Source organism: Rhodovulum steppense (genome assembly GCF_004339675.1).
Taxonomy (GTDB): Bacteria; Pseudomonadota; Alphaproteobacteria; order Rhodobacterales; family Rhodobacteraceae; genus Rhodovulum; species Rhodovulum steppense.
On record NZ_SLVM01000013.1, the window covers coordinates 53,713 to 107,600 of the forward strand.

Genomic DNA, 53,888 nt, shown 5'->3' on the forward strand with positions numbered 1-53,888 from the left:
ACACGGCCGCACGCAGCCGCGGCAAATCCTCGGCCCAGGCAGCGGCGGCGCTCCATAGCGTCACAAGGGCCGCAAGCGCGCCCGTCACTCGGTTCAACATGGTCTTCCTCCCGGTTTCTTGCGCGCGTTTCCGGTGTCGTTCTTGTCCGCCCCGTGCCGTCCGGACCGGCGGGCAGTATCGCCGCCAGCCCCCTCCCCGGCAGCGCAGGCAGAGTTTCGAGGATCGTGCCAGAGCGCAGAGCAAATGGGAAACCGATACTTAAGGCGCATTGCGACCTGTCCGGGCGGGGATAAGCTCGGCCGATGAACCTGCGCCCCCGTCTTGCGGCTCTGGCCGCGCTGATCGCTCTGGCCGCGGCCCCGCTTGCGGCGCAGGTGCCGTTGAACCGCGACGCCCAGGTGGCGTTCTTCGGGATCGCGTTTCTCGATACCTCGACCGAAGGCGCCTATTTCGGCGCGCGTGAGGACGAACAGGCGCGCATCCTTCTGCTGGAGGACGAGGTGCGCGCGCGCTTTGGCGCCGAGGGGCTTGCGCTGATGGACAACGCGCCGGTTGCCGAGGATCTGGCCCGCATCAAGAACCCTGCCAATTGCTATGGCTGCGAGTTGCGCATCGCAGACAAGCTGGGGGCCGATTACGTTCTGGTCGGCGAGGTGCAGAAAGTCTCGAACCTGATCCTGTCGATGAACCTGGTGATGCGCGATGTCGAAAGCGGCGCGATGGTGAGGGGACTGTCGGTCGATATCCGCTCGAACACCGACGAGTCCTGGCTGCGGGGCATGCGCTACATCCTGAAAAACAATTTCTTCAAGGAATGAGGGAGGATTTCGTGAAGCTACAGGGGAGTCTGGCCGCGCTGACGGCCGTGGCGGTGATGCTGCCCGCTCTGGCACTGGCGCATGGTCCGACGCGCCAGAAGGTCGACGTGACCGCCGAGCTTGCCGCCGAGCCGGCCGAGGTCTGGGCGGTCGTGGGCGACTTTCAGGACATGGGGTGGCACCCGGCGGTTCACGCCACCACGGGCGAGGGCGGCAACACGCTTGACGCGACGCGGCTGCTGACCCTGGGCGCGGCGGACGGGCCGACGATTGCCGAAGAGCTTTACAAATACGATGCCGGGAAGATGACCTATTCCTACCGGATCACCGAGGTCGCGGTCGAGGTTCTGCCGGTGACGAACTATTCCGCGCATCTGACCGTCAAACCGCGCGCTGGCGGCGGGTCGGTCGTGGAATGGCGCGGGGCCTTCTATCGCGGCTATCCCAACAACGATCCGCCCCCCGAACTGAACGACGAGGCCGCGATCAAGGCCGTGACCGCGGTCTATGAGGCGGGCCTGTCCGCACTGGTCGACCGCTTTGGCGCGCCCTGACATCCTGGCGCTGGCGCTTGGCTGGGCGCTCGCCGCGCTGCCTGCGGCGGGCAACATTGCCTATGTGACCAACCAGAATGGCGGATCGGTCTCGATCCTCGATCTGGCCGCGGGAACCGAACTTGCGCAGGTGCCGCTGCCCGGCCAGCCCGCCGGGATCGCGGTTGCGGCGGACGGCTTCTTCGCCGTCTCGCCCGACACCAAGTCGCTGCGCCGCTTCGATGCGGCGGGGAACGAGACCGGGCAGGTCGCGCTGGACGGTGGTCCCATCGGCATCGCCCATGATCCGCTGCGCGGACGGGTCTTCGTGTCGGACTGGTACAACGCAAGGCTCTGGGTGGTGGATGCCGCCTCCATGTCGCTGACCGGAACGCTGGAAACGGGCACCGCACCGGCCGGACTGGCGGTGTCGCCGGATGGGCGCTGGCTTGCCTCGGCCGACAAGGAGGCGGGGCAGGTCTCGATCTTCGATCTCGAAAGCCTTGCGCTGGCCGGGACCGTGCCGGTCGGCATCCGGCCCTTCGGGCTGGGCTTTGCGCCGGACGGGCGGCTGTTCGTCGGCAATGTCGGCTCGAATGACGTGAGCGTGGTGGATGTGGCCGAACGCCATGTTCTGGCCACCCTTCCGGTCGGCGATCAACCCTATGGCGTGGCGTTCGCGCGTGGCCGGGCCTTTGTCACCAATCAGCATGCCGACACGGTCAGCGTGATCGACCTTGGCACGCTTGCACCGCTTGGCGAAATCGCGGTCGGCGAATATCCCGAAGGGATCGACGCCACCGCCGATGGCGCGACCGTCGTGGTCGCCAACTGGTTTTCCAACAGCGTCAGCCTGATCGACGCCGAAACGCTGGCCGTGACCGCCGAGATTGCCACCGGCGACGGCCCGCGCGCCTTTGGCCGTTTCATTGCAGAACGGGGGGACTGAGCCCATGCGCCGCCTTTTCCTTGCCCTCGCAATGACACTGGCACCCGGCCCCGCCCTAGCCCAGACCGCATGGGACGAATTGCGGCCGATGCTGTTTGCCGAGCGCGCGTTGATCCCGGCCGGCCCGCATATCGCCATCGCCAGCCCCTATCGCACCGCGGATGATGCAAGGACGCCGATCGGGATCCATGTCGAGGGGCCCGAGGGCCGGCTGATCGACAGGGTGACGGTGATCCTTGACGAGAACCCGATGCCGGTTTCGGCGGTGGTCGAGCTGGCCCGTCCGCTGCCCGCGCTGACTTTCGACCTGACGCTGCGCTTCAACGGCGCGACGGCGCTGCATGTGGTTGCCGAAACGACAGATGGCAGGCTGTTCCTGGCCGAGACCCATGTCAAGACCAGCGGTCAGGGCGCCTGCGCCGCGCCGCCCGGCACCGATCCTGTCGCCGCGCTGGCCGATCTGGGCCAGATGAGTATCGAACTGACACCGCTGACGCACGCGGGCGGGGCGGCGGCGCGGCTGGGGGCAGTCGCCACACGCACCGGTCGGATCGAGGTCGATATCCGCCACCCCAGCCATTCCGGCCTGCAAAAGGACCAGATCTCGCTGTTGTTCATCCCGCCCCGCTATGTCGAGACGGTCGAGGTCGCGCTGGATGGCCAGCCCTATGCAACGATCACCGGCAGCATCTCGCTGAGCGAGAACCCCCGCATCGGCCTGTCCGCCCCGGGCGCAACCCGGCTGGTCGAGGTCGCGATGAAAGACACCAGCGGCACCGTTACCACCGCCAGCCGCCAGATTCCGGGCTACTGAGCGCCCGGCTCGCCGGGCTCTGGCGCTGCCCGCTCCAGCGGCAGGGCAAGGAACGTCCATCCATCGGTGCCTTCGGGAAACCAGTAGACGCGCGCATGACCGTATTCGAGCGCGCGTTTAGCGGCGTTCCAGCTCATCCAGCATTCATCGAGGCAGAAGAATACAAGCGGCCGCGCCAGGTCCCCGCCGGTCGCGCGGTCAAGGCCGTCGCGGAAATAGCCGTGCGTTACCTCCGCAATCTCGCCATAGCCCACATTCGGCAACCAGATCGCGCCGGGGATCGACAGGCGCGGCGGATCGCGCCAGATCGTGCCATCGGGCAGGTTCGGCGGCTTCGGTGCACGCGGCATGACATCGACGAACACCGCCCCGCCCGCTTGCCAGAGCGCATGCGCCTGTTCGGGGTCGATCACGGTGGCGCCCGCCAGCGTTTCGGGCACCGGGCCGCGATACTCGTCCATCCGGTAGCCCGGGGGTTCCGGCACCTCGGCCAGCCCCTGCCCCGCCCCAAGCCCCAGCACAAGTGCAAGGGCCGCAGCGCGGATCATTGCGCCAGGTCCCGCACCACCTTGCCGTAATCGTCCACCAGCGGCACGCCCGCCTCGTGCAGGATCGCGTTGATCTCGTCCTGATGGCGGCGGATCAACGAGTTCAACTGGCGCTGCCAGACCTTCTCGTTCAGCCGCACCCCCATGGTGATGCGATAGAACAGCCGCGGCGGCAATTCTTCGTGGACCAGCGGGATGACCTTGAATTCGGGGAAGTCGTTCTTGACCAGCGGCCCGCCGATCGGCCCCCACAGGATCGCGCCGTCGATCTCGCCCGCCCTCAGCGCGGCCAGCATGTCGGGGCCCGGCGCCTCGTAGCGGCGATCCACCATCAGGTCATAGGCCAGCGCCTTGCCGATCAGACCATGCCGCGCCATGTGCGAGGCAGGCGGCGTGCCCGCGACGACACCCAGCGCGCGCCCCTGCAAGGCCGGGTCGGACAGGGCCTCGACAGTCGCGAGCGGGCCATCCGCATCCACGATCAGCACATAGGTCGAGGTAAAATAGTGGTTGGTGTTCAGCACCAGCTCGTGCCCCTGGGCAAAGCCGATGATGACATCGCACTTGTTGGCACGCAGGGTATTCCGCACGAAGCCGGTCGCCATCGGATACCAGGTATATTCGACCGGCAGTCCAAGCTTCTCCGCGAAAAGCTCCGCAAGCCGGTTCTCGAACCCGCGCCCCTGATCGTCCGACATCGGATAGCTGGCAGGATCGGCGCAAACCCGAAACGCGGTCTTCGATATCAGATCCGAGGTTTGCGCCTGCCCCAGAACCGGCGCAAAACTCAGAAAGAGTGTGCCTATCGCGGCCGCCAGACGCGCCTCAACCACCGGCCATACACTCTGCTTCGAAGGAAGCAACCGCATCCGACTTATCTTCTCTTTTGGCCGGACGGCCCCGCTGCAACGCTCCATCGCCGCGGGCCTTGAGATAGACATAGATGTCGTCGATGTAGCACATCACGTTCTTGTTCTGTCCGAAGGTCGGCATCACATTCTGATGCGAGACGTCGACATTCTCGATACCGTTCGACACGATATAGACGAAGTCGTAGTAATCCATCCGCTCGACGGCGTCCTTCAGCGGCGGCGCGTAGGTCGAGCCCATGCCGTCAGGCCCGTGGCAGACATGGCACTCCGCGTGATAGCGGCGGAAGCCTGAAAAAGTCAGCCAATCGACCGTGCCGTCCTCGGCGATGAAATAGGTGGGTACCCCGTCCTCGGTGAAGTACCGCCCATCCTCCTTGTAGGCGGCAGGACCGTTGCCCGGCAGCCCCCTGTTCTCGGTGGCGCCGCCAGCGCTGGCCAGCCCCGCCACTGCGCCGAAAACCAGCGCCAGTCGCAACCTCTTCATCTTTCCTCCCTGTCGCGATGTGGACTGGCACGGGTCACCCCGTGCCAATCCGGCTCCTCCCCTCGCGCCGCCGATCAGTCCGGCAGCTTGAACACGGTCAGCTGACCGCCGAGTGCGGTATAGTCGCTGAGCGCGGCATAACCGCCCACGGCACCCAGACCATCATTCGGGTTGGTCAGGCCCGCCGCCAGACCGATGCCGGCCCAGCCGCCGACACCCGACAGGATGCCGACATACTGCTTGCCGTCATGCTCGTAGGACATCACGTTCCCGATGACGCCCGACGGGGTCTTGAAGCGGTAGAGTTCTTCGCCGGTCTCGGCGTCCACGGCCTTGAGGAAACCCTCGAGCGTGCCGTAGAACACAACGTCGCCCGCGGTAGCCAGGGCGCCCGACCAGACCGAGAACTGCTCGGGGATCGACCACTTGATTTCGCCCGCAAGCGCGTCCCAGGCGATGAAGTTGCCCATCCCGCCATGGCTGTCCGGCGCCGGATACATCGACAGCGTGGCGCCCACATAGGGTTGCCCGGCGGTGTAGCTGACGCGGAAGGGTTCGTAATCCATGCAAACATGGTTCGTCGGCACATAGAACAGGCCCGACTGCGGCGAGTAGGCCGCGGGTTGCTGGTCTTTCGTGCCCAGCGCGGCGGGGCAGATGCCAGTGGTGTTGACATCCTCGCCGTTCTGCGCGGTCGAGTAATCAGCGACCACCATCGGGCGGCCATAGGTCTCGGACGCAGGGTCCATGTCGACATGGGTCGCCCAGTTCACGGCCGGATCGTATTTCTCGGCGACCAGCAGTTCGCCGGACACGCGATCCAGCGTGTAGGCAAAGCCGTTGCGGTCGAAGGTGACCAGCAGCTTGCGCATCTCGCCGTCGATTTCCTTGTCGACGAGAATGTTTTCATTCACGCCGTCATAGTCCCACTCGTCATGCGGGGTCTTCTGGTAGACCCACTTGGCCATGCCGGTATCCGCATCGCGCGCGATGATCGTCATCGACCACTTGTTGTCGCCCGGACGCTGGGACGGGTTCCAGGTCGAGGGGTTGCCGGTGCCGTAATAGATCAGGTTCAGATCGGGATCGTAGGAGTACCAGCCCCAGGTCGTGCCGCCGCCGATCTTCCACTGGTCACCTTCCCAGCTGTCGATCGAGGAGTTGGCCGGAACCGGCTTGCCCAGCGACATGGTGTTCTCGTCGAACAGGATCTGGTCGTCGGGGCCGACCGAATAGCCGCGCCAAGCAAGCTCGCCGGTTTCCATGTCATAGGCGGAGATGTGGCCCTGAACTCCGAACTCGCCACCCGAGATGCCGACGATGATCTTGTCCTTGACCGGCATCACGGTCGCGGTGTTCGTCTCGCCGATCGAGGGATCGCCATTCACCGCGGTCCACTTGACTTCGCCCGTCTCGGCGTTCAGCGCCACGATGGTGGTATCGGCCTGATGCAGGAAGATCGTGTTGTTGGCATAGGCCACACCGCGGTTCACGGTGTCGCAGCACATCACCGGTATGACGCTGCTATCCTGCTGGGGCTCGTATTTCCACTTGATCCGGCCGTGATCGTTCAGATCCAGTGCGTACACGATATTCGGGAACGGCGTGTGCACATACATCGTGTCGCCGATCACCAGCGGGCTGCCCTCATGGCCCCGCAGAACGCCGGTCGAGAAGGTCCAGGCCACCTGCAGGTTGCCGACGTTCTCGCGGGTGATCTGGTCAAGCCCCGAATAGCGATGGTTGGCGTAGTTGCCGGTCTGGATGACCCATTGCGTCGGGTCGTTCATCAGTTCAAGCAGTTCGTCGTTCGCAAGTGCCGCAGACCCGGCGCAAAGCGCGGCCACGGACGTGAAAGCGAGCAGTTTCTTCATTTTTCTCTCCCTTAAGTTCTGATTCCGTCGAAGGGGCCGCAGACGGGTGCGGCTTGCCACCGCCCTTCGCCTGACCGCCAACCCCTGCCGCACCGAAACATCTGGTCCTCCCTTCGGTGCTGCACTCGTTCAAATCGCGTCAGTCCTCCTCTCTTTCCGTGATCACGTTAACTGCCGTGGCGCGGTGGTATCAGCGCGCGTTGCATGATTTTCTGCGCCGTTTGCCGATCCGCACCTCGCCCCGTTCCGCATCAGTTGCTCCGCCGGTGCAGGCGCTCGGCATGCCAGCCGACATGGTCCCCTGCAAAGCTTGCGACGAAGTAATAGCTGTGGTCATAACCCGGCTGCATCCGGACCAGCCCGGCCTGACGCCGACGCGCCAGTACCGAGGCCAACGCCTCTGGCCGCAGAAGGTCAAGGAACTGATCTCCGGCCCCTTGGTCGATCAGGATCGCATCCTTCCAACCATGCTCCTCAAGCAGCAGACTCGAATCATAACATGCCCATGCCGATTCGTCGTCGCCGAGATAGGCACTCAACTGCTTGCGGCCCCAGTCCGAGCGGGTCGGGTTGGCGATCGGCGCAAAGGCAGACAGCGAATCGAACCGGTCGGGATTGCGCAGCGCCAGAGTAAGCGCCCCATGCCCACCCATCGAATGCCCGGTCACGCCATGGACATCGGCAATCGGCAGGTTGTCCAGAACCAGCCCGCGCAATTCCTCCAGCACATAGTCATACATCCGGTAATGCGCCGTCCAGGGCGCGCGCGTGGCATTGACGTAGAACCCCGCGCCCTGGCCCAAATCATAAGCATCGTCATCGGCCACCCCCTCGCCACGCGGCGAGGTGTCGGGGAAGATCACGGCGATCCCATTCTCGGCCGCGTGCCGCTGGAACCCGCCCTTCACCATTGCGTTCTCATGGGTGCAGGTCAGACCCGAGAGATACCACAGTACCGGAACCGGCCCGTCCTCGGCCTGGGGCGGCAGGTAGACGCCGAAGGTCATGTCCACGCCGCAGACTTGCGACGGATGGGTGCAGACCATCTGAACCCCGTCGAAGCAGCGATTCTGGGAAATGACCTCCATCGGCGCGGCTCAGTAGACGACCACGGAGCGGATCGACTTGCCTTCATGCATCAGGTCGAACCCGTGATTTATCTCATCCAGGGTCAACTGGTGGGTGATCATCGGGTCGATCTCGATCTTGCCGTCCATGTACCAGTCGACGATCTTCGGCACATCGGTCCGACCGCGCGCGCCACCGAACGCCGTGCCCCGCCATGACCGGCCGGTGACCAACTGGAACGGACGGGTCGAGATCTCGGCCCCGGCAGGCGCCACGCCAATTATGATCGACTCGCCCCAACCCTTGTGGCAGCACTCCAGCGCGGTGCGCATCACGTTGACATTGCCGGTGCAGTCGAACGTGTAATCCGCCCCACCCTTGGTCAGATTGACCAGATACGGCACCAGGTCGCCCTCGACCTCGGCGGGATTCACGAAATCGGTCATGCCGAAGCGTTCGGCCATCTCGCGCTTGGCCGGATTCAGGTCCACGCCCACGATCTGATCGGCCCCGATCAGCCTCAAGCCCTGAAGAACATTCAGACCGATGCCGCCCAGCCCGAACACGACGGCGCGACAGCCCGGTTCCGCCTTGGCGGTGTTGATGACCGCACCCACGCCGGTGGTCACGCCGCAGCCGATATAGCACACCTTGTCGAAGGGCGCGTCCTCGCGGATCTTGGCGACCGCAATCTCGGGCAGCACGGTGAAGTTCGAGAAGGTCGAACAGCCCATGTAGTGCAGGATCGGGTCGCCATCGAGCGTCCTGAAGCGCGAAGTGCCGTCCGGCATCAGGCCCTGGCCTTGCGTGGCGCGGATCGCCTGGCAGAGATTGGTCTTGGGGTTGAGGCAGTATTCGCATTCGCGGCACTCGGGCGTGTAAAGCGGGATCACATGATCGCCCGGCTTGACGCTTTTCACGCCCGCGCCCACCTCGACCACGACACCCGCGCCCTCATGGCCCAGGATCGCCGGGAACATCCCCTCTGGATCGGCGCCCGAGCGCGTGAACTCGTCGGTATGGCACAGCCCCGTCGCCTTGATCTCGACCAGAACCTCGCCCGCTTTCGGGCCTTCCAGCTCGACTTCGGTAACAACCAGAGGCTTGCCCGCCTCGAACGCAACTGCCGCACGGGTGCGCATCTTCGCTAACTCCTCCCCAGAACCTGACTTCTTATTTTTCTTAAGCATGGCGAGTATGCGAAGGCACACAGTGACCGGCAATTGCGACCTTGGTGGGTATTGGCCAGAACGGTCCCTTCGTGGACTTCGAGCCGATCCGCGTTAGACTTGCGCCGAGGGAGGAGAATCCATGACCGCACGCGCTCTCACCGGGGCTGCGCTCTTAGCGCTAGGAGCCGCAACCGTTGCCCCGGCCGCCGATTTCTCGGACCCCACCTGGCCCTGCATCCAGCGCAAGGTGGCACAACTGTCCCCCGGGATCATGTGGCCCCATCCGATCGAGGCACAAAGTTTCGACGTCGAGACCGAAGCCGCGGTGAAGGAGCTTGTCGGCCGGATGGTGCTGCGTCGCATTCCGGTCGAGGATCTGGAACCGACGGTGACCGCCTTCACCGCAGCCCACGGCAATGACAGCGCCCTTCTGGGCCATGTCTTCATGTCGGCCTTCGAGATCATGTCGCGCCAGCGGCAGACCGTAATGAAGGGCATCGAAGACTACTCGCTCTCGCAGATCGCGCTTTCCGAACGGATCGAGGCCACACGGATCGAGATCAACACCCTGCTGGACGCCGAGCCGCTCGACCATGACCGGATCGACGCTGCCGAGGAACAGCTTGCCTGGGACGAACGCATCTATACGGATCGCGCGCAGTCGCTGACCTATGTCTGCGAGACGCCGGTTATCCTGGAACAGCGACTTTTCGCGATCGGGCAGATGCTTGCCCGCTCAGTCACCGAATGAAAGGGGGGAAGGCGGGGATCATTCCCATTCCAGTTCGGTGAAGGCAACGGTTGCGTTGCGCGCATTATGCTCATCGAACAATTGCCAGCGGTCGCGTTCTTCAGCGGCAATTCCGGCCACTGCATCGCTCAGCCTTTCCCCGCGGCCGATGGCGGCGTGCGTGTCCTGCGCCAGCACGTCAAGATACCGCGCCGTATCCTGCGCACCGTCGGGCCAGGGCAATACCGGCCCGCCATGGCCCGGCACTACGCCGCTGGCCGGGATCGTCACAAGTTCGGCCAGCACGACCTGCCAGCCCCGCAGCGATCCATCGAGGGTCGGCAGATGCTTGTCGAAGACCAGATCACCTACGAAAAGCACGCCGCTGTCCCGGTCCAGCACGGTCAGGTCGGTCCCGGTATGGGCGGCAGGCCAGGCGCGCACCTCCAGAACCCGCCCGCCAAGATCGATCTCGGTCGCATCTGCGACCTCGACATCCACCGGCGCGACAGCCGTGCCGATGAGCCGCCCGGCCCCGATCCGCGCCGCGAGGCTTTCCAGATAGTTCTCCTGCCGGTCGGCCAGCGCGCGCGCCAGCCCCTCATGGCCCACGACCTTTGCCCCTGCCTCGGCCAGCACCGTCGCGCCAAAGACGTGATCGGGATGCATATGCGTCAGGATCACATGGCTGACCGGCAGCCCGGTGCGCGCCCGCACCGCCCGCCAGATCGCCTCGCCCATCCAGCGCGCGCTGCCCGTGTCGATCACCGCGACAGACCGCGTGCCGATCACGATGCCCAGATTGGCCATGTCGCCGCCATTCTCGCCATCGGCCTCGGCAATGGCACCGACATGCACCAGAACCCCCGGCGCAACCTCGTCAAATCCCAGCGCCTCGCCCACCGGCACACAGACCGGCCCGCCCGCGATCACCCTCTCGGGCAGCGCCGCGACCGGCGTCCGCTCCAGCGCCGCCAGACAGGCGGCCTCGGTCGCCGCCTCATGCCCGGGCAGGAGAATATCGCGGCAGATCCCGGGGGCCGCCGCCAGACAGAGCGTCACGATCACCTCGAACATCGCCCCCTCCCCGGCTCCATCCCGCCAGCCTGCGCGCCCCGTCCCCTGCGATCCATACCGACCTATGGGGAATACCGCACAACCCGTTTTCGTGGCATACTCCCCTGTCAGGACCGCGCATCAGGGAGGACGCGCCCCATGAAACCCCTCATCGCCGCCGCCATCGCCGCGCTGGCCTTCGGCCCGGCACTGGCCGAGGATAACCGTGCCAGCCCACTGGCCGAAAGCCACATCTGGAACGAACTCAGGGCCGACCTCGTGGGCGAGATCGACATCGCCGACGCCGCAGGCCGCTTCGAGGTCGAGGCCCCCTACCGCGCCAACGATGCCGCCACGGTGCCGGTCACGATCCGCCAGACCGACCCGGGGCTGACGATCCGGGGGGCGACCGTGGTGATCGACGACAATCCCGCACCGCTGGCCGCCAGCTTCACCTTCGGCCCCGCCATGGCGCCACTCGATCTCGAGATCCGGGTGCGCGTGAACCAGTATTCCAACATCCGCGTGATCGCCGATACCGACCAGGGCCATCTGATGACCGGCCGCTATGTCAAGGCCTCGGGCGGTTGCTCGGCCCCGGCCACGCGCAACCCCGAAGAAGCGCTGGCCGGGATGGGCGAGATGCGTCTGAAGCATTTCTCCCAGGCGCCCACGATGTCGACCGCACGCCGGGAGGCACAGATCATGATCCGCCACCCCAATTATTCGGGCCTGCAGCGGGACCAGATCACCCAGCTTTTCATCCTCGCGCATTTCATCGACCGGCTCGAACTCTGGCAGGGCGACGAGATGCTCTTCACCATGGAGGGTGGCATCTCGATCAGCGAGAACCCGGTCTTCCGGTTCTCCTACACCGATAACGGCGCGCCATCCCTGCGGGTGATCGCCCGAGATACCGAAGGCAATGTCTTCGAACACGACCTGCCCAAGGCCGGCCAGTCCTGACGGCCCACGCCCCGCACCCTTCTTCTGGCCGCATACATCCCCGCCGGAGGCGCCGCGCGCGGCCATGCCGAACGCCGGACAAGCGGGGCGCATGCCCCGCGCCGCGCCGGGGGCGGGAGAATGCCTTTGCCCCCGGCCATGCGTCAGAAGCAGACGATCTCCGCCTCCGCCTGGGCCCGCCGAAGATCGGCCACCAACTCGTTCGCCATGGCCGAAGCGCGGAAGACCGATGCGCGTTCTCCTGGTATCTGCCTCAGCGACAGCACCGTCTCGGCCTCGACATATCGTTCGTAGGACAGGATAGAGGCGATCACGTCGATCGAGCAGGCGCATTTCTCCAGCACGTCGCGCCCCTGCCCGTTGGTGGCCATGCAGGCAAAGACGTAATCGGCCCTGGCCGCCGTGGGGTAATCGTTCCACCGCGCCGCCACATCCTGCCCTGCTGCCGGCACGGCCAGGCACGCTGTCACCATGGCAAGGGCTGTCATCCTCATGGTTCCGCCTCCCCGCCCGGCGCTTTCAGCTTCAGCGTTGAAACATAGATCGGCGCGCCGCCCTCCAGATCCGGGACACGCGCGCTCAGCGCATGATACCATCCCGGCACCTCGTCCGACATGGTGACCGTGACCTCCAGATCGGCAAAGCCCTGCATCCGCGCGCGGTTCGGGTCGTCCTTGAAAGGGTGCAGCGTCAAGGCCTGCGCCTGCACCTCGTCCGCGCCGAACTCCACCTCGACCGCCTCGAGACTGGCCGGACGCAGCAATGCTTCCTTCATCCGGTTGCGGATGTAGAAGGGGCTGCCGCCCGCAGTCTCGGCCATGTCGCGCACGACCGTCTCCATGAAATACATGATGACCGGATTGCCCACCTCGGCAGGGAAGGATCCGATCGCGCTGAAGCTGTCGCCATGGGTGAAGCGCAGCGCGGCCAGCGTCGGATCGTCCGCGGCGAAGCGCAACTCCACCTCCCCGGTTGCGGCAGCCGCGGCCTCGGGGTTCGCCCGATTGGCGACCTCGCGTGCATAGACCAGCATTGCCGAGCGTGGCAATTCGTCCAGCGTGCCGCTTCGAAACAGCATGTCATAGGTCTCGGCGCCCTCGGTGTCGGCCGAGGCCGTGCCGCCCAGCACGAGGGCGGCCGCAGCAAGGCCCGCAATTGTCTTTCGCATATGTCCCCTCCCTTTTGCCGAGCCTAGCCCGCCCGCAGCCGGTGTCACGCGATACTTTCGTCGGACAGCGGCGCGAGCGCCCGGGTCTTCCAGTCGATCAGCGGCCGCAGTCGCGAGAGTTGCACCGGCTTTCTCAGGACCGTGAAATCCTCTGTCAGCCCAGCGCGCAGGACCTCGTCGCCCTGGTCGGCGGTGATCATGATCGCGGGGATGTGGCCACCCGTCGCCGCCCTCAAGGCCTTGATCGCGGCGATCCCGGTGTCGTCGCCGTCCAGTTGATAATCGGCCAGGATCACGTCCGGTGCCATCCCGATCTCGTCGACCAGCCGCACCGCCTCGACGGTCGAGCCTGCGGCCAGCACGCTCGCCCCCCAGCTTTCCAGCTTCTGCGTGGTGGCAAACAGGACCTCCGGATCGTTCTCGACAATCAGCACGATAAGGTTCAGGTCCGCCTCGCCATCCGACAGGTCCGGTCCGGTCGCGCCGGGGCAATCGTCCCTTGGGGGCACGGTCCCGATCTCGATCGAAAAGACCGAACCCCGCCCCGGTTCCGAGTGAACCGACAGCCGATGCCCCAGATGGCGACAGGTGCGTTCCACGATCGACAGCCCCAGACCCATGCCGGAGCCGGGGGGAACATTATCGGCGCGGGCGAATTCCTCGAAAATGCGGGCGTGGTCGGCGGGCAGAATGCCGATACCGGTATCCCAGACCTGTAGAACCACCCTGTCGCCACGCAGCCGACACCCCACCAGCACGCGGCCGCACTCTGTATACTGGATTGCATTGACCACGAGGTTGCGCAGCGACCGGGTAAGGTATTCCCGGTCGCTGCGCACCCAGGCAGAACAGGGCACCATGTCGAGCCGCAGTCCCTTCTGCGCCGCGACCATCGCCTGGTCATCGACCACGCTGCGCATCACGGTGCCTAGGCAGAATTCCGTCGGCGTCAGCGCCGAGCCGGTGCTTTCCAGCCGAGAAATATCCAGAAGTGCATGCAGAAGTGATTCCATCGAGGCGAAGGACCCCGCAAGCCGATCGGTCAGCCGGGCCATGTCGGTGCCCGCTGCCATCTCGGCCAGGGTCGAGATCAGCAGCTTGGCGGCGTTGACGGGTTGAAGCAGGTCATGGCTGGCGGCTGCCAGGAACCGGGTCTTGGACGACATCGCCGCCTCGACCTCTTCCTTGGCCAGCCGCAATTCCTCCTCGACGCGTCTTTGTTCCTCGTGCTGTTCACGCAGACGACGATTCGCTTCGGTCAGTTCATGGGTGCGCTCGCGCACCCGCTTTTCCAGTAGTTCGGTCGCCCGCGATTCCAGCGTCACATCGGCGATATCGACCAAGAAGCCGCGGTCGGGCAGCAGATGCACATGCAGGTCCAGCACCCGTCCGCTGGCATGGTGCAGCCGCTTGCGCAAGCGCCCCTCGCCCCGCAGTTCGGCGGGCCAGTGGTCGATATCGGCAATGTCGGCCTCGTCCACCAGCCGGTTGTCGCGGATATGGCGCAGGATGGTCGCGAACTCGGTGCCATCCCGAACCAGCGTGTAGGGCACGCCCAGCAACTCGCGGAAACGCCCGTTGCGGATCGTCACCTCGCCCGCGCGCGAGAAGGTGCAGATGCCAAGGCTCATGTGATCGAAGGCCGCCTGCAGGTAATGGGCCTGCATGTCGATCAGCAGATCCTTTTCCATCCGGTTCTTGCGCACGATATCGGTGATCTCGGTCTGCAACAGGATGATGTTGCCCGACCGGGTGCGCTGCTGGCTGATCTGGAACCAGCGGTCCGCCTGCAATTCCAGAACGAAGGACATGCTGGCGCCGCCCGCAGGCCCGCGGATCGCTTCGGCCAGATCGCGGCAGGCCCTGTCGGGATCAGCCAGATGGCGGCTGGTCTGCAACGCGCGGAAATAGTCCTCGACCGTCAGCCCGGGCAGAATGCGCGCCGAGATATCGGGCAGGATCGACTTGAACAGATCGTTGCAGACCTGAAGCCGCCCCTCGTTGAACAGCGCGAACCCGCCCTCCATCGCGTCCAGCGCCTCGGTCAGGCGGCGCTGGGTCTGCTCGCGGTCGAAGCGCGCGATTTCCAGTTCGCTCGAGGTGCGTTCAAGATCGCGGGTCTTGGCCCAGACCTGCCCTTGCAGCGTCACAGCCGACTGGAACAGCGCATAGGCCGAGTCGCCCACCTCGTGCTGGCGGCTGGCACGCCGGACCAGCGCGTCTATGATCCGGGCCTGGCGCTCGATCGTCACCTCGGGTGGGGCGTTCGGGTCGATCATGTCAACGTCCTGAAACGCGGTTCGAAAAAGGCGACGCCCACGAAGGTCTGGTTCACATGCACCCCGCAATGCTGTTCGCCATATGTGTTGAAGCCCAGCACGCGGCGCGCACGCAGGATCTCCGAGACCCGGCCGGTCAATTGCTTCTGCCCGATCTCCAGCTTCCTGAGAACGCAGTCGAAGCCGAGAATGAAATCCGGCGCGCGCCCCCCGGCGCCGGTCACATCAAGGCCCTGATCGAGGGTGCGCAAGATCTCCTGCCCCTGGCCCAGCGTCAGCAAAAGTCCGTCGTCGATCGCCGACAGGAAAGCCAGTGCGCCCGCATCCGTTACCCGCTGGATCGCGCGCACATGGTAAAGGCCACGATTGCGGACAAGAACGGGATGCTCGGCAAAGACTTCGGGCGACAACTCGTCCAGCGTGCGGCCAACGAGACGGGCATATTCCTCGGCCGCGGGCGCGCCGTTCAGTTCCAGCACCAGGCGTTCCTCGGGCACCGCGTCGGTGACCACCATCAGATGCTCGGTCGGCAGGAAATGGTCGAAGCCGATCCCGGCAAATTCCAGGTCGGTTTCCAGCAGCATCAACAGTGCCGCGTCGCTGTGAAAGGCACCACCGTGAAAAACCGCCGTCCGGCGAAAACTCAGCCCATCCCCGGCCGAACCGCCGAAGACCGGCAGATCGCCCAGACCGGCGGCCAGCGCGGCCACCAGCATGTCCTCCTGCTTGGACAGCCCGTCGGCAAAGATCAGGGCCAGCCGGTTCCAATGCGCCGAATGCGAGAATTGCGCCGCCAGTCGCCGGGCATCGACCGATACCCGCTCGATCGGGCAGGGACCGAGCGGGCGGATCAGCATCGAGGCACAGCGAAAATGCGCCCGCGGGAAGGCCAGTATCATCAACGCCTCGTCCTCGTAGCCTTCGGGCGTGATCTGCCCCGCCGTGGTGCAGCCGAAGACCGGAAGCCCCGCCAGCGCGGCATTCAGCGCCTCGGCCAGCGGATCGAGCGCGAGCCGGTCCGGCACGAAGACCAGCACGAAACAGCTTTGCGACAGGTCGATCTGCGCGGCGGCCTCGCGCACGGCCTCGGCGGGATCTGCGGCGCGGGACAGTCCCACGCCGACCGCGCCCGCCCCCGGCCTGTCGCGCATGTCTCGCATTGTCCCGGCTTACTGGTTCAGGAAGGCGCGGGCGTCGGCATCGCCGAGCCCCGTGCCCAGATCGAGATTGGCGCTTTCCACCAGCACCGCGGCCTGGGTGCGGTTCTGCACGCCCAGCCGACGCAGAAGCGCGGTGATATGCGCCTTGACCGTGGCCTCGGCCAGCGACAATTCATGCGCGATCTGCTTGTTGGGCTTGCCCGCACAGATCAGCTTCATGATTCGCGCCTGCTGGGGCGTCAGTTCCGCGATCCGCTGGCTGACCTCCTGCACCGAGGGCATGCGCGCCCCGGTCCGCGCCGCGCGGCCCGCATTGCGGCACCCCGCAGGCAGATAGCGGCGGCCCGAGCGGATCTCGATCAGCGCCGTCTTCAGCTCGTGGGTAGCGGCCTCCTTGGGGATGAAGCCTGCCGCCCCGGCCTCCATCAGCGCCTGCACCACCTCGACCGAGGTCAGCGCCGAGATCACCAGTACCGGCACGTCCGGAATGCGTTCGCGCAGGCGCAGAAAGCCGCTCAGCCCGGTGACATCGGGCAGCCGCAGATCCAGCATCACCAGATCCGGACTGAAATCGGGGCCAAGCTGCGCAAGCCCCTCGCCCAGCGATGTCGCGCTGCGGATTGTGCAATCGTCGAAGACATGGCGCAGCGCCATCGACAGCGCGTCGCTGTAAAGCGGATGATCGTCGACCACCAGGATCGCGCGGATGCGACTGGCAGCGGGCGCAACCGTGTCATGGTCCATGTGAAAGTCCTCCCCGTCGGGGAGGATAGCAAAAGAAGAAGACACCGCGCAACTTTGCCGCACACCGGGCCGAAAGGAGGGGGTCTCAGGCCGGGGCGGCGCGCAGCCGGTCCAGATATCCCGCCCCCCGCCGCGCCGCGCGCTGCCAGTCGGCTTCGGTCTGGCGGGCGGCCAGATCGGCACTGATCTCGACCTCGTCAAAGCCGCAGGCCCGCGCCATCGGATATTGGTCGGCGATCAGATGCCCCGCCGCCCGCAGGCGCCCGGTGAACCCCATCCGCCGAAGGTCGCGCGCCAGCGTAAAGCCGCGCCCGTCCGAGAAGACCGGAAAGGCAATGCGGATCGCGGCGATCCGGCCAAGGATCAGCGCCAGCGCCGCCGGATCGTCGGCAGGCGCCAGATCGACAGCGCCCGGCGCAGCCTCGCCCAGCGCCGCGAGCGGCACGAACACCTCGTCCGGCGCGACCGCCGCGAAGCCCGCATCGCTGACCAGAACATTGCCCATGGTCATGCCGCACCCGCCCGCCGCACCGCGCGGCCGTCGACGAAATGGATCCCGCATTCCTCCTTGTCCCGCCCGCGCCAGCGGCCTGCGCGCGGGCTTTCGCCGGGGGCCACGGGGCTGGTGCAGGGCGCGCAGCCGATCGAGGGATAGCCGCGCCCGACCAGCGGGTGACGCGGCAGGGCGTGGGCGTCTATATAGTGGCGCACCTCCTGGCCCGACCAATGCACCAGCGGGTTGACCTTGACCCGGCCGCCCGCGTCCAGTTCGAACAGCGACAGGCCGCTGCGCGCACCGGTCTGGTGCTGCTTGCGCCCGGTGATCCAGGCCCCGAAGCCGCCCAGCGCCGCCTCCAGCGGGCGGGTCTTGCGCATCGCGCAGCAGGCGTCAGGATCGTGGCGATGCAGTTTGCCCGCCGGATCGGCGGCCGCCAGTGCCTGTGCGTCGGGCCGAACCATCCGAACCCCGGTCAGCCCCAGCAGCTGCGCCACCTCGCGCTGATAGGCCAGCGTCTCGGGGAACAGCAGTTCGGTATCGAGAAACAGCACCGGCAACGCGCGGTCGATCTGCGAGATCATGTGCAGCAGCACAACCGATTCCGCGCCGAAGGACGACACCAGCGCGATGCGGCCCGCGAAATCCGCCAGCACATGGGCCAGCACCGTTTCAGGCGCCGCCTCGGACAGCGTGGCGTTCAGCGCCGCCACCTGCGCCTCGGCCGGATCGAAGATCGCCTCACGCCGCATCATCGGCCCCCTCGTTATTGTAAAGCGCCTGCTGGAACGGCCCCAGCCCGACCCTGCGGAATGCCTCGCCAAAGGTTTCGTCCGCATCCCGGCGCAGCCCCAGATAGGTCAGGACAATCTGCTCGACCGCGCCCACGATCTCGTCCGCGGCAAAGCCGGGGCCGGTGCGCTGGCCGATGGCCGCATTCTGGGTCGGATCGCCGCCCAGCGTGATCTGGTAGGTCTCGACCCCCGCGCGTTCGAGCCCGAGGATGCCGATCTCGGCAACATGGTGATGCGCGCAGGCATTGATGCAGCCCGAGATGTTCAGCCTGAGCGGACCCACCTCATGCTCGATCTTCAGCGCCTCGAAGTGCTGCGCGATCTGTTGCGCAACCGGGATCGAGCGGGCCGTGGCCAGCGCGCAATAATCCAGCCCCGGGCAGGCGATGATGTCCGAGATATGCCCGGCATTTGCCGCCGCCAGCCCCGCATCCGCCAGCGCCGCAAACACCGCCGGCAGGTCGGCCTTGCGCACATGCGGCAGCACCACGTTCTGGCGGTGGCTGATCCGGATCTCGTCATGGCCATACCGCTCGGCCAGATCGGCCAGCAGCCGCATCTGCCAGGCACTCGCATCCCCCGGCACCTGACCCGGCGTCTTGAGCGAGATTGTGACGATGGCATGATCCGCCCGCCGGTGCGCGGCAAGGTTCGTGTCGCACCAGGCGCGAAAGGCCGGGCTGCCCGGCGGGATCGCCGCGGGGCCATCGCGCAGCGCGGGCGGGGCGAAATGCGCCGCGATATCCGCCAGCAGCGCCCGGTCGGCACCGCCGAACTCGGCCCGCGTCTGCGCAAAGCGCGCCTCGACCTGATCGCGCAGGGTTTCAAGCCCGATCTCGTGCACGGCGATCTTGATGCGGGCCTTGTACTTGTTGTCCCGCCGACCAAGCCGGTTGTAGACGCCGAGGATCGCCTCGAGATAGGGCAGCAGGTCGGCCTCGGGCAGGAAGTCGCGGATCACCCGGCCCAGCATCGGCGTCCGGCCCAGCCCGCCGCCCACGCTGACCTCGAACCCCGTCTCATCGCCCCGCCGCACAAGGCGCAGCCCGATATCATGGGCGCGCGTGACCGCCCGATCCTCGGCCCCGCCGCTGATCGCGATCTTGAACTTGCGCGGCAGGAACTGGAATTCGGGATGGTCGGTCGACCATTGCCGCATCAGTTCGGCGTAGGGGCGCGGATCGGCAACCTCGTCGGCGGCGGCGCCCGCGAAATGATCGGCCGTGACATTGCGCACGCAATTGCCCGAGGTCTGGATCGCGTGCATCCCGACATCGGCCAGCGCATCCAGCATGTCGGGCACGTCGCGCAGTCTGGGCCAGTTGAACTGGATGTTCTGGCGCGTGGTGAAATGGCCATAGCCGCGGTCCCAGCGCTCGGCGATCATCGCAAGCTGGCGCATCTGGCGGGCATTCAGCGTGCCATAGGGGATCGCCACCCGCAGCATGTAGGCATGCAGTTGCAGGTAAAGCCCGTTCATCAGGCGCAGCGGGCGGAACTCGTCCTCGGTCAGGCGGCCGTCGATCCGGCGCTCCACCTGATCGCGGAACTGGCGCACGCGCTCGCGGACAAAGGCATCGTCGAACTCGGAATAGGCATACATGGGCTTACTCCTGCGGCGTCATTCTGCGGCCTGGGCGGGCAGCGCGAAGGGGGCGGGACCGCGCGCGCGGACCCGTTCACGGAAATCGACGGGCACCGGACCGAACGGACCCGGCCGCACCTCGGCCATGTAGGCGCCGACCACGCGATCGGCCTGCGCCATCGCGGCAGCCAGACGGGCCTGCGCCTCGGCCAGGTCGCCGATCACCTCGGCATCGGCAAGCGAGCGCGACCAGTTGCCCCCCGGCGTCATCCAGACCGGATCGCCGTCGAACAGGTCGTTGGCGGCGACCACCACGGGCACCACGATCCGGCTCATTGGGCGGCTTCCCGCAGGGCGGCGGGGGCCAGCGCGGCCGCATCGCGCGGGGCGAGCCCCAGCATGATGACCGCGGGGCCGCGCAGATCGGCGGCCGCCAGATCGGCGGCCAACCGGCCAAGCTGCGAGGCAAGGACGCGCTGATCCGGGCGCGAGGCATTCTCGACCACGCTCACGGGCGTTGCGGGATCGGCGCCATGCATCAGAAGACGCCCCTGCACGAACCGCGCCGCGCGCTTGCCCATGTAGATCGCCGCCACCGCCCCGGGGCGGGCCAGCGCCGCCCAGTCGTGATCGGCCAGACCGTCGACATCCTGTCCGGTGATGATCCGCAACTCGCCATTGCGCCCGCGCCGCGTCAGGCTTTGCCCAAGGCTTGCCGCCGCCGCCGAGGCCGCGGTGATGCCGGGCAGGATCGCCCAGTCCAGACCCGCCGCCATGCAGGCGTCGATCTCCTCGTCAAGGCGGCCGAACACGCCCGGATCGCCCGCCTTGAGCCGCACAACCAGCGCCCCGGCGCGGGCGCGCTCGACGATCAGGCCGTTGATCCTGGCCTGCGGCGTGGACGGGCCGAAGCCGGTCTTGCCGACCTCGATGATCTCGGCCTCCCGGCGGGCCAGTTCCAGGATCGGTTGCGGCACCAGCCGGTCATGGATCACCACATCGGCCTGATCCAGCGCCCGGCGCGCGCGCAGCGTCAAGTCGTCGGGATCGCCCGGCCCCGCGCCCACGAACAGCACCCGGCCCAGCGCGGGCGCGCGGTCCAGATGGTCGGACAGAAGCGGCGCGGCCTCGGGCACGGCTTCGCCCGCCAGCGCGCGGTCGAACAGCGCGCTCCAGAAGTCACGCCGCGCTCGGCCCGGCGGCAGCGCCTCTGCCTCGGGGCGCAGCGCCTTCGCGCCGCGCAGCACCGCGCCCAGCCCGGCGGGCAGCCGTTCCTCCAGTAGCGCCTTGACCTTGCGCGCCAGAACCGGCCCCGTGCCCTCGGTCCCGATGGCGATCACCAGCGGATCGCGGTCGACCAGCGCAGGGGTCAGGAAGGCGCTGGCCTCAAGATTATCGACGATGTTGAACGGCACCCCGGCCGCTTCGGCCAGCGCGGCCACGCGGGCATCCGCGGCCGCATCCTCGTCGGCGGCATAGACCAGCCGCAGCCCGGCAAGGTCGTCCTGCGCCAGCGGCCGGGGAAAGAGCACGATGCGCCCCTCGGCGTCCCAGGCGGCGATCAGCGGATCGACGGTTTCGGCATAAACCTCGATCCGCGCCTCGGTCTTGAGCAGCAACCGCAGTTTCGCCACCGCAGCCGCACCCCCGCCCGAAACGGCGACACGCAGACCGGCAACGCGCAGGAAGATCGGAAAATGGTTCATGGGGCACCTCTGGCTATGGGCCAGATATAGAACAAATTCCCTTTACAGAGCCATACCACGCCGCTGAAAGGGACGTGTTCTCAGGGCCTTCCCGCATCCGCGGGAAAATTATCCCCATAATGCAGTCCGCGCCGCATGCCGGTCCGAAATCCGCCCTGCGGCCGGGACGCCAGCCCCGGCCGCAGCCCCCACTCAGCGCCGCAAGGCGTGGAAATGATCCGTCGGACCGGTCCCGCGCCCGACCCACAAGCCATCCGCGGCCCGAATCGCGGCCAGTGTGTAGTCCTTGGCTGCACTGGCCGCCGCCAGCGGATCGGCAAGCGCCGCAAGATGGGTCGCCAGCGCCGCCGACAGCGTGCAGCCGGTGCCATGGGTGTTGCGCGTCGCAACGCGCGGCGCGATCAGCCAGACCCGCCGACCCGGCGAAAGGAACAGATCGGGGCTTTCCTCGTCGCCCAGATGCCCACCCTTCAGGAACACCGCGCCGCAGCCCAGCGCCAGCAGCGCCTCGGCCTGTGCTTCCATCTCCTCGCGCGTCCGCGCCTCGGGCCGGTCCAGCAGATCGGCCGCTTCGGGCAGGTTCGGGGTGATGACCCTGGCCATGGGCAGCAGCAGATCGCGCAGCGCCGCCACCGCATCCGCCGCCAGAAGCCGGTCGCCGCCCTTGGCCACCATCACCGGGTCCAGCACCACCGGCACGTCGCGCCCGTCCAGAACGCCCGCCACCGCCTGCACGATGGCGGCCGAGCCCAGCATGCCGATCTTGACCGCATCGACGCGGATATCGTCGAACACCGCCTGAACCTGCGCCGCGACAAACTCGGGCGCGACAAGCTCGGCGGCTCGCACACCTTGGGTGTTCTGCACCGTCAGCGCGGTGATCGCGGCCATGCCATAGCCGCCATTGGCACCTATCGACTTGAGATCGGCCTGAATGCCCGCCCCGCCCGAAGGATCGGACCCGGCAATGGACAGGATGTTGGGGATCATGCGTGGCTCCATGTCTGGGCAAGGTTGCGGGCGGCGGCCTCGGGGTCGGGGGCGGACGCGATGGCCGAGACGACGGCGATGCCGGCGCAGCCCATGTGCTTGAGGGCGGGAATATCCGGGGCACCCACACCGCCGATGGCAACCGCGGGCACCGGCGCCGCGCGCACGATCCGGGCCAGCCCGTCCATGCCCAGAGGCGCAGCGTGATCGGGCTTGGTCGCGGTGGCGCGCACCGGGCCTACGCCCAGGTAATCGACAGCGCCGGGCGGCAGGGCGGCAAGCTGCGCCCCGGTCTCGATCGACAGCCCCAGGATCGCCACCGGCCCCAGCGCCGCGCGCATCCGCAGCGGGTCGCCATCCGACTGGCCGATATGCAGCCCGTCCGCCCGCGCGGCCAGCGCCACCGCCAGCCGGTCATTGACGATCAGCGGCACGCCCAGCGGCGCCAGCAGGGCGCGCAGGCGGCGGGCCTGCGCGATCATCGCCGCATCCTCGGCTTGCTTGTCGCGCAACTGCACCGCCGTTGCACCGCCCCGCACCGCCGCCATCACCAGTTCGTCGGACACGCCATCAGGCGTGACGAAATAGACCCGAAAACTCATGCCGCCTGCACCCGCGCCCCGGCGGTCAACGCGTCCGGCGTGATCGTGGCCAGCGCGTCCAGCAATGCGACCTGAAAGCTGCCCGGCCCCGCAGCCGTTTCCCCGGCGCGTTCCCCCGCAAGCCCGAAATAGGCCAGCGCCGCCACCGTTGCCGTCGCCCGGTCCCCGGCCCCGGCCAGGAACGCGCCGACAAGCCCGGTCAGCGAACAGCCCAGCGCCGTCACCCTGGGCATGGCCGGATGGCCATTCGCAACGCGCCAGCCGCGCGCCCCGTCGGTGACGTAATCGACCGGCCCGGTAACGGCGACAACCGCGCCCGTGCTGCACGCCAGCGCACGCGCCGCCTCCTCGGCCGCGGCCACCGGATCGGCACTGTCCGCCCCCTTGCCCTGCGCCGCCGCCCCCGACAGCGCAAGGATCTCGGAGGCATTGCCCCGGATCGCCGCCGGGCCAAGCGCCAGCAACCGCGCGCCGATCTCGCGCCGGAAGGCCGTGGCGCCGACCGCGACCGGATCCAGCACCCAGGGCAGGCCCGCCGCCTGCGCGGCCTGCGCCGACGCCTCCATCGCTGCGACCCAGGGGCCGCTGGGGGTGCCGATATTGATAGTCAGCGCCCCGGCCAGCGGCGTGAACTCGGCCGCTTCCTCGACGGCATGAACCATTGCGGGCGAGGCGCCTGCGGCCAGCAGCACATTCGCCATGACGTTCATCGCGACGTAATTGGTTATGTTGTGCACAAGCGGCGCGCACTGGCGCATCTCGCTCAAATGGGCTCCCCAGTCGGGCATCGCGTCCTCCGTGGCCGGGCAGGAAACGAACGCGAAAGCCCCTTGGGCGCTTCGGGTGCGACTTCCTCCGCCAGCATGATCTGGTTCAGGTTCAAAGGGTGCTTCTCAGCCCGGGATGACCCCGGACGCCCCTGTCACGGCGGGCATGGAACCATGTCCCGCGGGGAAACGAAAGCCCCTTTTGCCTGCCCGCATCTCAGGCCGGAACCGCCGCGCGCGGCCCGGTCAGGATCCGCCAGTAGAGCAGCGCAAAGCCCAGGAAGGCGGCAATCCAGCCCGCCCCGGCCAGATGCAGCAGCCAGCCCGGCGCGCCAAGCCCCTCGGCAAACCGGGCCATGACCGAAACAAGCAGCAGCACATACAGCGTGGCGACGGCGGGGCTTGCGGTCAGCGGGCGGCCCGAATGGCCAAGGCTGGCGCGCGTCATGATCGCCAGCGTCATCATGCCGACCGCGCCCGCCATCCACACATGCTGCGCCGCCGTGACCGAGCCCAGCCCCGGCAGCACCGACGCAAGCCCCATCGCCAGAAACCCGACCGGCACCAGCGCATAGGCAAGGTGCAGCACCCAGACCAGCGGTTCGGCCAGCGTACGGCGCCCGACCCAGCGACCCAGCCGGATCAGGTGCAAGACCCCCGCCAGCAGACAGAGCAGCGTGGCAAGCCAATGCGCGGGCGCCGCGGTCCAGACCGCAAGCGCCAGACCGGCCACCGCCAGCGCAATCCCGTCGAACCGGTCGAGGGGGGCGGGCAGCCGCGTCTCGCGCCGCTGGGCCAGCCAGTTGCGGGTGAAACTCGGCACGACGCGGCCGCCGATCAGCAGGATCATCCCGATCGCAGCCGCCAGGGCCACCCTCAGCCCCAGCCCGCCCGCCGCATAATCGCCGCGCAGGGCGTCGAGGTGGAACAGCCCCTGCCCCAGCGTCATCAGCAAAAGCAGCGCCCAGACCGACAGGTTGCGCCAGTTCCGGCCCGCCACGATCTCGCGCAGCATGACCGCAGCCAGTGCCAGCGGAAAGGCCAGATCGACCGCCGCCGCCACGCCGAAGGGAAGAAGCGCCGAGACCGACACCGCGACCCGCCCTGCCGCCCAGACCAGCACCAGCGCCAGAAGCGGCCAGCCCATCAGCGGCAGCCGCCCGGTCCAGTTCGGCACCGCCGTCAGCAAGAACCCGGCCGTGACGGCGCCGAGATAGCCGAACAGAAAGGCATGGGCATGCCAGCTGACCGGATCGAGCACCGTGGGCAGCGCCACGGCACCGCCCAGCATCGCGATCCACAATGTCATCGCCGCGGCCGCCCAGAGACTGCCGAACAGGAAGAACGGGCGATGGCCCTGCGCCAGAAGGGCGGGACCGGCAAAGGCGCGGCGGCGCTCGGAGGTGGTGGCCATGGGACGACTCAATTTTGGTATTTCAAATACCGATTAACCGATGTAATACGCATTTGAAACACCAATTCGTGAGGCCCTATGCGCCTGACCCAGTTCACCGATTTCGGATTGCGCGCGCTGATGCGGCTGGCAGGCCGCCCCGAGCGCGGCTTTGCCACCGCCGAACTGGCAGAGGAATTCGGCGTCTCGCGTCATCATCTGGCCAAGGTCGTGGCTCGCCTTGCGGCGGCCGGGCTGGTCGAGACACGGCGCGGCGGTGGCGGCGGGTTGCGACTGGCACGCCCCGCGGCCGAGATCCGGCTGGGCGAGGTGGTGCGCCTGCTGGAGGCCGATCAGGCGCTGGTCGAATGTTTCGCGGCCGATGGCGGGGCCTGCACGCTGACGCCGGATTGCCGTCTCAAGGGGCGGCTGGCCCGGGCCGAGGCCGCCTTTCTGGCCGAGCTTGACCGCGCAACGCTGGCCGATTGCGCCTGGGCGCCGAGGGCGGAATGATGGGAGGCTGGGGCGAACTGGCGCTGGCCTTCGGCGTGTTCCTGGCCTCGCATGGCATTCCGGTGCAGCCCCCTGTGAAACGGCGGCTGACAGCTATGCTGGGGCGGGGCGGGTATCTGGCGGCCTATAGCACGCTGTCGGTCGCGGTGCTGGCCTGGCTGATCGTTGCAGCCGGGCGCGCGCCGCATGTGCCGCTGCTGCCCTGGGCGGCGTGGCAAGCCTGGGTGCCGAACCTTGCGATGCCGGTGGTCTGCCTGCTGATCGCCTTTGGCACGGCGGCACCCAATCCGCTCAGCTTCGGCGGAGCGCGCAACGACCGCTTCGACCCCGCCCGCCCCGGCATCGTGGGGCTGACCCGCCACCCGCTGCCCTGGGCGCTGGCGCTGTGGTCGGGCGCGCATGCGCTGGCCAATCCCGATCTGGCGCATCTGCTGATGTTCGGCGGTTTCGCGGGGTTCGCGGTTCTCGGCACGCGGATCATCGACCGGCGCAACCGCCGCCTTCTGGGCGAAGCCGAATGGCAGCGACTGGCCGCCTATACCGCGAACCTGCCGCTTGCGGCGCTTGTGGCTGGCCGATGGCGACCGAGCAAAGGCCCCAACCTAGCAAGACTCATCATCGCCGTTGCACTCTGGGCGACGCTGGTCCTGAGCCACACCCCGGTGATCGGCAAATCGCCGGTTGCGGCACCTTTCTGACGGGATCAGACCTCCGGATCGTCAATCATCCGCGTCGGCTTGGCCAGCCGGACGAGCGACTTGCGATCCGCGATGGTAATCGTCATTCCGTCATTCGCGACGCCATACTCGCCCAGCAAACGCAGCGCACGCGAGAAGTTCTCGGGCGTCATGCCAAGCAGCGCGGCGATCTTGCGCTTTTCCACCGGCAGAACGAAGCTTGGCGCGCCCCCCGCGAGATCCTGTTGCCGGATCAGGTAATTGGCCAGCCGCTCGATGCCGCTGCGCAGCTTGAGGTTCTTGCTGGATTTCACAACCCCGCGATAGCAACCGGCCAGTTCCCGGACAAGCGCACGGGCAAAGGCCCCGTCGGTATCGAACACGTCTCGCACATCCTGCGAGGGCAACAGGACCAGGCGGGATTTCTCGACAGTGCGGGCGGACATCAGAAAGGGCGCATCCCGGATCGTGGCCGCAAGGATGAAACTCGAAACCGGCCTGACGATCTCCATGATCGTCTCGCGCCCGTTCCAATGTGCGCAGAGTTCGACCTGACCGGCCACGAGGATATGCAGGAAGTCGCTGGGTTCGCCCTCGGCGAACAGTTCGACCTGCGGCGGGAAGGTCTGCACATAGGCCGCGCGGCAAAGACGCGCGAAGGCCGCATCGTCCATGTCGGCAAAGATCGTCAGTCCGCGGATTTCGTCTGTTTCCGATTCGCGCATCGTCCTCACATCGGAGCCGCTTGATTGATATCAAGCTTGTCCGCAGCAAATATCATCAGTGCATTCGGTATACCTTTGCACACAGGACTCCATTTTTCAATCGCCGCCCGACCTTTTTCCCGCATGCGCTTGTTTCGTCACCCTGGCGTGACTTTTGATCTCGAATCAACCCCCAAGCGACTTGCGTGGGGGCCGCTTATCCCCACTAAGCCAGCCGACGATGGCAATGCCGCCGATTTCTTGACGAGAAAGGGAATGAAGACGTGATGGGTTTGACATGCACCGGCGGGACGTTCCCCGAGGTCGTGAAGACGGGGCAGATCCCCCGCGAGGTGGCGGCCGGATGATCGTGACGCTCAAGGCACTCGCCGCGATGCTGCTCCCGCCCTGCGCCGGGTTCAAGGCAGCAACCTGGGATGTCGCCGACGCCATGCTGGCCGAGGATCGTCTGGCGCCCGAGGTCCGCCGCCAACTTCTGCCGCTGCTCGACGAATTCCACGAGATGGATCTCTGTAACCAGCAGGAACGCTTCGTGGCGCTGTTCGGGCACTCTCCTGCGCTATCGCTGAACCTGTGCATGCACATGCCTTCCGACGAGTATACGGGCCTTTCGGATGACCCGCATGGAGATAAGTCCGATTACTTGCCCCACTTTCTGAACACCCTTGCCGGACGCCCGGAGCCCGAGATACGACAGGTCCTTGCAGAGGCTGCGCCGGTCTTCGCACTTCTTGCCATTCGGCTCGAAGCGATAGGCAGCAGTTATGCCGGCGTGTTCCGCGCGCTCCTTTACCTTGGCGCTACAGCAAGGGATTTGGGACACCGGACAGTTCGGGCACATTCCCCTTACATCGCGGACCGGCCCTACAAACCAGCGCGGTCGGGCCGATGACTCGGCCATACCCCTGGATCATCCTTGACGGGGAGCCATTTGTGCCCGCCCTCACCACGGTAGAGACGCAATCTCACACCGCCCCCGCGAACCTGACGAGACCAGAAGGTCGGACGACGGCCAGCCCACCCGATCCTCTGGCCGATGCCGCGAACGGGCTGCGCGCGGGGCGCTCGATCTGGACGAGACCCGTGCGAAAGTAGCTGCGGCGCTGAAATCGGCGAGTAGGCGGCGCGGGATCGCTCCCGACCGACATGGGCGTGCTGGCGCGTTACGCGGTCGCCAACCGGCGCCACATCATGCTGGAAAACACGGTGATCCTGCCGCTTTCCCGCCAACGCCTGCGCGCACGGGATCTGCGGGCGCGGCGCGCGCGCACGACCGAGCGGTGCTGCGTTGCTCCGGCCACAGAGGGTAGGTTCGCATGGCTATGAACACCCATCCGGCCGCAGCGGGCGTGGATGAACAGGCTCAACCCAGCGCGTAGCCCGCGCCGCGAACGGTGCGCACGGGGTCGTCGCCGCCATTCTGGCACAGCGCCTTGCGCAGACGTCCGATATGCACATCGACCGTCCGGGTATCGACATAGATGTCGCGCCCCCAGACCCGGTCGAGCAATTGCTCGCGGCTCCAGACCCGGCCGGGCTTTTCCATGAAGGTCGACAGCAGGCGGAACTCGGTCGGTCCCAGCTTCAGCGTCTGGCCGTCGCGGAACACCTTGTGCGTCTCGGGGTCGAGCACGATGTCCTCGAATTCCAGCCGCTGGCCGACCGCGGCGGGCCGCGTGCGGCGCAACAGCGCGCGCACACGCGCCATCAGTTCGACCACCGAATAGGGTTTCACGACATAGTCATCGGCGCCGGTTTCCAGCCCGCGCACCCTGTCCACCTCTTCGGCGCGGGCCGAAAGCATGATGATCGGAAGCGTCCTGGTGTCGTTGCGGGTCTTGAGCTGGCGGCAGATCTCGATACCCGAAACCGAGGGCAGCATCCAGTCCAGCACCACCAGATCGGGCACGATCTCGTCCACGAGGATCAGCGCCTCGTCCCCGGTCGCGGCCCGCGCGACGCGAAAGCCCTCGGCCTCGAGGTTGTAGGCCAGAACCTCGCGCTGGGCGGGCTCGTCCTCGACGATCAGCACGGTCGGCCGTTCGGCAGGCGACATGGGCTAGGCCCTCGGCGCATCAATGGCCGTGCGGTCGGCCTTGGGCCGCTCGTCCTCGGGCAGTTCGCCGGTCACCAGATAGATCACCTGTTCGGCGATCGAGGTGACATGATCGCCCATCCGCTCGATGTTCTTGGCGATGAAATGCAGATGCATGCAGGCGGTGATATTGCGCGGGTCCTCCATCATGAAGGTCAGGAACTCGCGGAACAGCGCATTGTACATCTGGTCGACTTCCATGTCGCGCAGGCGCACGTCCTGGGCCAGTTCCGCATCGCGCTGGATATAGGCGTCAAGGGCGTCCTTGAGCATCGCCTCGACCGCCATCGACATGCGCCGGATCGCGCCCGCCGAGCCCTCGATCGGCGACATCTGCACCAGAACCCCGGTGCGCTTGGCCATGTTCTTGGCGTAGTCGCCGATCCGTTCGAGATTGGCACCGATCTTCATCACGCTCAGCACGGTGCGAAGATCGCCCGCCGAGGGCTGGCGCAGCGCCAGGAGTCGCGCGGCCTCTTCGTTGACGCGCTGTTCCAGGTCGTCCACGGCGCGGTCATTCGCGCGGACGCGTTCGGCGAGTTCCTCGTCGCGGTTTTCAAGCGACTGCGCGGCCTCGAGGATCGCGGCTTCGACCAGCCCGCCCATCTTCATTATGAGGGCCTGGATCGCCTCCAGGTCGCGGTCGTAGGATTTGACGATATGGCGGTCGTTCATCTGCGATCCCTTCTCAGCCGATCCGGCCGGTGATGTAGCTTTCGGTGCGCGGGTCGTGCGGGTTGGTGAAGATCTGGCCGGTCTCGCCAAATTCCACGAGGTTGCCGAGGTGGAAGAACGCGGTCTTCTGGCTGACGCGCGCGGCCTGCTGCATCGAGTGGGTGACGATCACCACCGAATACTGCTCGCGCAGCTCGTCGATCAGTTCCTCGACCTGGGCGGTCGCGATCGGGTCGAGCGCCGAACAGGGCTCGTCCATCAGCAGCACCTCGGGTTCGGTGGCGACCGCGCGGGCGATGCACAGGCGCTGCTGCTGGCCGCCCGAAAGGCCGGTGCCGGGTTCCTGAAGCCGGTCCTTGACCTCGTCCCAGATCGCGCCGCGGCGCAGGGCGCGTTCCACGATCTCGTCCAGTTCGGCGCGGGTGCGGGCCATGCCGTGGATCTTGGGGCCATAGGCCACGTTCTCGTAGATCGACTTGGGGAACGGGTTCGGCTTCTGGAACACCATGCCCACCTTGGCGCGCAACTGCACCGGGTCGATCGAGGGCGCGTAGATGTCCTCGCCGTCCAGCGCGATCAGGCCCTCGACGCGGCAGATGTCGATGGTGTCGTTCATCCGGTTCAGGCAGCGCAGGAAGGTCGACTTGCCGCAGCCCGACGGCCCGATGAAGGCGGTGACCGTCTTGTCCTCGATCTCGACATCGACATCCTTGATGGCATGGGTGTCGCCATAGAAGACGTTCACTTTGCGGGCGGCGATCTTCACCTCGTTGGTCACGGCTGTCTTTCCCGAAGCTGGCGTATCATACATGAGGGTGGTCCTTTCGCGGCGCTACCATTTCCGCTCGAACTTGTTGCGCAGGAAAATGGCGATGGCGTTCATGAAGATCAGGAAGGTCAGCAGCACCAGGATCGCCGCCGAGGTCCGGCTGACGAACCCGCGTTCGGGGCTGTCGGCCCAGATGAAGATCTGCGTGGGCAGGGCGGTGGAACTGTCGAAGGGCGTGGCCGGCGCCGAGGTGATGAAGGCGTTCATCCCGATCAGCAGGAGCGGCGCGGTCTCGCCCAGCGCCTGCGCCAGCCCGATGATCGTGCCGGTCAGGATGCCCGGCATGGCCAGCGGCAGCACATGGCCGAACACCACCTGATGCTTGGACGCGCCCACGCCCAGCGCGGCCTCGCGGATCGAGGGCGGCACCGCCTTGAGCGCGGCCCGCGTCGCGATGATGATCGTCGGCAGCGTCATCAGGGCAAGCGTCATGCCGCCCACGAAGGGCGCGGAGCGTGGCATCCCGAACCAGCCCAGAAAGACCGCCAGCGCCAGCAGGCCGAACACCACCGAGGGCACCGCCGCCAGGTTGTTGATGTTGATCTCGATCAGGTCCGACACCCTGTTCTTGGGTGCGAATTCCTCGAGATAGATCGCCGCGCCGATCCCGATCGGGAAGGACAGCAGGAAACAGGTCATCAGGGCGTAGAACGAACCGATGATCGCCCCCTTCAGGCCCGCCAGTTCCGGGAAGCGTGAATCCGCGTTGGTGATCAGCCACCTGTTGAGCGGCTTGGACACCATCCCCAGCTCTTTCAGCAGATCGAAATTGGCGATCTCGTCGTCTTTCAGGCGGCGGTTCGCCTCGGGCGTTTCGCGGTCGATCAGGCCCTTGTTCAACTGGTCATAGGGATCCGACACCGGCACCCTGACCGCGACCGTCTGGCCGATCAGCGCAGGATCGGCAACCACGCTGTCGCGGATGCTGAACTGCGCGCCATTCGACAGCATCGAGGTCAGCTTGCGCAACTCCGCCCGGTCATCGACCACGTCGGGAAACAGCTTGACCATCGTATCGGTGAGGATCTGGCGATAGTTTCCGCGATTGGGTTCGTCGCTGTCGATATGCGCCGGATCAAGGAACACCTCGATCTGGACGAAGGTCTGGGTAAAGGCGTGACGGCCCGTCGAGATCAGCGAGGCCACCAGCAGGAACAGCATGCCGAAGGCAATGGTGATCGCGGTCAGGCCGGCCAGCTTGAGGGCGATCTGGCTGCGCTTGCGCTTGTTCAGGCGCGCGGTGAATTCGGGGCCGGTCCAATCGAAACTGCCCGAGGATGTCTGGTCGGTCATTGCGCGGCCCTCAATCGTAGATTTCGCGATACTTGCGCACGATGCGCAAGGCGAAGATGTTGATGATCAGCGTCATCACGAAAAGCACCATGCCCAGCGCGAAGGCGGCCAGGGTCTTGGGACTGTCGAACGCCGTGTCGCCGATCAGCAGCGTGACGATCTGCACGGTCACGGTGGTGACGCTGTCCAGCGGGTTGATCGTCATCTTGGCGATCAGGCCCGCGGCCATCACCACGATCATCGTCTCGCCGATGGCGCGGCTGACCGCCAGAAGGATGCCGCCGACGATGCCCGGAATGGCCGCCGGGAACAGCACCTTGGAAATCGTCTCGGCCTGCGTGGCGCCCAGCGCCAGCGATCCGTCGCGCAGGCTGCGCGGCACCGCGGCCAGCGCGTCATCGGCGAAGGAGGAGATGAACGGCACCAGCATGATGCCCATCACCAGCCCCGCGGCCAGCGCCGTATTGGGCGCGATCGGCAGGCCCAGGTCGGTTCCGAAGGACCGGATCGCGGGGGCGATCACGAGGATGGCGAAGAAGCCGTAGACCACGGTCGGAACGCCGGCCAGGATCTCGAGCACCGGCTTGATGACGGCCCGTATCTTGGGCGAGGCGAATTCATGCAGGTAGATGGCCGAGAACAGGCCGATCGGAACCGCGATCACCATTGCCACCGTCGCGATGACCATCGTGCCGAGGAAGACCGGCAGCATGCCGAAGGCGCCCTTGGCGGCGATCTGGTCTTCGCGCAGGGGGATCTGCGGCTCCCAGGACGTGCCGAACAGGAAATCGGTGAACGGGACCATCTCGAAGAAGCGGTAGGTCTCGAACACCAGCGAGCCGACGATGCCGATGGTCACGAAGATCGCCACCGTCGCGCATCCGACCATCAGGCCGAGAACGATCCGCTCCACCCCTTGCCGGGCGCGGAATTCCGCGCGCACGGTCTTGCGGGTCAGCAGGATCAGACCGGCGGTCAACGCGATCGTCAGCACCACCAGCAGCAGCGACGAGGTGCTGCGCAGCGACACCAGCCGCTCGGCGGCCTCGAGCTTCCAGTCCTCGGGCGTGCCGAAGATGCGCCCGCCCGCGATCGAGCGGATTTCGGACATGATAAGTTGCACCTGGCCGGTGCCGAGACCGTCCAGCGTGCCGTCAGGCAGCCCCGCCTTGATCATGCTCTCGATCACGGTGCCCTGAAGCATCAGCCAGAGGATGATGAAGAAGAACGTCGGCACGAGCGTCACGAGGGCCGAGAACCCGCCGTGAAACCCGTCGAGCGAATGCAGCTTTGTCCCGCCTGCACGGATCGCACGGGCCGCACGCAGATTGAGGATGTATCCGATCACGACCGCAGCGAACAGGATCAGGAAGGCGAAAAGCGTCATTTGGATGCCTGTCGGTTCAAGTGAGGGACGCCCCCGCTTTTGCGGGCGGGGGCGTCGGTCGTCGGGATCAGGGAGATGCCCTGATTATTCCTTGGCGTCCATCGCGACGGCGTTGATGACGCGCTCCTGCAGCTCGGCGCGGCGCTCGTCGCTCAGCGGCACGAGGCCACGCTCGGACAGGTAGCCACCGGGGGCCAGCGCGTCTTCGGACATGTATTCCTCGACGAATTCCTGCAGGCCGGGGATCACGCCGCGATGCGCGTTCTTGACGTAGAAGAACAGCGGACGCGACACCGGGTAGGAACCGTCGGCGATGGTGTCGAGATTGGGTTCGACGCCTTCCAGTTTCACGCCTTTCAGCTTGTCCAGGTTCTCGTAGAGGAACGAGTAGCCGAAGATGCCCTGCGCGTTGGGATCCGATTCAAGGCGCTGAACGATCAGGTTGTCATTCTCGCCGGCCTCGACGAAGGGGCCGTCGGTGCGCATGCGCGAGCAGTTCTCGTTGACCCAGGCGCCGTCGAAACCGCCATCCTTGACGTAGGCCAGCTCCTTGCAGCCTTCGTGCATCGCCAGTTCGACGAACGCGTCACGGGTGCCCGAGGTCGGGGGCGGCCCCAGAACGACGATGTCGGTGTCGGGCAGGCGGCTGTCGATCTCCGACCACTTCTTGTAGGGGTTCGCAACCCACTCGCCGTTCACCGGAACCTCGGCGCCGAGCGCGAGGTAGATTTCACCCAGCGTCAGGTCCCAGTCGAAGTCGTTGGCGCGCGACACGGCCATCGACAGGCCGTCGAAGCCGATCAGCGCCTCGCTCACGTCGGTCACGCCTTTCTCGACGCAAACGGCCCATTCCGACGCCTTCATGGCGCGCGAGGCACCGGTGATGTCGGGGAAGCCTTCGCCGATGCCGTTGCAGAAGATCTGCATGCCGCCACCGGTGCCGGTGCTTTCGACGATGGGCGACGACATCCCGGTGTCGTTGGCGAACTGTTCGGCCACGGCCTGAGTGTACGGGAACACGGTGGACGAGCCCACAATGCTGATCTGGTCGCGCGCGGAGGCCGCGGTGGCCGAGATGGCCGCGATCGCCAACGCCGAGGCGGTCACTTTGATATGGGACATGGTAGCTCCTGAGTCTTGGGTTCGGGTGCGGATTCGCACCTGCCACGGCTGGGTATCGGCCTTCGGCGACCCTTTTGTAATATTTTTGTAACGTTACAGTGACACCCCCATGCCCATGTCTGGCCGCCTGGCATCGCCCCCCCCCGCGAACGGATTTCCGACCACTAGGCGAATCCCACCGCGTCGCGCATGATCGGGCCATGGCCATCGTCTTCCTCATCATCATCGGCGCGGCAGCCGGGTTCATCGCGACCCGACTGATGCGGCTTGAGGCCGACATTCCGACAACCATGGCCATCGGTATCTTCGGCGCGCTGCTCGGCGGGTTCGTTCTGCGGATGCTGATGGCGCTGACCGGGTTTGCTGCGGGCTTTGTCGGTGCGGTGCTGGGCGCGATGCTGCTGATCTGGCTATATCGCCTTTACGTTCAGGGGCGCTGAGGCGGCAGGTTCGCCTCGACCCGGAACCCCGGCGGGATGCCATCCGCCCGCCCCTCGAGCACCAGATCGGCCATGACCGCGCCGACCATGGGCGCCAGTCCGATGCCGATCTTGAAGCCGCCATTGGCCACGAAATGCCCCGGCCGCCCGGGCCATGGCCCCAGCATCGGCGCGATCGAGCGCGCGCGGGGGCGCACACCGGCCCAACGCTCGATCACCTCGGCCTGCGCCAGCGCCGGGCAGACCGCACGCGCCCGCTCGATCACGTCGTCGAGCCGCGCATCGGTGGACCAGGGATCGGCGAACTCGCGTTCCGTGGTCGAGCCGACCGCCACCGTCCCGTCATGGTGCGGCACGATCAGAAGCCCCCCGGCATAAAGCTGCGGCACCGCGCCCGCGTCATGGGCCAGGATCGCCGCCTGCCCCTTGACCCCGCTGCCGACGGCATGGCCCAGTTCGGCCGACAGATGCGCAAGGCCCGGATAGCCCGTGGCCCAGATCACCCGCCCCTCGATGGGCCCTGCCGCACCACAGGCGACCTCTCCGCCCAGGGCCCGAATGGCCGCGGCCAGCGCCGAACAGGCCGCCCGCGGGGCGATCCGTGCCGACAGCGTGTCGTGGATCAGGAACCCCGAGGGCGAAACCGGCGCGAACGCGCCCGCCGCCTCGGCCGCGACCACCCGCCATTCGGCCAGGCCGCGCCAGTGCTGCCGGGCCTGCGCCGCGCGCGCCTGCGCGCGGTCCAGCGCGGCATCGTCGGCGATGGGCTGGAACCGGCCAAGCCGGGCATAGCCCGTCGCCCGGCCCGAAAGCTGCTCGACCCCAGCCCAGAACGCGGGCGCCATGACAAGGCTTTCGAACTGGAACGCCTTCTTGTCGTCCCATGCCTCGGGCACATGGGGCGACAGCGCCCCCACCGGCGTTCCGCTGGCGCCCGCGCCCGGATGCGACCATTCAACGACCCGCACACGGGCGCCACGCTGCGCGCAGGCATAGGCGCAGGCCAGCCCGAACACCCCCGCTCCCATCACCGTCACGTCGACCGTTGCCATTGCCCGCGCCCTTCCCCATGCTCGCGCTTCGGATCACCGGGGGTCTAGGGCAAGTCATGGAGCAAGACCAGAACGCGGACATCTCGTGGACGGCCGAAGGTGTGCCGGTCTCGGCGCGGTTCGACGACCCCTACTTCTCGCTGGGCAACGGGCTGGCCGAGACGCGCCATGTTTTTCTGGCGGGCAACGACCTGCCTGCGCGGTTCCGGCCCGGCTTTCACATCGCGGAACTGGGCTTCGGGACAGGGCTGAACCTGCTGGCCGCGCTGATCGCATGGCGCGCGGCCGGGATCGCCGGGCCGCTCAGGTTCACCAGTTTCGAGGCATTCCCGATGGGCGCGGCCCAGATGGACCGCGCGTTGGCGGCCTTCCCCGAGGCACATGCGGTCGCCGGGCCGCTGCTGGCTGCCTGGGCGCTGGGCGCGCGGACGATCCGCACCGACGATCTGGAGGCCGAGATCGTGATCGGCGACGCGCGCGCGACCCTGCCGCGCTGGACGGGCCGGGCCGATGCCTGGTTCCTGGACGGCTTCGCCCCCGCGAAGAACCCCGAACTCTGGGCGCCCGAATTGCTGACCGAGGTCGCCGCCCATACCGCGCTGGACGGCACGGCGGCGACCTACAGCGCGGCAGGCGCGGTGCGGCGCGCGCTGGCCGAGGCGGGGTTTGCGGTGGACCGCCGCCCGGGCTTTGGCCGCAAGCGCCACATGACGGCCGCAAGGCGCCCGGCGTGACCGAGCAGAACACCCGCCTCGGCATCCTGCTGATGGTCGCCACGACCTTTGTCTTTGCGATGCAGGACGGGCTGTCGCGCTATCTGGCCGGGGAATACAACGTGCTGATGGTGGTGATGATCCGCTACTGGTTCTTCGCTGCCTTCGTGATCGCCATCGCCGCGCGCAAGGTCGGCGGCATCCGCGCCGCCGCGGCGGCACGGCGGCCGCTGGTGCAGGCGTTTCGCGGACTGCTGCTGGCGGCCGAGATCTGTGTGATGGTGGCGGGCTTCGTGCTTCTGGGGCTGGTCGAGAGCCACGCGGTCTTTACCTGCTATCCGTTGCTGGTCGCGGCATTGTCGGGGCCGGTGCTGGGCGAACGGGTCGGCTGGCGGCGCTGGGTGGCCATCGGGGTCGGGTTCGTGGGCGTTCTGGTGATCCTGCAACCGGGCTTACGGGTCTTCTCGCCCGCCGCGCTGATCCCGCTGGCCGCGGCCTTCATGTTCGCGCTTTACGGGCTGCTGACCCGGCTGGTCGCGCATACCGACAGCGCGGCGACCAGCTTCTTCTGGACCGGCACGATGGGCGCGGTCGCGATGACGGCGGTGGGCATCTGGTTCTGGGAACCGATGGCGCCGCGCGACTGGGGCTGGATGGCGGCGCTTTGCGTCACTGGGGCAACCGCACATTACCTGCTGATAAAAGCCTATGAGGTGGCCGAGGCCAGCGCCGTGCAGCCCTTCGCCTATCTGCAACTCGTCTTCGTCACCGTGCTGGGCGTCGCCGTCTTCGGCGAGACGCTGGCACCCAATGTCATGCTGGGCGCCGCGATCGTGGTGGCGGCCGGGCTGTTCACGCTCTGGCGCGAGCGGCAGCGGGCATGACAGCCCCTTACCGCGCCTTCAACTCCTGTGACAGGTGTATCGGCTCGGTCCGGCCCGACAGCCGCGCGCGGTAGACAGGCAGCGATTCCGCTACCCGCATCACATAGTTGCGCGTCTCGCGGAAGGGGATCAGCTCGATCCAGTCCACCACATCCACCCCCGCCGAGCGCGGATCGCCATATTCGGTGACCCAGGTCCGGGCACGGTTCGGCCCGGCATTGTAGGCCGCCGCGACCAGCACCGGGTTGGGGCCGAATGTCTCGACCAGATGGGCCAGATAGGCAGATCCCAGCCGCGCGTTATAGGCCGGGTCCGAGGTCAGCGCCCGGCTGGAATAGCTCATGCCCAGGCGCCCCGCCATCGCCTCGGCGGTGCCGGGCATGACCTGCATCAGCCCGCGCGCCCCGGCCGGGCTGACGGCGGCCGGATCGAACTCGCTCTCGCGCCGGGCGATCGCCTTGACCAGTTCGGTCGGCACCGGATGGCGTGCCTGCGCCAGATCGGTGACAGGAAAATAGGCCGCCATCATCACATTGCCCTGCCCCGCCGCCACCTTGGCGATCCTGAGCGCGACGTGATGCTCGCCCAGCCGCAGCGCCAGCCCGGCAAGCTGGCGCTGCCCCTTGGGACCGGCGGTTTCGGCCAGATGGGTCAGGAACATCTCTGTCAGCGCGCGCTCGCCCGCCTCGTGGAACAGAAGTGCCGCGCGCAGCACCGAACCGTTCGCCCAGGGCGCATCGCGCCAGTCGGGATAGGTCTCGTTGCCGACCAGCGCCGGGTCCATCGCCAGGCCCGCCCGCTCGGCGGCGAGCAGCCCGTAATAGGTGGTCTGGTGCGCCCCCGCCTTGGAATACGCGGCCTTCGCCTCTTGCGGCCGCCCCATCGCCTCGAGCGCGCGGCCCTGCCAGTAGCCCGCGCGCGACAGGCTGATCGGCGACTCGACCCCGGTTTCAAGGGTGCGGAAATGGCCCAGCGCGGCGTCGGGCTTGTTCAGGTAGCGAAGCGCAATGAAGCCCGCCAGCCATTCCAGATCGGCGAAATCCGCCCCGCCGCCCAGATGGTGGCTCGCGGCCATCCGGTAGGCGCGCGCCGGATCGCCCTCGCGCATCAACTGCCGGACAAAGGCACGCCGCGCGCCGGCCCATTCCCCGGGCTTTCCCAGCGCCGCGGCCGAGCCGCTGCGCTCCTCGATCAGCGCCATCGCATCCGCCGTGCGTTCCTTGCGCTGGCGCCAGCCGAACCGCTCATGCGCCAGACCCGGATCGTTGACCAGCGCCGCGGGCACCCGCGCGATCAGCGTATCGACCCCGGGCGCATCCTCGCGCAGGGCGATCCGCGCCTCGGCCAGCGCCTGCCAGCCCGCGGGCACCAGCGGCAGCATCCGCCGGGCCGAGACGAAATGCCCCTGCCACAGCATCTCGTCCAGCCGCGCGACATGGTGCTCGGCCAGATGATCGCGGAACCGCGACAACAGCGCCTCCTGCGCGGCTTCGGACAGCGGCAGCGTGCGCCAGGCGCGCAGCGCCAATGCGCGGGCCTCGGCCATCTCGCCGCGCGCGACATGCGCCTGCACCAGCCGCAGCGCGCCCGCGCCGGTCGTGGGCGCGGCACCGCGGAAATAGGCGATCACCCGATCGGGATGGGCATCGGCGGGGATCTTGGCCTCGCCCTCGGCGCGCAGGCGGGCAAGGCCCGGCCAGTCGGGGTTGCGTGCGATGAAATCGAGGTAATCGGCGAATTCCCCCTGCCCGGCCCTGAGCCAGCGCCAGGTGACGATGTCGCGCGCGACGGGGCCGGCGGGTGCGGCCTGTGCCCAGGCGGCCTCCCAGCGGTCGGCGCGGACCTCGGTCATGGCGCGGGCCAGCGGCGGGGCGGCGCTGGTCACGGTCGGGACGGCAAGGGCGATCAGAAGGCTAAGGGCGGTCAGGCGCATCGGGGTGCCGGGCTTCTCGGGTTCGGGGGGAAAGGTGTCACGGCGCGATCTCAAGCTGCAATTCACAAACTTGGCAAGCCCTCCGTCGCGCTATAGGGTCCGGCGCGCCACGCAGGGCACGACTCGCCCGCAACGGCCAACCACGGACATTCACGAAAACAAGAGGAGCGTGTCATGATTCAAGGGTCCCTTCCTGCCCTGGTGACGCCGTTCAAGGACGGCGCGCTGGATCTCGACACGCTCAAACGGCTGGTCGAGTGGCATCTCGAAGAGGGCAGCCATGGATTCGTGCCGGTCGGCACCACCGGCGAAAGCCCGACGCTGTCGCATTCCGAGCATGAACAGGTGATCGAGGCGGTCGTGCAGGCCGTCGATGGCCGCGCGCCCGTGATCGCCGGGGCCGGTTCGAACAACACCGTCGAGGCGATCCGCTTCCTGCAACATGCCGAGCGCGTGGGCGCAAACGCCGCGCTGGTGGTCACGCCCTATTACAACAAGCCGACCCAAGCGGGCATGATCGCGCATTTCACCGCGCTGCACGACTGCTGCACCCTGCCGATCATCATCTACAACATTCCCGGCCGGTCGGCCGTCGACATGATGCCCGAAACGATGGGCGAACTGGCGAAGCTGCCGCGCATCATCGGGGTCAAGGACGCCACCGGCGATCTGTCGCGCGTGCCGAAGCAGCGGATCACCTGCGGGCCGGATTTCCTGCAATTGTCGGGCGAGGATGGAACCGCGCTGGGCTTCAACGCGCATGGCGGGCGGGGCTGCATCTCGGTCACGGCGAATGTGGCGCCCCGCCTGTGCGCCGAGTTCCAGGAGGCAACGCTTGCGGGCGATTACGGCAAGGCGCTGGAGATCCAGGACCGCCTGATGCCGCTGCATATAGCGATCTTTCTCGAACCGGGCGTTGCAGGCGCGAAATATGCGCTTTCGCGGCTTGGCAAATGCGAGAACGAGGTCCGCTCTCCGCTTGTCGGCGTGACCGAGGCCACCGCCGCGAAGATCGACGCGGCGATGCGCCATGCCGGGCTCTTGAACTAGGCATGACGAGCGGGTTGCGTCCGGGCGAAGTCGCGCTTGAAGGCGCGCCTGACCCCGACGGCCCGCGCCTGCGCCTGATCGGGCACATCCGATCGCCCTGGGGACAGGGTGACTGCCCCAAGAATATCGCCCGGGCACGCGAGACAGGGCGCGGGGCGACCGTCGAGCTTGACCCGCTTTTCGCGCCCGCGCTGTCGGGGCTGGTGGTCGGGCAGCCGGTGATCCTGCTTTACTGGATGGACCGGGCGCGGCGCGACCTGCTGACCCAGACGCCGCGCCATGTCGAGGCGCCGCGCGGCACCTTCGCGCTGCGCTCGCCGAACCGGCCGAACACGATATCCCAGGCGACGGTGCGGATCACCGCTCTGGACCCCGAACGCGCTTCGTTCGGGATCGACGCCATCGACTGCTTCGACGGCACACCGCTTCTCGACATCAAGCCCTGGCTTGCCACCATCGACATGCCGCCCGGCGATGCCGGATAGCCGCCTTTCGCGATGCGCCGCCAAGGCGAAGCCGGTCACTCCACCGTCACGCTGACCGGTTCGGACATCACCGGCGGCTCATGCGGCAGGTGCGCGGCATCGCCCAGCAGCAGCCAAAGCGTATGCGTGCCAGCGGGCAGGTCCAGCGTGACCTCGGTCTGGCCACCGCCGAAATGGATATGGTTGTCGTCGGCGGGCACCGCGACCGAGAAATCATAGCCCTCCTGGGGCACATTGATGATCAGGTGGTGATGGCCGGTGCCCATGTGGTCGACTCCGGCCGGAGCAACCCCCATCCCATCGAGGCCAAAACGGATCGTCACCGGGTTCGACACGGTTGCACCCTCTTCCGGTGCGATGATGTAGGCGCGCGCGCCCTCTGGCGCAGGCGTACGGTCCTGGGCCGCGGCGGGCAGGGCCAGCGCAGCGGCAAGCAGAAGGCTGGCGAAACGGATGGACGGAACGGCGATCATGGTCGGACTCCTCCCTTTCTGTAAATGGCGGTCTGCGGCAATCAACTGCCGCTTTCCCCGCTTCTGGAAGGGTAGACCGCCGCGCCGGGCGTTCAATCCTCTGCGGTCGGCAGCGGTGCGCGGGGCGGGATTGGCAGCCACAGACCCTCGGCATGCACGTCCACCAGTTCGTCACAATGGAACAGCGTATAGGTGAAGATCGTCTCGGGTTTGCGCATGATCCGCGGCCCCGTGGTCAGCCGACCCGCGGGCTGCGCACGCGTTCCCGGCTGCGGCCGCGGCGGATGGATGCGCTGGGCGGGCGAGACCACGACCTCGCGCGCTGGAAAGCCCGCGCCGAAGGCGCCGGGACGGATCAGGACCGGCTGTGCCTCGGGATGGTGGGCGAGGAAGGACTCGTCCAGCACCACCCGATCCAGCCAGACGATAAGCTTGAACGGACCACGACGGGTGCGCACCCGGTCGCCCACGCGCAATGCCTGAGCCGGGAAATCGCCAAGTTCGGTTGTGATGCGGGTCATCGGCCCGAATCCCGGCAGGCTCCAGGCGCGCCGCGTGTCCTGCGGGCCGGTGGCGGGGTCGCAAGCGCCCCGAAGCGAAGACTGGTCGGACATCGCCTGACCTCAAACGGGCGGCCGCTGCATCCCGACCGCCGCCCGGGACGGGCGCGCGGCGGACTGCGTTGGGGTGCACGGGCCTGAACAACCCGAGGGCCCATGCACCCCAAGCAACCACACCACTGGTTACGGACCCCGAGGGACCCTTACGCAGGACCGACAACGTCGGCCCGCGGGTGACTAGGCTCTCGGAATAGGTCAACACTCAGGTGGAGTCCCGCAGCTTTGTGGAGCTTTGGTGACGCAGCGTCCACAAAGCGCGAAAGGCGTTTTCGCCTCTGTCCACGGTCGGAGAACAATTCCACGCAACAACCTGTCGAAAATTCAGGACTGACACTGGAAAACCCCGAAATCCGTCTCCTTCGCCGGAACAATGGATCATGGCCGTTCCGCCATCTTTCCGTTGTTCACGAGCCGCGAACAAACCGTTTCCAGCCAATTTTCGGGGCCTGTGACGAAAATTCGGGGCGAATCCCACGGATCCGAGCCACGACTCACCCATCGCTCCGGCCGCTTCCCCCCGAGGCCGGTTTCGCCTATATGCGCTGCACCATGGCCAAACCGAAAACCGACCCGAACTACAAGGTGATCGCCGAGAACCGGCGCGCGCGCTACGATTACGCGATCGAGGACGATCTGGAATGCGGGATCATCCTGCAGGGATCCGAGGTCAAGTCCCTGCGCGAGAACGGCGCCAACATTGCCGAAAGCTATGCCAGCGTCGAGAATGGCGAGTTGTGGCTGATCAACGGCTATATCCCGCCCTATGAACAGGCCAAGACCTGGGGCCACGAGGAGCGGCGGCGCCGCAAGCTTCTGGTCAGCCGCAAGCAGCTGGCCCGGCTGTGGTCGGACACCCAGCGTAAGGGCTACACGCTGGTCCCGCTGGTGCTCTATTTCAACCACAAGGGCGTGGCCAAGCTGAAGATCGGCATCGCCAAGGGCAAGAAGACCGAGGACAAGCGCGCGACCGAGGCCAAGCGGGACTGGCAGCGGCAAAAACAGCGCCTGCTCAAGCATCACGGCTGAGCGCCTTGCCAGCCGGGCAGCGCCGTTCTAAGGGAATCCGGTGCTGCGCGAGGCGGAGGGGTTGATGGCCTGTGACGATCCGAAGACGCTGGTCTCGACCGAATGGCTGGCGGCGCATCTGAAGGACCCGGACCTGCGCATCCTCGATGCCTCGTGGTACATGCCCGCCGCCGGGCGCGATCCGCGGGCCGAGTACGACGCCGCCCATATCCCCGGCGCCCGCTTCTTCGACATCGACGAGATCGCCGACCTGCGATCCGACATGCCGCACATGGCGCCGCCCGTGGAAAAGTTCATCGCCCGGATGCGCGCGATGGGGGTGGGCGACGGGCATCAGGTCGTGGTCTATGACGGGGCGGGCATGTTCTCGGCGCCGCGGGTCTGGTGGACCTTCCGGCTGATGGGCAAGACCGATGTGGCGGTGCTGGATGGCGGCCTGCCGAAATGGCGGGCCGAGGGGCGCCCGGTCGATGACGTGCCCCCGGCGATGCGCGACCGGCACATGACGGTCCAGCGCCAGGCCCAGCTCATCAAGGATGTCACCCAGGTCGCCGCGGCCTCGAAGCTGGGCGACAGCGAAATCCTGGATGCCCGCAGCCCCGGCCGGTTCACCGGCACCGAGCCCGAGCCGCGCCCCGGCCTGCGCGGCGGGCATATCCCGGGCGCGCGCAATGTCCATTTCGCAACGCTCCTGAACCCCGACGGCACGATGAAATCGCCCGACGAGCTGCGCGCGGTCCTTGCCGCGGCGGGGGTGGATCTGGGCAAGCCCGCGATCACATCCTGCGGCACCGGCGTCACGGCGGCGGTCATCAACCTTGCGCTGGAACGGATCGGCCATCGCGACCACGCGCTTTATGACGGGTCATGGACCGAATGGGGCATGTATGGCGATCTGCCGGTCGCAACGGGAGGTGCATGATGCTGAGCCGACTTTCACCGCAGGCCCCCGACAAGATCATCGGCCTGATGCAGGCTTTCCGCGCCGACCCGCGCGCCGACAAGATCGACCTGGGCGTGGGCGTCTATCGCGACGCGGCGGGCGCAACGCCGGTGATGCGTGCGGTCAAGGCGGCCGAGGAGCGGCTGTGGCAGAGCCAGCAGACCAAGGGCTATGTCGCGATCGAGGGCGATCCCGGTTTTCTGGACGCGGTGCGCCTGCTGGTGCTGGGCGAGGCGGTTGGTCCCGAGCGGGTGGCCGCAGTCGGCACGCCGGGCGGAACCGGGGCGGTCCGGATCGCGCTGGATCTCGTGCGGCTGGCCAATCCCCGCGCGCGGGTCTTCCTGCCCGATCCGAGCTGGCCGAACCATGCCGCCATCGTCGGCCATCTGGGACTCGAACAGGTGGACTACCGCTATTACGACGCCGCCTCGCGGGTGCTCGACCGGGATGGGATGCTGGCCGATCTGGGCCGCGCGGGGCCGGGCGATGTGGTGATCCTGCATGGCTGCTGCCACAACCCCACCGGCGCCGACCTGACCGCGGTCGATTGGGCGGATGTGGCGGCCGTTCTGGAACGGACCGGCGCGCTGGCGCTGGTCGATCTGGCCTATCTGGGCTTCGCCGCGGGCGTCGAGGCGGATGCCGCAGGGCTGCGGATGCTGGCCGGGCGGCTGCCAGAGATGCTGGTCGCGGTCAGCGGGTCCAAGAATTTCGGCCTTTACCGCGAACGGGTCGGCGCGATTCTGGCCGTGGCGGGCGATGCGGCGACCGCAACGCTGGCACGCGGCAACCTGTCGAACCTGAACCGCCAGACCTATGCCTTCCCGCCCGATCACGGCGCGCGCGTGGTCACCGGCATCCTGACCGACGCGGCGCTGCGGGCCGACTGGCTGGCCGAACTCGACGCGATGCGCGCCCGGATGGAAGGCTTGCGCGCAAGCCTTGCGGACACGCTGCGCGAGATCAGCGGCTCGGACCGCTTCGCCTATCTGGCGGCGCAGAAGGGCATGTTCTCGCTGATCGGCGCGACGCCCGAGCAGGTGGCCGCGATGCGCGATGCCCATGGGGTCTATGTGATCGGCGACGGGCGGATGAACGTGGCGGGCCTGTCCGAGGCGAATATCCCGCGCGTGGCCCGGGCGATGCTGGCCGCCGGTCTCTGACCGGGGCGGCGGCGGAACGAAAAAGGCCCGGGCGGATCGCCCGGGCCTTGGGTTTTCAGGGGGTCGGACCTCAGGACTTGCCGAACTCCGGATAGGCTTCCATGCCCAGTTCGCTGACATCGAGACCCTTGTATTCGGCTTCCTCGCTGACCCGCAGGCCGATCACCGCCTTGATGATCGTGAAGCAGATGAAGCTGACGACGAAGACGAAGGCGCCGATGGCCGCAAAGCCGATAAGCTGGGTGATGTAGCTTGCGTCATCGTTCGACCAGGCCACGATGAAGGTGCCCCACAGACCGGCGAACAGGTGCACAGGAATGGCGCCGACCACGTCGTCGATCTTGAGCTTGTCCAGCAGAGGCACGGTGAAGACCACGATCAACCCGCCGATGGCACCGATCAGCGTGGCCTCGGTCAGCGAGGGCGCCAGCGGTTCGGCGGTGATCGAGACCAGACCCGCCAGCGCACCGTTCAGCACCAGCGTCAGGTCGACCTTGCCATAGACAAGCTGCGTCAGGATCAGCGCGGCCACGGCACCACCTGCCGCCGCGGCGTTGGTGTTGGCAAATATGCGGCTGACATCGGTCACGTCAGAGACGGTGCCCATCGCCAGCTGCGAGCCGCCGTTGAAGCCGAACCAGCCCAGCCACAGGATGAACGTCCCAAGCGTGGCCAGAGCGAGGTTCGAGCCCGGGATCGGATGCACGGAACCGTCCTTGCCATACTTGCCCTTGCGCGCCCCCAGCACGATGGCACCTGCCAGCGCCGCGAAACCGCCCGCCGCATGCACCAGAGTCGAACCGGCGAAGTCGGAGAAGCCCATCTCGTCCAGCCAGCCGCCGCCCCAGACCCAGGAGGCCTCCATCGGGTAGATGACGCCGGTCAGGATGACGACGAACAACAGGAACGGCCACAGCTTGATGCGCTCCGCCAGCGCGCCCGAGACGATCGAAGCGGTGGTGGCGCAGAACATCAACTGGAAGAAGAAGTCGGAGCCGACAGAGGCATAGCCCAGATCCGCGTCTTCAACGGCAAGGCCCACGGGTTCCAGCGAGGTCACCGCGAAAAGCGGGCCAAGCCAGCCCTCGATCCACCACTCGCCCGGATACATCAGGCCAAAGCCGATCAGGTAATACATGATCGCCGCGATCGAGAAGAGGCCGATATTCTTGGTCAGCTGCATGGTGACGTTCTTGGAACGGACCAGACCGGCCTCCAGCATGGCAAAGCCCGCGGCCATCCAGAACACGAGGAAGCCGCCGATCAGGAACAGCAGCGTGGTGAGGATATAGGCTGTCTGCTCGGCGGGTGCGCCCGAGACGGCCTCGGCAACGGTTTCGACGGCCTCGGCGACTTCGGCGACGGCGTCCTGGGCCAGGCCCAGGCCCGGCGTCAGCGCCAGCGCGACCACCGCAAGGGGGATCAGTTTCAAGGGTTTCATTTCTCTTGGTCCTTTCGTGAGGATCGTCGTGGCGCTCAGATCGCGTCTTCGTTGGTTTCGCCCGTGCGCACGCGGACGGCCTGGTTCACGTCGAGGACGAAAATCTTCCCGTCTCCGATCTTGTCGGTCTTCGCAGTCTTCGCGATCGTCTCGACGACCTGGTCGGCCATCGCCGACGGCACGACGATCTCGAGCTTGACCTTGGGCACGAAGTTCACGGCGTATTCCGCGCCGCGGTAGATTTCCGTGTGGCCGGACTGAGAGCCGAAGCCCTTGATCTCGGTCACCATCATGCCGCGCACGCCGATGGTGGTGAGCGCTTCCCTCACCTCCTCCAGCTTGAACGGCTTGATTGCAGCAATGATCAGTTTCACGTCATGACCCTTCCGGTTTGGCAGGAGGCCCTGCGGGAGCAATGGGGCAAGGAGGGGCCGGAGCCGCCGGGCAGACAAGGAATCGCAGCCGCCCGGCACGCCCCAGACAGTGATTTTTGCACATTTTTTGCACAGAAAGGCGCTGGCGCCTTTTTTTTGTGCGGGCAAGAAAGCCGAAAACGTGAGCACCTGGGAACTCCACATTCCACCATCGCCGGGGTATGGTGCCGCGAGGCAGGCAGAACACTCGGAACGGACATGAGCAGCACGGGCCGGAGAAAACCCCCGCTGGTGGCGGAACGGCGCACCCCGCGCAAGGCGACAGCGAAAAAGACCGGCGCGACCCGACGCAAGTCGGGCGGCGGGCGAGGACACACGTCCCGGCGGCGCGGCAACCCGGTGGTCGCGTTCTTCACGGGCATCGTCGGCTGGATCGTTGGGCTGTTCTGGAAGATCGGGTCGCGGATCGCGTTGATGGGCACGGTCGCGATCGGGCTTGCGGTGCTGTATTTCTACGTCCAGTTGCCCCCGGTCTCGGCGCTGCTCGACGGGCGCAACCGCGGTTCGGTCACGCTGCTGGACCGCGACGGGCAGGTCTTTGCCTGGCGGGGCGAGCAGTTCGGCGGCCAGATCACCGCGGCGACGGTCGCGCCCGCGCTGAAGAACGCCGTGATCGCCACCGAAGACCGCCGGTTCTACCGACATTTCGGCCTTGACCCGCTGGGCATCGCGGGCGCGGTCCGCATCAACATGTCAGAAGGGCGCGGGCCGTTCTCGGGTCATGGCGGCTCGACCATCACCCAGCAGACCGCGAAACTTCTCTGCCTGGGCGTGCCCTACGACGCCCGGGAGTGGAAAACCGAAGCCGCCTACGAGGCCGACTGCCGTCGCACCACCCTGAGCAGAAAGGCCAAGGAGGCGGTCTATGCGATGGCGATGGAGGCGCGCTATACCAAGGACGAGATCCTTACGATCTATCTCAACCGCGCCTATCTGGGCGCGGGCGCCCGCGGCTTCGAGGCCGCGGCGCAGCGCTATTTCGGCAAGTCGGCGAATACGGTCACGCCGTCCGAAGCGGCGATGCTGGCCGGGCTGCTGAAGGCGCCCACGACCTATGCCCCGACCAACAACCTGGAACGCTCGCGCAATCGCGCGAACCTGATCCTTGGCCTGATGGAGCAGCAGGGCTTTCTGACCGCGCGCGAGGCCGCCGAGGCCCGCGCGAACCCCGCCCGGCTGTCCCAGGCGGCGGAATCGCGGTCGGGCGGCTATTTCGCCGATTGGGTGATGAGCGCTGGACCGGATTTCCTGACCCGCGACACGACCGAAGACGTGATCATCCGCACCACTTTCGACCCGCGTCTGCAAAAGGCCGCCGAAGATGCGCTGACCACGATCTTCGAGACCAAGCTCAAGCCCGGTTCAAAGGCCGAGGCGGCGATCGTGGTGATGTCGGCCGATGGCGCGGTGCGGGCGATGGTCGGCGGGCGGCAGACCTCGATCGGGGGCTTCAACCGGGCCACCATGGCCCTGCGGCAAACCGGCTCGGCCTTCAAGCCCTTCGTCTATGCCGCGGCGCTTGACCTTGGCTACACACCCAACGCGACAGTCGTGGACGAACCGATCACGATCCGGGTGCCCGGATCCGGGCCCTATTCGCCCGAGAATTTCGACCGCCGCTTTCACGGCCGCGTCACCCTGACCGAGGCGTTGAAACACTCCTACAACATCCCCGCCATAAAGGTTTCCGAGGAGATGGGCCGGGAGAATGTGCGCAAGATCGCCGCCGATTTCGGGCTGCAAAGCGACCTGGCCCTCGGCCCGGCACTGGCGCTGGGCGCGTCGGAATCGACGCTGATCGAGATGACGGGGGCCTATGCGGGCATCCTGAACGGCGGGTCCAGCGTGACGCCCTATGGTCTGATTGACCTGCGCCTGAAGGGCGAGCGCGAAGCCCTTATGGGCAAGGCGGGCGGCATGGGCGAGCGGGTGATATCTCAGGGCGCCGCACAAAGCCTCGTCTACATGATGCACCAGGTGATTGAGTCGGGCACCGGACAACGCGCCAAGGTGCCCGGCTGGCAAGCGGCGGGCAAGACCGGCACAACCTCTGCGGTGCGCGACGCCTGGTTCATAGGCTTCACCGCCGACTATGTGGCGGGCGTCTGGATGGGCTATGACAACAACACACCGATGACCGGGGTGACCGGCGGCGGGTTGCCCGCCGAAATTTGGCGCGAGGTGATGATCCGGGTGCATCAGGGCCTCGCACCGCGCCCGCTGCCGATGCTTGTACCCGAACCGCCCGCGCCCGAATATAACTACCCGGGCGAGACCTATTCCTCGGGCGAGGGCTATGGCCAGCGTGGCCCTAACCCGCCGCGCGAAAGCGCCGGCGACGTTGCCGAACGCATCCTGCTGGAGGTGCTGGGGTCTATTCTGGGCGGCAGCCGCAACTGAGGTGCGATGCGCCTTAGCCCATCCGCCGCAGGTCGGCGATCAACGCGTCCAGATTGCCGCGGCGCTGGTCCAGCAGCGCTCCGATCTCGGTGCGCTCGGTGGCCAGCATGTTCACCCCCTCGATGAAGATGTTGAAGAACAGGTCGCGCCCCGAGCGGCCCGAGACCAGGAAAACCACCTCGAACGGCGCTTGCCCGCGCAGCGCCGCCGTCGTCCGGACCTCGTAGAAATCGCGGAACGGCCTTGCCTCGCGCACGATAAGTTCGCCGCCGATGAACTCGCGGAACCGGCGTCCATACTTTCGCGACATGTAGCCCTGGAACGCCTCGGTAAAGGCGCGCATCTGCGCCGCAGAGGCCGAACGCGCAGCCACCCCCAGCGCAGACCGCGCGATGATCGGCACGTCGGCATAGCGGGCGAAGATCCGCTCGAACTCTGGCAGCATCTGCGCTTCCGACCGGCCGGAATTGATCACCCGGTTGATGTCGCCCACCACCTGGTCGATCAGCCGCGCCGCCTCGGCCTGGGTCAGCGCCTGCGCCCGTCCGGGCAATGTCAGCGCGGCAGCCGCGGCAAGGCAGCCGGTCAGCAGGGCGCGGCGGGCGAGGTCACTGGGCAGCGGGGTCGTCATAAGGATCCTCGTAGGGGTCGAAATAGTCCGGATCGGCGCCGCGGCGCAGCCGGAAGCGGCGGTTGTCCAGATAGATCTGGCGGCTCTGCGCGTAGCTGTCTGCGCTTTCATATAGGAGCGGATCGACAAGATTCGAGCGGTCGAAGCGTCTGCCCAGTTGCGACAGGATGCCGGTTCCCACCGCAGCCCGCAGCCGCTCTGCCCGAAGCAGAACCACGGTCGGGCTGAGCGCCACATCGACGACGGTCCCCACCGCATCCCGCCCGGTCGATGGCCCGATGAGCGGCAGTTCCACATAATTGCCTTCCGCCACGCCCCAGACATGCAGCGTCTCGCCGAACCCGGTTTCAATCTGCGTTGCCCCCATCGGCGTCGCCGGATCCAGAAGACCGCCAAGCCCGATCGTCGTATTGATCAGGAAGCGCGTGGTGTTCTGCGCCGCATCGCCGGGGCGAAGCTGCAACAGGCTGTTCACGACCGCGGCAGGCAGCGACAGGTTCGAGGCGACATTGCTGATGCCGGTGCGCACCGGCCCCGGCACCGTGCGGCCATACACCATGGAGGTGGGGCGGACCACAGACCGGTCAAGCGCGACATTGCCCCGATGCACGGCGCGGTTCTGCGCCTCGTAGGGGTCGGAAATGCCGCTGGGGATCGGCGCGGCACACCCGGCCAGAAGGACCAGAGCGGCCGCAGGCAGCAACCGGCGGAACAGGGGCTTGGCGAAGGGGGGCAAGGTCAGCATCCGCAACAGATGAACGAATTTGGTTACCGAACCATGCCACGCCGACGATCACAAGGGCCAAGCCCGCGCAGGCTTGTGTTCATTTTTCGGTTTCGTCCATCCGGGCACGCCTGTAGCGTCGGCGCCTAGGAAACAGACGATCCGGAGACTGCGCATGAGCGGAAAATTCGAAGCCCGGCTGGCCGAGCTTGGCGTCACCCTGCCCGAGGCCCCGGCGCCCGCGGCGAATTACGTGCCCTATGTGGTCTCGGGCGATCTGGTCTTCGTCTCGGGCCAGGTCTCGATGGCGGATGGTGCCTTCATCACCGGCAAGCTGGGCGCCGACATGGACGTGCCCGCAGGCGCAGCGGCTGCGCGGAGCTGTGCGATCAGCCTGCTGTCGCAGCTCAAGGCGGCCTGCGGCGGCGATCTCGACCGGCTGGTGCGGGTGGTCAAGCTGACCGGCTTCGTCAACTCGACGCCCGATTTCGGCGACCAGCCCAAGGTCATCAACGGCGCCTCGGATTTCCTGGTCGAGGCGCTGGGCGAGGCCGGGCGCCATTCCCGTTCGGCGGTCAGCGCGGCGTCCCTGCCCTTCGGCGTCGCGGTCGAGATCGAGGGGATCTTCCAGATCCGATGACCGGCCTTCCGCGCGCGTTCCTGGACACGCCCATTGCCCATCGCGCGTTCCACGACCGCGCCGCGGGCCGGCCCGAAAACTCTATGGAAGCCGTGCGCGCCGCGCTGGCGGTGGGCTATGGCATCGAGATCGACATCCAGCCCTCCTCGGATGGCGCCGCGATGGTGTTCCATGACTATGACCTCAAGCGGCTGACCGGCGGCACCGGCCCGATCTGCCAGCGCAGCCGGGCCGAGTTGCACGACTTCCCGCTGCTGGGCGGGCACTGTGCGATCCCCACGCTGGACGAGGTGCTGGACGAGGTTGCAGGCCGGGTGCCCGTGCTGATCGAGATCAAGGATCAGGATGGCGCCATGGGCCGCGAGGTGGGCGCGCTGGAACGCGCCGTGGCGCGCGCGGTGGCGGGCTATGACGGGCCGGTGGCGGTGATGTCCTTCAACCCCCATTCGGTCGCCGCGCTGGCCGAGGCCGCGCCCGACATTCCCCGCGGGATCACCACCTGCGCCTATGCGCGACCGAACTGGTCCGGCCTGCCCGGACCTGTCCGCGAGCTGCTGCGCGGGATTCCCGACTATCACCGGGTCGGCGCCTGCTTCATCTCGCATCGCTGGTCGGATCTGGCCCGGTCGCGGGTGGCCGAGTTGCGCGATCAGGGCGCGGCGATCCTGTGCTGGACGATCCGCAGCCCCCGGGACGAGGCCATCGCGCGGGCGATCGCGCAGAACGTCACCTTCGAGGGCTACGCCGCGTCCCACCCCGCCGCTTGACCCGCGCCCGGCCCGGCCCATCTGATCGGGTGGACAGGAGGGCGCGCATGGCCGAAGGGCAGCTTGAGAGCGTGACAGCCGGGGCAGACCGGGTCGAGATGGAGATCCTGACCTCGCTTTCGCAGATATCGGCCGCCGAATGGGATGCCTGCGCCTGTCCCGAAACAGCGGATGGCGGCCGCCCCGAGGATCCGTTCACCACGCACCGGTTCCTGATGGCGCTGGAAGACAGCGGATCGGTCGGCCCCGGCACCGGCTGGCATCCGCAATACCTGGTGGCCCGGCAGCGCGGCACGATCCTTGCCGTCGCGCCGCTTTACGCCAAGACCCACAGCCAAGGCGAATACATCTTCGACCACAACTGGGGCAATGCCTATGAGCGCGCGGGCGGGCGCTATTATCCCAAGCTTCAGATTGCGGTCCCGTTCACGCCCGCGACGGGACGGCGCTTTCTGGCAAGGCCCGGGGCCGAGGTGACCGGTTTGGCGGCGCTGGTTCAGGGCGCGGTCGAGATCGCCGCGCGCAACCGGCTGTCCTCGGTCCATGTCACGTTCTGCACCGAGGCCGAGGCGAAGGCCGGGGCCGATATGGGCCTGATGCGCCGCGTGACCCAGCAATTCCATTGGGAAAACCGCGGTTACGCCGATTTCGACGCCTTCCTTGCCGATCTTTCATCGCGCAAGCGCAAGACCATCCGCAAGGAACGCGCGGCGGCACAAGGTTTTGGCGGGGTCATCCGCCACCATACGGGCGACGGGCTGCGGCCCGGGCATTGGGATGCCTTCTGGCGGTTCTATCAGGATACCGGCGCGCGCAAATGGGGCACGCCCTACCTGACGCGCGCCTTCTTCGACTGCGCGCAGGAAACCCTGCGCGAGGACATGCTGCTGGTGCTGGCCGAACGCGATGGCCGCCCGGTTGCGGGGGCGCTGAACTTCATCGGCCGCAACCGCCTTTACGGCCGCTACTGGGGCTGCATCGAGGATCACCCCTGCCTGCATTTCGAACTGTGCTATTATCAGGCCATCGACCACGCCATTACCCATGGCCTTGCCACCGTCGAGGCGGGTGCGCAGGGGGCGCACAAGCTGGCGCGGGGGTATTTGCCGGTGGCAACCAACTCGTTGCACTGGATTGCGGATCCGGGATTGCGGGGGGCGGTGGAGAAGTATCTGCGGGCCGAG

Annotated in this window: 59 protein-coding genes and 1 riboswitch (2 of these 60 only partly in view); of the genes, 22 read left to right on the forward strand and 37 right to left on the reverse strand. The window is 67.1% G+C overall.

The features are described 5' to 3' along the window. Positions 1–100 carry the 5' end (the start) of an ABC transporter substrate-binding protein gene (locus EV216_RS10300; RefSeq protein ID WP_132695187.1) on the reverse strand. The gene continues 875 nt to the left of window position 1, outside the view, so 100 of the gene's 975 nt are visible here — the first part of the coding sequence; the start codon lies at positions 98–100; its stop codon lies off the left edge, out of view. Between the two features lie 203 nt (positions 101–303). Here EV216_RS10300 and EV216_RS10305 point away from each other — a divergent pair, with 203 nt between their 5' ends. Genes EV216_RS10305 through EV216_RS10320 form a run of 4 tightly spaced genes read left to right on the forward strand, consistent with a single transcriptional unit; the run spans position 304 to position 3,115 of the window. Beyond that, the gene (locus tag EV216_RS10305) at positions 304–819 is read left to right on the forward strand and encodes a DUF3280 domain-containing protein (RefSeq protein WP_132695189.1); all 516 of its coding nucleotides are present in this window, start codon (positions 304–306) and stop codon (positions 817–819) included. 56 nt (positions 820–875) lie between these two features. Beyond that, positions 876–1,373, forward strand: coding sequence for an SRPBCC family protein (locus EV216_RS10310; protein WP_243642043.1), 498 nt, complete (start codon positions 876–878; stop codon positions 1,371–1,373). After that, entirely contained in the window at positions 1,327–2,301 is a 975-nt protein-coding gene (locus tag EV216_RS10315) for a beta-propeller fold lactonase family protein (RefSeq protein ID WP_132695192.1), read from the forward strand. Before EV216_RS10310 ends, EV216_RS10315 begins: the two co-directional genes overlap by 47 nt. Positions 2,302–2,332: 31 nt before the next feature. Further along, a complete protein-coding gene (locus EV216_RS10320) occupies positions 2,333–3,115 on the forward strand; it encodes a quinoprotein dehydrogenase-associated SoxYZ-like carrier (protein WP_243642040.1) in 783 nt (260 codons plus the stop codon). Here EV216_RS10320 and EV216_RS10325 read toward each other — a convergent pair. From EV216_RS10325 to EV216_RS10350, 6 genes are all read right to left on the reverse strand, one after another. Beyond that, positions 3,109–3,663, reverse strand: a complete 555-nt coding sequence (locus tag EV216_RS10325; RefSeq protein WP_132695196.1) for a PQQ-dependent catabolism-associated CXXCW motif protein — start codon at positions 3,661–3,663, stop codon at positions 3,109–3,111. The two genes, EV216_RS10320 and EV216_RS10325, sit on opposite strands and share 7 nt — an antisense overlap. After that, positions 3,660–4,532: a substrate-binding domain-containing protein gene (locus tag EV216_RS10330; protein WP_132695198.1), complete on the reverse strand. Its 873-nt coding sequence runs from the start codon at positions 4,530–4,532 to the stop codon at positions 3,660–3,662. The genes EV216_RS10325 and EV216_RS10330 overlap by 4 nt, the downstream gene beginning before the upstream one ends. Further along, positions 4,489–5,019, reverse strand: coding sequence for a c-type cytochrome, methanol metabolism-related (locus tag EV216_RS10335; RefSeq protein WP_132695199.1), 531 nt, complete (start codon positions 5,017–5,019; stop codon positions 4,489–4,491). The genes EV216_RS10330 and EV216_RS10335 overlap by 44 nt, the downstream gene beginning before the upstream one ends. A gap of 74 nt (positions 5,020–5,093) precedes the next feature. Beyond that, positions 5,094–6,893 carry a methanol/ethanol family PQQ-dependent dehydrogenase gene (locus EV216_RS10340; RefSeq protein ID WP_132695201.1) on the reverse strand — a complete coding sequence of 600 codons (1,800 nt, stop codon included), beginning with the start codon at positions 6,891–6,893 and terminating at the stop codon, positions 5,094–5,096. A 251-nt stretch (positions 6,894–7,144) separates the two neighbouring features. After that, positions 7,145–7,981, reverse strand: a complete 837-nt coding sequence (gene fghA, locus EV216_RS10345) for an S-formylglutathione hydrolase (protein ID WP_132695202.1) — start codon at positions 7,979–7,981, stop codon at positions 7,145–7,147. Positions 7,982–7,990: 9 nt separating this feature from the next. Continuing rightward, positions 7,991–9,103 (reverse strand): S-(hydroxymethyl)glutathione dehydrogenase/class III alcohol dehydrogenase, encoded by a 1,113-nt coding sequence (locus EV216_RS10350; protein ID WP_132695204.1) that lies wholly within the window; start codon positions 9,101–9,103, stop codon positions 7,991–7,993. A 169-nt stretch (positions 9,104–9,272) separates the two neighbouring features. On the opposite strand from EV216_RS10350, the gene EV216_RS10355 reads away from it, so the two are divergent. After that, positions 9,273–9,884, forward strand: coding sequence for a hypothetical protein (locus tag EV216_RS10355; RefSeq protein ID WP_132695205.1), 612 nt, complete (start codon positions 9,273–9,275; stop codon positions 9,882–9,884). 18 nt (positions 9,885–9,902) lie between these two features. Here the strand turns inward: EV216_RS10355 and EV216_RS10360 are convergent, their stop codons facing one another. Then, positions 9,903–10,940 carry a quinoprotein relay system zinc metallohydrolase 2 gene (locus tag EV216_RS10360; RefSeq protein ID WP_132695207.1) on the reverse strand — a complete coding sequence of 346 codons (1,038 nt, stop codon included), beginning with the start codon at positions 10,938–10,940 and terminating at the stop codon, positions 9,903–9,905. Between the two features lie 138 nt (positions 10,941–11,078). Between EV216_RS10360 and EV216_RS10365 the strand changes: the two genes are divergently transcribed. Next, positions 11,079–11,885 (forward strand): quinoprotein dehydrogenase-associated SoxYZ-like carrier, encoded by an 807-nt coding sequence (locus EV216_RS10365; protein WP_132695209.1) that lies wholly within the window; start codon positions 11,079–11,081, stop codon positions 11,883–11,885. A gap of 143 nt (positions 11,886–12,028) precedes the next feature. Here the strand turns inward: EV216_RS10365 and EV216_RS10370 are convergent, their stop codons facing one another. The 14 genes from EV216_RS10370 to EV216_RS10435 all read right to left on the reverse strand — a co-directional run bounded on the left by EV216_RS10370 (position 12,029) and on the right by EV216_RS10435 (position 25,590). After that, complete coding sequence (locus tag EV216_RS10370) at positions 12,029–12,379, reverse strand: hypothetical protein (protein WP_132695211.1); 351 nt, start codon at positions 12,377–12,379, stop codon at positions 12,029–12,031. Beyond that, positions 12,376–13,053, reverse strand: a complete 678-nt coding sequence (locus EV216_RS10375) for a hypothetical protein (RefSeq protein ID WP_132695213.1) — start codon at positions 13,051–13,053, stop codon at positions 12,376–12,378. Before EV216_RS10375 ends, EV216_RS10370 begins: the two co-directional genes overlap by 4 nt. A gap of 44 nt (positions 13,054–13,097) precedes the next feature. Continuing rightward, positions 13,098–15,332, reverse strand: coding sequence for a PAS domain-containing hybrid sensor histidine kinase/response regulator (locus EV216_RS10380; protein ID WP_132695215.1), 2,235 nt, complete (start codon positions 15,330–15,332; stop codon positions 13,098–13,100). Beyond that, positions 15,329–16,483, reverse strand: coding sequence for an FIST N-terminal domain-containing protein (locus EV216_RS10385; RefSeq protein WP_341539360.1), 1,155 nt, complete (start codon positions 16,481–16,483; stop codon positions 15,329–15,331). Before EV216_RS10385 ends, EV216_RS10380 begins: the two co-directional genes overlap by 4 nt. 18 nt (positions 16,484–16,501) lie before the next feature. Next, positions 16,502–17,236 (reverse strand): response regulator, encoded by a 735-nt coding sequence (locus EV216_RS10390; RefSeq protein WP_132695219.1) that lies wholly within the window; start codon positions 17,234–17,236, stop codon positions 16,502–16,504. 85 nt (positions 17,237–17,321) lie between these two features. Then, positions 17,322–17,741, reverse strand: a complete 420-nt coding sequence (locus tag EV216_RS10395) for a DUF934 domain-containing protein (protein ID WP_132695300.1) — start codon at positions 17,739–17,741, stop codon at positions 17,322–17,324. 2 nt (positions 17,742–17,743) lie between these two features. Next, positions 17,744–18,484, reverse strand: a complete 741-nt coding sequence (locus tag EV216_RS10400; RefSeq protein ID WP_132695302.1) for a phosphoadenylyl-sulfate reductase — start codon at positions 18,482–18,484, stop codon at positions 17,744–17,746. Beyond that, positions 18,474–20,129: a nitrite/sulfite reductase gene (locus tag EV216_RS10405; RefSeq protein ID WP_132695221.1), complete on the reverse strand. Its 1,656-nt coding sequence runs from the start codon at positions 20,127–20,129 to the stop codon at positions 18,474–18,476. Before EV216_RS10405 ends, EV216_RS10400 begins: the two co-directional genes overlap by 11 nt. Positions 20,130–20,147: 18 nt before the next feature. Beyond that, positions 20,148–20,447 (reverse strand): DUF2849 domain-containing protein, encoded by a 300-nt coding sequence (locus EV216_RS10410; RefSeq protein ID WP_132695223.1) that lies wholly within the window; start codon positions 20,445–20,447, stop codon positions 20,148–20,150. Next, positions 20,444–21,817: a siroheme synthase CysG gene (gene cysG, locus EV216_RS10415; protein WP_132695225.1), complete on the reverse strand. Its 1,374-nt coding sequence runs from the start codon at positions 21,815–21,817 to the stop codon at positions 20,444–20,446. Before cysG ends, EV216_RS10410 begins: the two co-directional genes overlap by 4 nt. A 192-nt stretch (positions 21,818–22,009) precedes the next feature. After that, complete coding sequence (gene thiD / locus EV216_RS10420) at positions 22,010–22,807, reverse strand: bifunctional hydroxymethylpyrimidine kinase/phosphomethylpyrimidine kinase (protein WP_132695227.1); 798 nt, start codon at positions 22,805–22,807, stop codon at positions 22,010–22,012. Continuing rightward, entirely contained in the window at positions 22,804–23,409 is a 606-nt protein-coding gene (gene thiE, locus EV216_RS10425; protein ID WP_132695229.1) for a thiamine phosphate synthase, read from the reverse strand. The genes thiD and thiE overlap by 4 nt, the downstream gene beginning before the upstream one ends. After that, positions 23,406–24,197: a hydroxyethylthiazole kinase gene (gene thiM, locus EV216_RS10430; RefSeq protein ID WP_132695231.1), complete on the reverse strand. Its 792-nt coding sequence runs from the start codon at positions 24,195–24,197 to the stop codon at positions 23,406–23,408. The genes thiE and thiM overlap by 4 nt, the downstream gene beginning before the upstream one ends. A gap of 45 nt (positions 24,198–24,242) precedes the next feature. Continuing rightward, positions 24,243–24,340, reverse strand: a riboswitch (TPP riboswitch). Between the two features lie 53 nt (positions 24,341–24,393). Beyond that, entirely contained in the window at positions 24,394–25,590 is a 1,197-nt protein-coding gene (locus tag EV216_RS10435) for an NnrS family protein (RefSeq protein WP_132695233.1), read from the reverse strand. A gap of 78 nt (positions 25,591–25,668) precedes the next feature. On the opposite strand from EV216_RS10435, the gene EV216_RS10440 reads away from it, so the two are divergent. Together EV216_RS10440 and EV216_RS10445 are read left to right on the forward strand one after the other, a co-directional pair. Next, positions 25,669–26,082 carry an Rrf2 family transcriptional regulator gene (locus EV216_RS10440; RefSeq protein WP_132695234.1) on the forward strand — a complete coding sequence of 138 codons (414 nt, stop codon included), beginning with the start codon at positions 25,669–25,671 and terminating at the stop codon, positions 26,080–26,082. Next, positions 26,082–26,780 carry an NnrU family protein gene (locus EV216_RS10445; RefSeq protein WP_132695236.1) on the forward strand — a complete coding sequence of 233 codons (699 nt, stop codon included), beginning with the start codon at positions 26,082–26,084 and terminating at the stop codon, positions 26,778–26,780. Before EV216_RS10440 ends, EV216_RS10445 begins: the two co-directional genes overlap by 1 nt. A 5-nt stretch (positions 26,781–26,785) precedes the next feature. On the opposite strand, the gene EV216_RS10450 is transcribed toward EV216_RS10445, so the two are convergent. Next, a complete protein-coding gene (locus EV216_RS10450) occupies positions 26,786–27,484 on the reverse strand; it encodes a cyclic nucleotide-binding domain-containing protein (protein WP_132695238.1) in 699 nt (232 codons plus the stop codon). Between the two features lie 343 nt (positions 27,485–27,827). On the opposite strand from EV216_RS10450, the gene EV216_RS10455 reads away from it, so the two are divergent. Then, positions 27,828–28,376, forward strand: coding sequence for a molecular chaperone TorD family protein (locus EV216_RS10455; RefSeq protein WP_132695239.1), 549 nt, complete (start codon positions 27,828–27,830; stop codon positions 28,374–28,376). A 254-nt stretch (positions 28,377–28,630) separates the two neighbouring features. Next, positions 28,631–28,810 (forward strand): hypothetical protein, encoded by a 180-nt coding sequence (locus EV216_RS18270; protein ID WP_165899220.1) that lies wholly within the window; start codon positions 28,631–28,633, stop codon positions 28,808–28,810. Positions 28,811–28,847: 37 nt separating this feature from the next. On the opposite strand, the gene phoB is transcribed toward EV216_RS18270, so the two are convergent. The 6 genes from phoB to EV216_RS10485 form a co-directional block, all read right to left on the reverse strand. Beyond that, complete coding sequence (gene phoB, locus EV216_RS10460) at positions 28,848–29,540, reverse strand: phosphate regulon transcriptional regulator PhoB (protein ID WP_132695241.1); 693 nt, start codon at positions 29,538–29,540, stop codon at positions 28,848–28,850. Between the two features lie 3 nt (positions 29,541–29,543). Further along, positions 29,544–30,254, reverse strand: coding sequence for a phosphate signaling complex protein PhoU (gene phoU, locus EV216_RS10465; protein WP_132695243.1), 711 nt, complete (start codon positions 30,252–30,254; stop codon positions 29,544–29,546). Between the two features lie 13 nt (positions 30,255–30,267). Next, positions 30,268–31,065: a phosphate ABC transporter ATP-binding protein PstB gene (gene pstB / locus EV216_RS10470; protein ID WP_132695245.1), complete on the reverse strand. Its 798-nt coding sequence runs from the start codon at positions 31,063–31,065 to the stop codon at positions 30,268–30,270. Positions 31,066–31,086: 21 nt separating this feature from the next. Next, entirely contained in the window at positions 31,087–32,376 is a 1,290-nt protein-coding gene (gene pstA / locus EV216_RS10475) for a phosphate ABC transporter permease PstA (RefSeq protein WP_132695247.1), read from the reverse strand. A gap of 10 nt (positions 32,377–32,386) precedes the next feature. Further along, positions 32,387–33,763, reverse strand: a complete 1,377-nt coding sequence (gene pstC, locus EV216_RS10480; protein WP_132695248.1) for a phosphate ABC transporter permease subunit PstC — start codon at positions 33,761–33,763, stop codon at positions 32,387–32,389. An 84-nt stretch (positions 33,764–33,847) separates the two neighbouring features. Beyond that, the gene (locus tag EV216_RS10485) at positions 33,848–34,885 is read right to left on the reverse strand and encodes a substrate-binding domain-containing protein (protein ID WP_132695250.1); all 1,038 of its coding nucleotides are present in this window, start codon (positions 34,883–34,885) and stop codon (positions 33,848–33,850) included. Positions 34,886–35,085: 200 nt separating this feature from the next. On the opposite strand from EV216_RS10485, the gene EV216_RS10490 reads away from it, so the two are divergent. Next, positions 35,086–35,325, forward strand: coding sequence for a GlsB/YeaQ/YmgE family stress response membrane protein (locus tag EV216_RS10490; protein ID WP_132695252.1), 240 nt, complete (start codon positions 35,086–35,088; stop codon positions 35,323–35,325). Here the strand turns inward: EV216_RS10490 and EV216_RS10495 are convergent. Continuing rightward, entirely contained in the window at positions 35,313–36,377 is a 1,065-nt protein-coding gene (locus tag EV216_RS10495; protein WP_132695253.1) for an NAD(P)/FAD-dependent oxidoreductase, read from the reverse strand. The genes EV216_RS10490 and EV216_RS10495 overlap by 13 nt on opposite strands. 17 nt (positions 36,378–36,394) lie before the next feature. On the opposite strand from EV216_RS10495, the gene mnmC2 reads away from it, so the two are divergent. Continuing rightward, the gene (mnmC2, locus tag EV216_RS10500; protein WP_132695255.1) at positions 36,395–37,111 is read left to right on the forward strand and encodes a tRNA (5-methylaminomethyl-2-thiouridine)(34)-methyltransferase MnmC2; all 717 of its coding nucleotides are present in this window, start codon (positions 36,395–36,397) and stop codon (positions 37,109–37,111) included. Continuing rightward, entirely contained in the window at positions 37,108–37,974 is an 867-nt protein-coding gene (locus EV216_RS10505) for a DMT family transporter (RefSeq protein ID WP_132695257.1), read from the forward strand. Before mnmC2 ends, EV216_RS10505 begins: the two co-directional genes overlap by 4 nt. Before the next feature lie 7 nt (positions 37,975–37,981). On the opposite strand, the gene EV216_RS10510 is transcribed toward EV216_RS10505, so the two are convergent. Beyond that, complete coding sequence (locus EV216_RS10510; RefSeq protein ID WP_132695259.1) at positions 37,982–39,961, reverse strand: lytic transglycosylase domain-containing protein; 1,980 nt, start codon at positions 39,959–39,961, stop codon at positions 37,982–37,984. Between the two features lie 120 nt (positions 39,962–40,081). Here EV216_RS10510 and dapA point away from each other — a divergent pair, with 120 nt between their 5' ends. Together dapA and EV216_RS10520 are read left to right on the forward strand one after the other, a co-directional pair. Continuing rightward, positions 40,082–40,957, forward strand: a complete 876-nt coding sequence (gene dapA, locus EV216_RS10515; protein ID WP_132695269.1) for a 4-hydroxy-tetrahydrodipicolinate synthase — start codon at positions 40,082–40,084, stop codon at positions 40,955–40,957. A gap of 2 nt (positions 40,958–40,959) precedes the next feature. After that, the gene (locus EV216_RS10520) at positions 40,960–41,442 is read left to right on the forward strand and encodes a TrmO family methyltransferase domain-containing protein (protein WP_132695270.1); all 483 of its coding nucleotides are present in this window, start codon (positions 40,960–40,962) and stop codon (positions 41,440–41,442) included. Between the two features lie 35 nt (positions 41,443–41,477). Here the strand turns inward: EV216_RS10520 and EV216_RS10525 are convergent, their stop codons facing one another. Together EV216_RS10525 and EV216_RS10530 are read right to left on the reverse strand one after the other, a co-directional pair. Continuing rightward, entirely contained in the window at positions 41,478–41,915 is a 438-nt protein-coding gene (locus tag EV216_RS10525) for a DUF4399 domain-containing protein (RefSeq protein WP_132695272.1), read from the reverse strand. Between the two features lie 92 nt (positions 41,916–42,007). Continuing rightward, a complete protein-coding gene (locus EV216_RS10530; protein WP_165899221.1) occupies positions 42,008–42,436 on the reverse strand; it encodes a Hint domain-containing protein in 429 nt (142 codons plus the stop codon). Between the two features lie 648 nt (positions 42,437–43,084). Between EV216_RS10530 and smpB the strand changes: the two genes are divergently transcribed. From smpB to EV216_RS10545, 3 genes are all read left to right on the forward strand, one after another. Beyond that, on the forward strand, positions 43,085–43,561 hold the full coding sequence (smpB, locus tag EV216_RS10535) for an SsrA-binding protein SmpB (RefSeq protein ID WP_132695276.1): 477 nt from the start codon (positions 43,085–43,087) through the stop codon (positions 43,559–43,561). Positions 43,562–43,625: 64 nt separating this feature from the next. Continuing rightward, a complete protein-coding gene (gene sseA, locus EV216_RS10540; protein WP_132695304.1) occupies positions 43,626–44,483 on the forward strand; it encodes a 3-mercaptopyruvate sulfurtransferase in 858 nt (285 codons plus the stop codon). Continuing rightward, positions 44,483–45,667, forward strand: a complete 1,185-nt coding sequence (locus EV216_RS10545) for an amino acid aminotransferase (protein WP_132695277.1) — start codon at positions 44,483–44,485, stop codon at positions 45,665–45,667. Before sseA ends, EV216_RS10545 begins: the two co-directional genes overlap by 1 nt. Before the next feature lie 70 nt (positions 45,668–45,737). Here the strand turns inward: EV216_RS10545 and EV216_RS10550 are convergent, their stop codons facing one another. Together EV216_RS10550 and EV216_RS10555 are read right to left on the reverse strand one after the other, a co-directional pair. After that, positions 45,738–47,108, reverse strand: coding sequence for an ammonium transporter (locus EV216_RS10550; protein WP_132695279.1), 1,371 nt, complete (start codon positions 47,106–47,108; stop codon positions 45,738–45,740). A gap of 35 nt (positions 47,109–47,143) precedes the next feature. Then, positions 47,144–47,482 (reverse strand): P-II family nitrogen regulator, encoded by a 339-nt coding sequence (locus EV216_RS10555; protein ID WP_132695281.1) that lies wholly within the window; start codon positions 47,480–47,482, stop codon positions 47,144–47,146. Between the two features lie 258 nt (positions 47,483–47,740). On the opposite strand from EV216_RS10555, the gene EV216_RS10560 reads away from it, so the two are divergent. Further along, positions 47,741–49,942, forward strand: coding sequence for a transglycosylase domain-containing protein (locus EV216_RS10560; RefSeq protein ID WP_132695282.1), 2,202 nt, complete (start codon positions 47,741–47,743; stop codon positions 49,940–49,942). A 13-nt stretch (positions 49,943–49,955) separates the two neighbouring features. On the opposite strand, the gene EV216_RS10565 is transcribed toward EV216_RS10560, so the two are convergent. Both EV216_RS10565 and EV216_RS10570 read right to left on the reverse strand, forming a co-directional pair. Continuing rightward, positions 49,956–50,573: an MlaC/ttg2D family ABC transporter substrate-binding protein gene (locus EV216_RS10565; RefSeq protein WP_132695284.1), complete on the reverse strand. Its 618-nt coding sequence runs from the start codon at positions 50,571–50,573 to the stop codon at positions 49,956–49,958. Next, positions 50,551–51,318, reverse strand: a complete 768-nt coding sequence (locus tag EV216_RS10570) for an MlaA family lipoprotein (protein ID WP_243642042.1) — start codon at positions 51,316–51,318, stop codon at positions 50,551–50,553. The genes EV216_RS10565 and EV216_RS10570 overlap by 23 nt, the downstream gene beginning before the upstream one ends. Before the next feature lie 154 nt (positions 51,319–51,472). Between EV216_RS10570 and EV216_RS10575 the strand changes: the two genes are divergently transcribed. The 3 genes from EV216_RS10575 to EV216_RS10585 form a co-directional block, all read left to right on the forward strand. Continuing rightward, positions 51,473–51,937 carry a RidA family protein gene (locus EV216_RS10575; RefSeq protein WP_132695285.1) on the forward strand — a complete coding sequence of 155 codons (465 nt, stop codon included), beginning with the start codon at positions 51,473–51,475 and terminating at the stop codon, positions 51,935–51,937. Then, positions 51,934–52,704: a glycerophosphodiester phosphodiesterase family protein gene (locus EV216_RS10580; RefSeq protein ID WP_132695287.1), complete on the forward strand. Its 771-nt coding sequence runs from the start codon at positions 51,934–51,936 to the stop codon at positions 52,702–52,704. The genes EV216_RS10575 and EV216_RS10580 overlap by 4 nt, the downstream gene beginning before the upstream one ends. 98 nt (positions 52,705–52,802) lie before the next feature. Beyond that, a protein-coding gene (locus EV216_RS10585) for a GNAT family N-acetyltransferase (protein ID WP_243642046.1) crosses the window boundary here: on the forward strand, positions 52,803–53,888 show its 5' portion. The gene runs 78 nt beyond the window's last position; only the first 1,086 of its 1,164 coding nucleotides appear in the window; the start codon lies at positions 52,803–52,805; its stop codon lies off the right edge, out of view.

Excerpts from the sequence above, each read along its gene's own strand:
- EV216_RS10310 (WP_243642043.1), top strand. The coding sequence starts at position 876 with ATGCTGCCCGCTCTGGCACTGGCGCATGGTCCGACGCGCCAGAAGGTC.
- EV216_RS10560 (WP_132695282.1), top strand. The coding sequence starts at position 47,741 with ATGAGCAGCACGGGCCGGAGAAAACCCCCGCTGGTGGCGGAACGGCGC.
- EV216_RS10570 (WP_243642042.1), bottom strand. The coding sequence starts at position 51,318 with ATGCTGACCTTGCCCCCCTTCGCCAAGCCCCTGTTCCGCCGGTTGCTG.
- EV216_RS18270 (WP_165899220.1), top strand. The coding sequence starts at position 28,631 with ATGGGCGTGCTGGCGCGTTACGCGGTCGCCAACCGGCGCCACATCATG.
- thiD (WP_132695227.1), bottom strand. The coding sequence starts at position 22,807 with ATGATCCCCAACATCCTGTCCATTGCCGGGTCCGATCCTTCGGGCGGG.
- EV216_RS10400 (WP_132695302.1), bottom strand. The coding sequence starts at position 18,484 with ATGCGGCGTGAGGCGATCTTCGATCCGGCCGAGGCGCAGGTGGCGGCG.
- EV216_RS10305 (WP_132695189.1), top strand. The coding sequence starts at position 304 with ATGAACCTGCGCCCCCGTCTTGCGGCTCTGGCCGCGCTGATCGCTCTG.
- EV216_RS10410 (WP_132695223.1), bottom strand. The coding sequence starts at position 20,447 with ATGAGCCGGATCGTGGTGCCCGTGGTGGTCGCCGCCAACGACCTGTTC.
- smpB (WP_132695276.1), top strand. The coding sequence starts at position 43,085 with ATGGCCAAACCGAAAACCGACCCGAACTACAAGGTGATCGCCGAGAAC.
- pstA (WP_132695247.1), bottom strand. The coding sequence starts at position 32,376 with ATGACCGACCAGACATCCTCGGGCAGTTTCGATTGGACCGGCCCCGAA.
- EV216_RS10330 (WP_132695198.1), bottom strand. The coding sequence starts at position 4,532 with ATGCGGTTGCTTCCTTCGAAGCAGAGTGTATGGCCGGTGGTTGAGGCG.
- EV216_RS10385 (WP_341539360.1), bottom strand. The coding sequence starts at position 16,483 with ATGCGCGACAGGCCGGGGGCGGGCGCGGTCGGCGTGGGACTGTCCCGC.
- EV216_RS10450 (WP_132695238.1), bottom strand. The coding sequence starts at position 27,484 with ATGCGCGAATCGGAAACAGACGAAATCCGCGGACTGACGATCTTTGCC.
- EV216_RS10445 (WP_132695236.1), top strand. The coding sequence starts at position 26,082 with ATGGGAGGCTGGGGCGAACTGGCGCTGGCCTTCGGCGTGTTCCTGGCC.
- EV216_RS10395 (WP_132695300.1), bottom strand. The coding sequence starts at position 17,741 with ATGGGCAATGTTCTGGTCAGCGATGCGGGCTTCGCGGCGGTCGCGCCG.
- EV216_RS10350 (WP_132695204.1), bottom strand. The coding sequence starts at position 9,103 with ATGCGCACCCGTGCGGCAGTTGCGTTCGAGGCGGGCAAGCCTCTGGTT.
- dapA (WP_132695269.1), top strand. The coding sequence starts at position 40,082 with ATGATTCAAGGGTCCCTTCCTGCCCTGGTGACGCCGTTCAAGGACGGC.
- EV216_RS10565 (WP_132695284.1), bottom strand. The coding sequence starts at position 50,573 with ATGACGACCCCGCTGCCCAGTGACCTCGCCCGCCGCGCCCTGCTGACC.
- EV216_RS10405 (WP_132695221.1), bottom strand. The coding sequence starts at position 20,129 with ATGTATGCCTATTCCGAGTTCGACGATGCCTTTGTCCGCGAGCGCGTG.
- EV216_RS10545 (WP_132695277.1), top strand. The coding sequence starts at position 44,483 with ATGCTGAGCCGACTTTCACCGCAGGCCCCCGACAAGATCATCGGCCTG.
- mnmC2 (WP_132695255.1), top strand. The coding sequence starts at position 36,395 with ATGCTCGCGCTTCGGATCACCGGGGGTCTAGGGCAAGTCATGGAGCAA.
- EV216_RS10320 (WP_243642040.1), top strand. The coding sequence starts at position 2,333 with ATGACACTGGCACCCGGCCCCGCCCTAGCCCAGACCGCATGGGACGAA.
- EV216_RS10365 (WP_132695209.1), top strand. The coding sequence starts at position 11,079 with ATGAAACCCCTCATCGCCGCCGCCATCGCCGCGCTGGCCTTCGGCCCG.
- EV216_RS10360 (WP_132695207.1), bottom strand. The coding sequence starts at position 10,940 with ATGTTCGAGGTGATCGTGACGCTCTGTCTGGCGGCGGCCCCCGGGATC.
- EV216_RS10335 (WP_132695199.1), bottom strand. The coding sequence starts at position 5,019 with ATGAAGAGGTTGCGACTGGCGCTGGTTTTCGGCGCAGTGGCGGGGCTG.
- EV216_RS10495 (WP_132695253.1), bottom strand. The coding sequence starts at position 36,377 with ATGGCAACGGTCGACGTGACGGTGATGGGAGCGGGGGTGTTCGGGCTG.
- EV216_RS10440 (WP_132695234.1), top strand. The coding sequence starts at position 25,669 with ATGCGCCTGACCCAGTTCACCGATTTCGGATTGCGCGCGCTGATGCGG.
- EV216_RS10490 (WP_132695252.1), top strand. The coding sequence starts at position 35,086 with ATGGCCATCGTCTTCCTCATCATCATCGGCGCGGCAGCCGGGTTCATC.
- phoU (WP_132695243.1), bottom strand. The coding sequence starts at position 30,254 with ATGAACGACCGCCATATCGTCAAATCCTACGACCGCGACCTGGAGGCG.
- EV216_RS10575 (WP_132695285.1), top strand. The coding sequence starts at position 51,473 with ATGAGCGGAAAATTCGAAGCCCGGCTGGCCGAGCTTGGCGTCACCCTG.
- EV216_RS10530 (WP_165899221.1), bottom strand. The coding sequence starts at position 42,436 with ATGACCCGCATCACAACCGAACTTGGCGATTTCCCGGCTCAGGCATTG.
- EV216_RS10550 (WP_132695279.1), bottom strand. The coding sequence starts at position 47,108 with ATGAAACCCTTGAAACTGATCCCCCTTGCGGTGGTCGCGCTGGCGCTG.
- pstB (WP_132695245.1), bottom strand. The coding sequence starts at position 31,065 with ATGTATGATACGCCAGCTTCGGGAAAGACAGCCGTGACCAACGAGGTG.
- EV216_RS10315 (WP_132695192.1), top strand. The coding sequence starts at position 1,327 with ATGAGGCGGGCCTGTCCGCACTGGTCGACCGCTTTGGCGCGCCCTGAC.
- EV216_RS10370 (WP_132695211.1), bottom strand. The coding sequence starts at position 12,379 with ATGAGGATGACAGCCCTTGCCATGGTGACAGCGTGCCTGGCCGTGCCG.
- EV216_RS10380 (WP_132695215.1), bottom strand. The coding sequence starts at position 15,332 with ATGATCGACCCGAACGCCCCACCCGAGGTGACGATCGAGCGCCAGGCC.
- EV216_RS10435 (WP_132695233.1), bottom strand. The coding sequence starts at position 25,590 with ATGGCCACCACCTCCGAGCGCCGCCGCGCCTTTGCCGGTCCCGCCCTT.
- fghA (WP_132695202.1), bottom strand. The coding sequence starts at position 7,981 with ATGGAGGTCATTTCCCAGAATCGCTGCTTCGACGGGGTTCAGATGGTC.
- EV216_RS10455 (WP_132695239.1), top strand. The coding sequence starts at position 27,828 with ATGATCGTGACGCTCAAGGCACTCGCCGCGATGCTGCTCCCGCCCTGC.
- EV216_RS10355 (WP_132695205.1), top strand. The coding sequence starts at position 9,273 with ATGACCGCACGCGCTCTCACCGGGGCTGCGCTCTTAGCGCTAGGAGCC.
- EV216_RS10525 (WP_132695272.1), bottom strand. The coding sequence starts at position 41,915 with ATGATCGCCGTTCCGTCCATCCGTTTCGCCAGCCTTCTGCTTGCCGCT.
- phoB (WP_132695241.1), bottom strand. The coding sequence starts at position 29,540 with ATGTCGCCTGCCGAACGGCCGACCGTGCTGATCGTCGAGGACGAGCCC.
- EV216_RS10390 (WP_132695219.1), bottom strand. The coding sequence starts at position 17,236 with ATGGACCATGACACGGTTGCGCCCGCTGCCAGTCGCATCCGCGCGATC.
- sseA (WP_132695304.1), top strand. The coding sequence starts at position 43,626 with ATGGCCTGTGACGATCCGAAGACGCTGGTCTCGACCGAATGGCTGGCG.
- thiE (WP_132695229.1), bottom strand. The coding sequence starts at position 23,409 with ATGAGTTTTCGGGTCTATTTCGTCACGCCTGATGGCGTGTCCGACGAA.
- EV216_RS10340 (WP_132695201.1), bottom strand. The coding sequence starts at position 6,893 with ATGAAGAAACTGCTCGCTTTCACGTCCGTGGCCGCGCTTTGCGCCGGG.
- pstC (WP_132695248.1), bottom strand. The coding sequence starts at position 33,763 with ATGACGCTTTTCGCCTTCCTGATCCTGTTCGCTGCGGTCGTGATCGGA.
- thiM (WP_132695231.1), bottom strand. The coding sequence starts at position 24,197 with ATGCCCGACTGGGGAGCCCATTTGAGCGAGATGCGCCAGTGCGCGCCG.
- EV216_RS10485 (WP_132695250.1), bottom strand. The coding sequence starts at position 34,885 with ATGTCCCATATCAAAGTGACCGCCTCGGCGTTGGCGATCGCGGCCATC.
- cysG (WP_132695225.1), bottom strand. The coding sequence starts at position 21,817 with ATGAACCATTTTCCGATCTTCCTGCGCGTTGCCGGTCTGCGTGTCGCC.
- EV216_RS10520 (WP_132695270.1), top strand. The coding sequence starts at position 40,960 with ATGACGAGCGGGTTGCGTCCGGGCGAAGTCGCGCTTGAAGGCGCGCCT.
- EV216_RS10375 (WP_132695213.1), bottom strand. The coding sequence starts at position 13,053 with ATGCGAAAGACAATTGCGGGCCTTGCTGCGGCCGCCCTCGTGCTGGGC.
- EV216_RS10325 (WP_132695196.1), bottom strand. The coding sequence starts at position 3,663 with ATGATCCGCGCTGCGGCCCTTGCACTTGTGCTGGGGCTTGGGGCGGGG.
- EV216_RS10580 (WP_132695287.1), top strand. The coding sequence starts at position 51,934 with ATGACCGGCCTTCCGCGCGCGTTCCTGGACACGCCCATTGCCCATCGC.